56 protein-coding genes, 1 tRNA gene and 1 pseudogene (1 of these 58 running past the window's edge) are annotated in these 55511 nt (G+C 66.8%); 28 read left to right on the top strand and 30 right to left on the bottom strand.

The window, feature by feature from the left end; translation table 11 throughout:
• Positions 1-39: 39 nt before the first annotated feature.
• The 7 genes and pseudogenes from RSO01_RS24370 to pxpB form a co-directional block, all read right to left on the bottom strand.
• The gene (locus RSO01_RS24370; protein WP_147152285.1) at positions 40-1590 is read right to left on the bottom strand and encodes an acyl-CoA carboxylase subunit beta; all 1551 of its coding nucleotides are present in this window, start codon (positions 1588-1590) and stop codon (positions 40-42) included.
• Positions 1591-1702: 112 nt separating this feature from the next.
• Positions 1703-2089: a hypothetical protein gene (locus RSO01_RS24375; protein WP_147152287.1), complete on the bottom strand. Its 387-nt coding sequence runs from the start codon at positions 2087-2089 to the stop codon at positions 1703-1705.
• A gap of 26 nt (positions 2090-2115) precedes the next feature.
• Positions 2116-3573 carry a winged helix-turn-helix domain-containing protein gene (locus tag RSO01_RS24380; protein ID WP_147152289.1) on the bottom strand — a complete coding sequence of 486 codons (1458 nt, stop codon included), beginning with the start codon at positions 3571-3573 and terminating at the stop codon, positions 2116-2118.
• Positions 3574-3960: 387 nt separating this feature from the next.
• Positions 3961-4872: pseudogene (locus RSO01_RS24385) on the bottom strand (MBL fold metallo-hydrolase).
• A gap of 222 nt (positions 4873-5094) precedes the next feature.
• Entirely contained in the window at positions 5095-5673 is a 579-nt protein-coding gene (locus RSO01_RS24390; RefSeq protein WP_147152291.1) for a hypothetical protein, read from the bottom strand.
• A gap of 66 nt (positions 5674-5739) precedes the next feature.
• Positions 5740-6768, bottom strand: a complete 1029-nt coding sequence (locus RSO01_RS24395) for a 5-oxoprolinase subunit C family protein (protein WP_147152293.1) — start codon at positions 6766-6768, stop codon at positions 5740-5742.
• Positions 6765-7502, bottom strand: a complete 738-nt coding sequence (gene pxpB, locus RSO01_RS24400; protein ID WP_170303324.1) for a 5-oxoprolinase subunit PxpB — start codon at positions 7500-7502, stop codon at positions 6765-6767. Before pxpB ends, RSO01_RS24395 begins: the two co-directional genes overlap by 4 nt.
• Positions 7503-7573: 71 nt before the next feature.
• On the opposite strand from pxpB, the gene RSO01_RS24405 reads away from it, so the two are divergent.
• The 5 genes from RSO01_RS24405 (at position 7574) to RSO01_RS24425 (ending at position 13449) form a co-directional block, all read left to right on the top strand.
• On the top strand, positions 7574-8368 hold the full coding sequence (locus RSO01_RS24405; RefSeq protein WP_147152297.1) for a LamB/YcsF family protein: 795 nt from the start codon (positions 7574-7576) through the stop codon (positions 8366-8368).
• 71 nt (positions 8369-8439) lie between these two features.
• Positions 8440-10194, top strand: coding sequence for an ABC transporter permease (locus RSO01_RS24410; RefSeq protein WP_147152299.1), 1755 nt, complete (start codon positions 8440-8442; stop codon positions 10192-10194).
• 11 nt (positions 10195-10205) lie between these two features.
• Complete coding sequence (locus RSO01_RS24415) at positions 10206-11510, top strand: ABC transporter ATP-binding protein (RefSeq protein ID WP_147152301.1); 1305 nt, start codon at positions 10206-10208, stop codon at positions 11508-11510.
• A 114-nt stretch (positions 11511-11624) separates the two neighbouring features.
• Entirely contained in the window at positions 11625-12113 is a 489-nt protein-coding gene (locus RSO01_RS24420) for a GlcG/HbpS family heme-binding protein (RefSeq protein ID WP_147152303.1), read from the top strand.
• A gap of 94 nt (positions 12114-12207) precedes the next feature.
• Entirely contained in the window at positions 12208-13449 is a 1242-nt protein-coding gene (locus RSO01_RS24425) for a hypothetical protein (protein ID WP_147152305.1), read from the top strand.
• Positions 13450-13477: 28 nt separating this feature from the next.
• On the opposite strand, the gene RSO01_RS24430 is transcribed toward RSO01_RS24425, so the two are convergent.
• On the bottom strand, positions 13478-14485 hold the full coding sequence (locus RSO01_RS24430) for an MORN repeat-containing protein (protein WP_147152307.1): 1008 nt from the start codon (positions 14483-14485) through the stop codon (positions 13478-13480).
• Here RSO01_RS24430 and RSO01_RS24435 point away from each other — a divergent pair, their 5' ends adjacent.
• On the top strand, positions 14486-14863 hold the full coding sequence (locus RSO01_RS24435) for an AbrB/MazE/SpoVT family DNA-binding domain-containing protein (protein WP_246158744.1): 378 nt from the start codon (positions 14486-14488) through the stop codon (positions 14861-14863).
• 257 nt (positions 14864-15120) lie between these two features.
• Here the strand turns inward: RSO01_RS24435 and RSO01_RS24440 are convergent, their stop codons facing one another.
• Together RSO01_RS24440 and RSO01_RS24445 are read right to left on the bottom strand one after the other, a co-directional pair.
• On the bottom strand, positions 15121-15978 hold the full coding sequence (locus RSO01_RS24440; RefSeq protein ID WP_246158750.1) for an amino acid ABC transporter substrate-binding protein: 858 nt from the start codon (positions 15976-15978) through the stop codon (positions 15121-15123).
• Positions 15979-16052: 74 nt separating this feature from the next.
• Positions 16053-17339: a dicarboxylate/amino acid:cation symporter gene (locus tag RSO01_RS24445; protein WP_147152311.1), complete on the bottom strand. Its 1287-nt coding sequence runs from the start codon at positions 17337-17339 to the stop codon at positions 16053-16055.
• A gap of 399 nt (positions 17340-17738) precedes the next feature.
• On the opposite strand from RSO01_RS24445, the gene RSO01_RS24450 reads away from it, so the two are divergent.
• Positions 17739-18764, top strand: a complete 1026-nt coding sequence (locus tag RSO01_RS24450) for a DMT family transporter (protein WP_281291501.1) — start codon at positions 17739-17741, stop codon at positions 18762-18764.
• Between the two features lie 453 nt (positions 18765-19217).
• Here RSO01_RS24450 and RSO01_RS47520 read toward each other — a convergent pair whose 3' ends face one another.
• The 3 genes from RSO01_RS47520 to senA form a co-directional block, all read right to left on the bottom strand.
• Positions 19218-19370 (bottom strand): hypothetical protein, encoded by a 153-nt coding sequence (locus RSO01_RS47520; protein ID WP_170303323.1) that lies wholly within the window; start codon positions 19368-19370, stop codon positions 19218-19220.
• Positions 19371-19574: 204 nt separating this feature from the next.
• Positions 19575-19829, bottom strand: a complete 255-nt coding sequence (locus RSO01_RS24460) for a hypothetical protein (protein WP_147152315.1) — start codon at positions 19827-19829, stop codon at positions 19575-19577.
• Positions 19830-19834: 5 nt separating this feature from the next.
• Entirely contained in the window at positions 19835-21160 is a 1326-nt protein-coding gene (gene senA / locus RSO01_RS24465) for a selenoneine synthase SenA (protein WP_147152317.1), read from the bottom strand.
• Between senA and senB the strand changes: the two genes are divergently transcribed.
• The 11 genes from senB to RSO01_RS24515 all read left to right on the top strand — a co-directional run bounded on the left by senB (position 21159) and on the right by RSO01_RS24515 (position 32787).
• Positions 21159-22121, top strand: coding sequence for a selenoneine biosynthesis selenosugar synthase SenB (gene senB / locus RSO01_RS24470; protein WP_147152319.1), 963 nt, complete (start codon positions 21159-21161; stop codon positions 22119-22121). The two genes, senA and senB, sit on opposite strands and share 2 nt — an antisense overlap.
• Before the next feature lie 70 nt (positions 22122-22191).
• Complete coding sequence (locus RSO01_RS24475; RefSeq protein WP_147152321.1) at positions 22192-22407, top strand: hypothetical protein; 216 nt, start codon at positions 22192-22194, stop codon at positions 22405-22407.
• Between the two features lie 356 nt (positions 22408-22763).
• Positions 22764-25853: a formate dehydrogenase-N subunit alpha gene (gene fdnG, locus RSO01_RS24480; RefSeq protein WP_147152323.1), complete on the top strand. Its 3090-nt coding sequence runs from the start codon at positions 22764-22766 to the stop codon at positions 25851-25853.
• A 15-nt stretch (positions 25854-25868) separates the two neighbouring features.
• Positions 25869-26786 carry a formate dehydrogenase subunit beta gene (gene fdxH / locus RSO01_RS24485; protein WP_147152325.1) on the top strand — a complete coding sequence of 306 codons (918 nt, stop codon included), beginning with the start codon at positions 25869-25871 and terminating at the stop codon, positions 26784-26786.
• Entirely contained in the window at positions 26783-27409 is a 627-nt protein-coding gene (locus RSO01_RS24490) for a formate dehydrogenase subunit gamma (protein ID WP_147152327.1), read from the top strand. The genes fdxH and RSO01_RS24490 overlap by 4 nt, the downstream gene beginning before the upstream one ends.
• Positions 27410-27429: 20 nt before the next feature.
• Positions 27430-28302: a formate dehydrogenase accessory protein FdhE gene (gene fdhE / locus RSO01_RS24495; RefSeq protein ID WP_281291505.1), complete on the top strand. Its 873-nt coding sequence runs from the start codon at positions 27430-27432 to the stop codon at positions 28300-28302.
• Positions 28303-28461: 159 nt separating this feature from the next.
• Positions 28462-28593, top strand: coding sequence for a hypothetical protein (locus RSO01_RS49530; RefSeq protein ID WP_281291502.1), 132 nt, complete (start codon positions 28462-28464; stop codon positions 28591-28593).
• Positions 28594-28649: 56 nt separating this feature from the next.
• Positions 28650-30035, top strand: a complete 1386-nt coding sequence (gene selA / locus RSO01_RS24500) for an L-seryl-tRNA(Sec) selenium transferase (RefSeq protein WP_281291503.1) — start codon at positions 28650-28652, stop codon at positions 30033-30035.
• Complete coding sequence (locus RSO01_RS24505; protein WP_246158747.1) at positions 30019-30729, top strand: tetratricopeptide repeat protein; 711 nt, start codon at positions 30019-30021, stop codon at positions 30727-30729. The genes selA and RSO01_RS24505 overlap by 17 nt, the downstream gene beginning before the upstream one ends.
• Positions 30730-30739: 10 nt before the next feature.
• On the top strand, positions 30740-32659 hold the full coding sequence (gene selB / locus RSO01_RS24510) for a selenocysteine-specific translation elongation factor (protein WP_147152333.1): 1920 nt from the start codon (positions 30740-30742) through the stop codon (positions 32657-32659).
• 32 nt (positions 32660-32691) lie between these two features.
• A tRNA-Sec gene (locus tag RSO01_RS24515) sits at positions 32692-32787 on the top strand.
• Between the two features lie 35 nt (positions 32788-32822).
• Here RSO01_RS24515 and RSO01_RS24520 read toward each other — a convergent pair.
• Entirely contained in the window at positions 32823-33158 is a 336-nt protein-coding gene (locus RSO01_RS24520; RefSeq protein WP_147152335.1) for a hypothetical protein, read from the bottom strand.
• A gap of 143 nt (positions 33159-33301) precedes the next feature.
• Here RSO01_RS24520 and RSO01_RS24525 point away from each other — a divergent pair, with 143 nt between their 5' ends.
• The 6 genes from RSO01_RS24525 to mobB all read left to right on the top strand — a co-directional run bounded on the left by RSO01_RS24525 (position 33302) and on the right by mobB (position 36608).
• The gene (locus RSO01_RS24525; RefSeq protein WP_147152338.1) at positions 33302-33637 is read left to right on the top strand and encodes a hypothetical protein; all 336 of its coding nucleotides are present in this window, start codon (positions 33302-33304) and stop codon (positions 33635-33637) included.
• Between the two features lie 283 nt (positions 33638-33920).
• Positions 33921-34427, top strand: a complete 507-nt coding sequence (locus RSO01_RS24530; protein WP_147152341.1) for a DUF992 domain-containing protein — start codon at positions 33921-33923, stop codon at positions 34425-34427.
• Between the two features lie 44 nt (positions 34428-34471).
• Entirely contained in the window at positions 34472-34969 is a 498-nt protein-coding gene (locus RSO01_RS24535) for a hypothetical protein (RefSeq protein ID WP_147152343.1), read from the top strand.
• Entirely contained in the window at positions 34970-35341 is a 372-nt protein-coding gene (locus RSO01_RS24540) for a hypothetical protein (protein WP_147152345.1), read from the top strand.
• Positions 35338-36132 carry a formate dehydrogenase accessory sulfurtransferase FdhD gene (gene fdhD, locus RSO01_RS24545; RefSeq protein WP_147152347.1) on the top strand — a complete coding sequence of 265 codons (795 nt, stop codon included), beginning with the start codon at positions 35338-35340 and terminating at the stop codon, positions 36130-36132. The genes RSO01_RS24540 and fdhD overlap by 4 nt, the downstream gene beginning before the upstream one ends.
• Complete coding sequence (gene mobB / locus RSO01_RS24550; protein ID WP_147152349.1) at positions 36129-36608, top strand: molybdopterin-guanine dinucleotide biosynthesis protein B; 480 nt, start codon at positions 36129-36131, stop codon at positions 36606-36608. Before fdhD ends, mobB begins: the two co-directional genes overlap by 4 nt.
• On the opposite strand, the gene RSO01_RS24555 is transcribed toward mobB, so the two are convergent.
• The 7 genes from RSO01_RS24555 to RSO01_RS24585 all read right to left on the bottom strand — a co-directional run bounded on the left by RSO01_RS24555 (position 36605) and on the right by RSO01_RS24585 (position 46142).
• On the bottom strand, positions 36605-38416 hold the full coding sequence (locus RSO01_RS24555) for a FecR family protein (RefSeq protein ID WP_147152351.1): 1812 nt from the start codon (positions 38414-38416) through the stop codon (positions 36605-36607). The genes mobB and RSO01_RS24555 overlap by 4 nt on opposite strands.
• A gap of 265 nt (positions 38417-38681) precedes the next feature.
• Entirely contained in the window at positions 38682-40094 is a 1413-nt protein-coding gene (locus tag RSO01_RS24560) for a FecR family protein (RefSeq protein ID WP_147152353.1), read from the bottom strand.
• A gap of 28 nt (positions 40095-40122) precedes the next feature.
• On the bottom strand, positions 40123-41406 hold the full coding sequence (locus tag RSO01_RS24565; protein ID WP_170303326.1) for a tetratricopeptide repeat protein: 1284 nt from the start codon (positions 41404-41406) through the stop codon (positions 40123-40125).
• 145 nt (positions 41407-41551) lie between these two features.
• Positions 41552-42547 (bottom strand): glycosyltransferase family 2 protein, encoded by a 996-nt coding sequence (locus RSO01_RS24570; RefSeq protein WP_170303327.1) that lies wholly within the window; start codon positions 42545-42547, stop codon positions 41552-41554.
• The gene (locus RSO01_RS24575) at positions 42544-44283 is read right to left on the bottom strand and encodes an IlvD/Edd family dehydratase (RefSeq protein WP_147152359.1); all 1740 of its coding nucleotides are present in this window, start codon (positions 44281-44283) and stop codon (positions 42544-42546) included. Before RSO01_RS24575 ends, RSO01_RS24570 begins: the two co-directional genes overlap by 4 nt.
• 34 nt (positions 44284-44317) lie before the next feature.
• The gene (locus RSO01_RS24580; RefSeq protein ID WP_170303328.1) at positions 44318-45436 is read right to left on the bottom strand and encodes an FAD-dependent oxidoreductase; all 1119 of its coding nucleotides are present in this window, start codon (positions 45434-45436) and stop codon (positions 44318-44320) included.
• 52 nt (positions 45437-45488) lie between these two features.
• Positions 45489-46142, bottom strand: a complete 654-nt coding sequence (locus RSO01_RS24585) for a S24 family peptidase (RefSeq protein WP_147152362.1) — start codon at positions 46140-46142, stop codon at positions 45489-45491.
• A 262-nt stretch (positions 46143-46404) separates the two neighbouring features.
• Between RSO01_RS24585 and RSO01_RS24590 the strand changes: the two genes are divergently transcribed.
• Positions 46405-46995 (top strand): cysteine hydrolase family protein, encoded by a 591-nt coding sequence (locus RSO01_RS24590; RefSeq protein WP_147152364.1) that lies wholly within the window; start codon positions 46405-46407, stop codon positions 46993-46995.
• Between the two features lie 10 nt (positions 46996-47005).
• Here RSO01_RS24590 and RSO01_RS49535 read toward each other — a convergent pair whose 3' ends face one another.
• A complete protein-coding gene (locus RSO01_RS49535) occupies positions 47006-47131 on the bottom strand; it encodes a hypothetical protein (RefSeq protein ID WP_281291504.1) in 126 nt (41 codons plus the stop codon).
• A gap of 212 nt (positions 47132-47343) precedes the next feature.
• A complete protein-coding gene (locus tag RSO01_RS24595) occupies positions 47344-47505 on the bottom strand; it encodes a Flp family type IVb pilin (RefSeq protein ID WP_147152366.1) in 162 nt (53 codons plus the stop codon).
• 292 nt (positions 47506-47797) lie between these two features.
• On the opposite strand from RSO01_RS24595, the gene RSO01_RS24600 reads away from it, so the two are divergent.
• Together RSO01_RS24600 and RSO01_RS24605 are read left to right on the top strand one after the other, a co-directional pair.
• Positions 47798-48604, top strand: coding sequence for a universal stress protein (locus RSO01_RS24600; RefSeq protein WP_147152368.1), 807 nt, complete (start codon positions 47798-47800; stop codon positions 48602-48604).
• A gap of 115 nt (positions 48605-48719) precedes the next feature.
• Complete coding sequence (locus tag RSO01_RS24605; protein ID WP_147152370.1) at positions 48720-50219, top strand: hypothetical protein; 1500 nt, start codon at positions 48720-48722, stop codon at positions 50217-50219.
• 125 nt (positions 50220-50344) lie between these two features.
• On the opposite strand, the gene RSO01_RS24610 is transcribed toward RSO01_RS24605, so the two are convergent.
• Both RSO01_RS24610 and RSO01_RS24615 read right to left on the bottom strand, forming a co-directional pair.
• Positions 50345-51547, bottom strand: coding sequence for an META domain-containing protein (locus RSO01_RS24610; RefSeq protein WP_170303329.1), 1203 nt, complete (start codon positions 51545-51547; stop codon positions 50345-50347).
• A complete protein-coding gene (locus RSO01_RS24615) occupies positions 51544-52587 on the bottom strand; it encodes an AI-2E family transporter (RefSeq protein WP_147152374.1) in 1044 nt (347 codons plus the stop codon). The genes RSO01_RS24610 and RSO01_RS24615 overlap by 4 nt, the downstream gene beginning before the upstream one ends.
• A gap of 93 nt (positions 52588-52680) precedes the next feature.
• Here RSO01_RS24615 and RSO01_RS24620 point away from each other — a divergent pair, with 93 nt between their 5' ends.
• Entirely contained in the window at positions 52681-53061 is a 381-nt protein-coding gene (locus RSO01_RS24620; protein WP_147152376.1) for a DUF805 domain-containing protein, read from the top strand.
• Here RSO01_RS24620 and RSO01_RS24625 read toward each other — a convergent pair.
• From RSO01_RS24625 to RSO01_RS24645, 5 genes are all read right to left on the bottom strand, one after another.
• Positions 53031-53309 (bottom strand): hypothetical protein, encoded by a 279-nt coding sequence (locus RSO01_RS24625; RefSeq protein WP_174825951.1) that lies wholly within the window; start codon positions 53307-53309, stop codon positions 53031-53033. The genes RSO01_RS24620 and RSO01_RS24625 overlap by 31 nt on opposite strands.
• 76 nt (positions 53310-53385) lie before the next feature.
• Positions 53386-53904, bottom strand: coding sequence for a hypothetical protein (locus RSO01_RS24630; RefSeq protein WP_147152378.1), 519 nt, complete (start codon positions 53902-53904; stop codon positions 53386-53388).
• On the bottom strand, positions 53901-54695 hold the full coding sequence (locus tag RSO01_RS24635; protein ID WP_147152380.1) for an MORN repeat-containing protein: 795 nt from the start codon (positions 54693-54695) through the stop codon (positions 53901-53903). Before RSO01_RS24635 ends, RSO01_RS24630 begins: the two co-directional genes overlap by 4 nt.
• Before the next feature lie 51 nt (positions 54696-54746).
• A complete protein-coding gene (locus tag RSO01_RS24640) occupies positions 54747-55211 on the bottom strand; it encodes a hypothetical protein (protein WP_147152382.1) in 465 nt (154 codons plus the stop codon).
• Positions 55212-55232: 21 nt separating this feature from the next.
• Positions 55233-55511 carry the 3' portion of a hypothetical protein gene (locus RSO01_RS24645; RefSeq protein WP_147152384.1) on the bottom strand. Its footprint extends 144 nt past the window's final position, so only the last 279 of its 423 coding nucleotides appear in the window; its start codon lies beyond the right edge, outside the window — the gene reads right to left on this strand; the stop codon is at positions 55233-55235.

Consider the following 55511-nt stretch of genomic DNA (forward strand, 5'->3'; position numbering starts at 1 on the left):
CCCGCATCATCATGAGCGGGCCAGAGGCCCGCGCTCCCGTTAAGGCCGCATCCAGTGACTGCTCGGTCCGCTGCCGCGCACCGGCGCCGCCAGCTCGACGAACTCACAGAGGATCTTCCGCGTGTCGCGCGGGTCGATGATCTCCTCGATCCAGAAGGTCTCGGCGCTGCGGAAGGGTGAGCGCAACTTGTTCAGGCGGTTCTCGATCTCGCCCATCTTGGCCTTGGGATCGTCCGCGGCAGCGATGTCGGCGCGGTACGCCGCCTCGATGCCGCCTTCCAGCGGCAATGAGCCCCAGCGGCCCGACGGCCAGGCGTAGCGCCAGTTGAGCCGCGCGCCGTTCTGGTGGGCCGCACCCGCCACGCCGAAGGCGTTGCGGATGATGAAGGTGCACCATGGGATCGTGGTCTGGAACATCGCCGACATGGCGCGCACGCCCTGCCGGATGACGCCGCTCTTCTCGGCCTCCAACCCGATCAGGAAGCCCGGGCAGTCGCAGAAATAGACGGCCGGCAGATGGAAGGTCTCCGCCATGTCGACGAAGCGCGCCACCTTCTGGCAGGTATCGGCCGTCCAGCCGCCGCCATAGAACATCGGGTCGGAGGCCATCACCGCCACCGGCCAGCCGTCGATGCGCGCGAAGCCGGTCACCACCGAGCGGCCATAGAGCTTGCCCATCTCGAAGAAGGAGCCCTTGTCGACGATCTTCTCGATGATCGGCCGGATGCGATAGACCTTGCGGATGTCGCGCGGGATGGCCTCGAACAGCGAGTCCTCGCGGCGCGCCGGATCGTCGGTCACCGGCCCGCGCGGCGGCGCCTCGTGGACCGAGGAGGGCAGGTAGGAGAGGAAGCGGCGGGCGGCGGCGAACGCCTCGTCCTCGCTGTCGACCGCCTCGTCGATCGCGCCGGCGCGCAGCTGGATCTCCCAGCCGCCCAGCTCCTGCTTGTCGTACTGCTTGGGGCTCAGCCTGTTCACCACCGGCGGCCCGGCGACGAACATCGCCGAGATCTCCTTCACCATCACCGAGTAGTGCGTGGCGGCAAGCCGCGCCGCGCCGAGGCCCGCGACCGAACCCAGGCCGAGCCCGACCGTCGGCACCTCGCCCATGTTGCGCACCACCCATTCCCAGCCCTTGACCCCGGGCACGTTGGCGCGGCCCGTGGTCTCGATGGTCTTGACCGAGCCGCCGCCGCCCGAGCCCTCGATCATGCGGATCAATGGCACGCGATACTGGTTGGCGTAGCGCTCGATGAAGATGTCCTTTTCCTTGATCGTGGCGTCGGCCGAGCCGCCGCGCACGGTGAAGTCGTCGCCGGTGACCGCGACGTGCCGGCCGTCGATCTTGCCGCGTCCCATCACGGCGTTGGCCGGCATCAGGTCGACCAGGTCGTTGCGGCCGTCATACTCGGCCTTGCCGGCGATGCTGCCGATCTCGCGGAAACTGTCCATGTCGACCAGCCGGTCGATGCGCTCGCGCACGGTGAGGCGTCCGCCATCGTGCTGGCGCTTGACCTTGTCGGCGCCGCCCATGCGCTTGGTCATTTCCTGACGGCGGCGCAGCTCGTCCATTTCCGGTTGCCAGGTCATCGCGAATCCTCGGGTGTTCGGTCGATTTCGTTCGTACCAACGCTGGCCGGCAGCGGCCACAGTGAAAGCGGCGTCGAAGCCGCCATCGGGCCGATGGACGAAACGGGAGGGACTACGCGAGCTGCTTCCTGAGGACCTCGACGATCCTCGTCCAATGGCTGACGCCGAGTTCGTTGGCGACGACTTTGCCGTCCAGCACGACCAGGAAGCGCGGGGTGCCGCTCTTGCGCGGCAGCTGGTCGAGGATCGGCTTCAGGTCACCGGGCCAGAAGCGCTCCTGGTACGCCTCCTTGAGCTTGGGCGGTTCCACTTCGATCCACGTGACCTGCCGGTATTCCGCTGAAGCCAGCCACTGGGCCTTGTACTTGTTCTTCCACGCCTTGCACGGCTGGCAGTCCGATCCGCCGATATAGATCACCTCGAGAGCGGATGCGGCCTGCGCCGGCAGTCGCATCGAGCCGACCAGCAATCCGGCAACGACAAAGGTCCGGCGGTTCATCACTTCCCTATACCCGAACGGGAAGGTCAAATCTCCAGGCCGGCGGCCCTCAGGCCCGCGGTCATCCTGGCTGCATCCTCGCTGTGCTCGAAGCGCGGCAGGTGCAGCGCCCGGTAGACCTCGACGAGCCGCTGGGCGCTGCCGAACGGCTGGGTGGCGGAGGTGAACGCCGCGTGCGCACCAGCCTTGTCGCCCTGCAGCCCCAGCACGTTGGCAAGCAGGACGAGGCTCCAGGCATAACCTGGATTGAGGGAGAGGGCGCGTCGCACGGCAGTCTCGGCCGCGTCGGTGCGGCCGCGCAGCAGTTCGGCGTTGGCGAGTGCGAACCAGCTGTAGTGGCCGGCCACCGGATCGTTGTGGCTGAGCTCTACGGCGTGCTTCGCGTGGCTCACCGCCGGTTCGGCCTGGCCGCGATAGACCAGCGCCAGGGCAAGCGTCGCCGCTGCCGGACCATGGGTCGGGTCGAGCTGGATGGCACGTTCGAGGGAGGGGATGGCGTCGCGCGCCCGACCGGTGAAGGCCAGCGCCGCGCCGAGCGCGCTGATCGTGTAGGTATGGTCGGGATCGAGCTCGACCGCGCGATGGCCGGCCGCCAGCGACTGGGCGTTCAACTCGGCGGGATCGCCATTGCCGCCGTTGGCGACCAGGGTCCGCACGGCGACCGACAGCAGGGCGTGGGCATTCGCATAGTCGGGCTTGCGGGCGATGACTTGCCGGGCGAGGTCGATCGCCTCCTGCAGTCCGCTGCGCCGCATCGAGTAGAAGGCGATCATGCCGCGCACGAACAGCGACCAGGTGTCGAGATGCTCGGGCGCTATGCCCTGGACGCGCGCCACCTCTGCCCGGTTCAGCCGCGGCTGCAGGGTGGAGATGATGGTGTTGGTGACTTCTTCCTGCACGGTGAGCAGTTGCTGCAACGGCCGGTCGAAGTTCTCCGCCCACAGATGCCGGCCCGTGTCGCGCTCGGACAGGCGGATCGTGACGCGCACGGTGTCGCGCAGCTTGCGCAGGCTGCCTTCCACGACGTAGCGGGTCGCAAGGTCGCGCTGCGCGCGGTCGAAGTCGGTCGCCGCGCCGACGCCATAGGCATAGGCGGCGCTGCGTCCCACCACGATGAAGACCTGCGACCGCGCCAGCGCCACGATGACCTCGTCGGTGAGGCCGGCGGCGACATGGTCGAACTGCTGGTCGTCGCTGAGATTGCGGAAGGGCAGGACGGCGATGGTGGGTCGCTCGACGTCGGCCGTCGGGCCGCTCGCAGGCGCTACGACCATCGTCAGCGCCTTCACCGGCGCCACGAAGCTGTAGCCGCTGCCGTGTCGGGTGACGATGAACTGCGGGCGGCGGGCATCGTCGTTGAGCTTCTGGCGCAGCCGGCTCACCAGCGTGTCGATGGCGCGGTCGTAGACGTCCTTGTTGGCTTCGCCGAGCGAGTCGAGCAGGAAGTCGCGGCTCAGCGTGCGGCCGGCGGCGCGCAGGAACACGGTGAGCAGCGCATTTCCTGGCGGGTCAACTCGACGGCACGACCGTCGGGCCCGCTCAGGCCGTCATGGTCGGGCGCAAAGCGCCAGCCGGCAAAGGACCAGCCGCGCCCGGTTTCATGGGACGCCAATCGATTTTCGCTCTGCACCGGCTACTCGCCCAAGCCCGTCACTCTCCCGGTGACTATCACGGCACAACTCGGACAGAACTTCACGACAAGAGTGCGCAAACCTCGACACGAATTTCTGTCTCCAGGAGTCGTGATGGTCGCATTCCGGATGAAAGCAGTGAGCGCACGATCAACATCCGCGATCTCGCGCCTGGCACATCGGTCGTGCTCAATGCGCGGCGAGGGACCTTCAAAGGCCCCTCGCGTCGCGAGCATGCTGTCAGTAATCCCAGAAGGCCGGTACCCAACGAAAGACGTCGCCGGCGGCCGCAACCCGGCCGAACGGGAACGACAGGTGAGCCGCCACCAGCGCCTCGCCGGTCGCCGCCGCGTCCCGCAAAAGGCGGACCCGGACGCGGGCCGCCTCCTCGGGGTCGTGTTCGAAGCCGTTGTGCCAGTCGGGGTGGTCGAACCCGACCGGGAACACGGCGTCGCCGAGGAACGTCAGCCGCTCACCGCCGGACGCCAGGCTCACTACGCTGTGTCCGGGGGTGTGGCCGCCGGTGCGACGGACGACCACCCCCGGCGCCACCTCATGCTCCGTCTCGAACGTCCGCAGCTGACTGCGATACTCGTTGACGAACCGTCCGGCGACAGACCGGAGCACGTTCGGTATCGGCGACGGCATGGAGGTGCGCGAGAAATCGGGCGATGCCCAGAACTCGACCTCGGCAGCCGCCACGTGGACCGGCACGTCCGGACGCAGTCGGTCTTTCAGCCCCTCGCGAGCAGCCCGCCAACGTGGTCCGTGTGCATGTGGGTAACGACCACGTCGGTCACTGATGCGGGATCGATGCCGGCGGCCTCGAGGCGCGGGGCCAGTTGCCCGGCCCGCGGGAAGCCCGGGTATTCCACTCCCACTCCGGCGTCGATGAGGATGGTCCGGCCGCCGCTACGCACCACGACCACGTTCAGTGGCCAGTCGAACGTTTCCCGCGGCGGAATCATGTCGTCAAGCCAAGTCGCCAGGGCGGCTGGGTTGGCGTTGGTGGCCATCGTCTTTGTCGGCAGCGGCAACACGCCATCGCTAATCACCAGCACGTCGATGTCGCCGATTCGCAGCGCATAGCGCGACGGAACCAATTCGCCGGGTCCCGGTCCACCGGGGTTTCAAGGCGATGTCCAAGCTCATGTTTGTCTCCTGCGCTAAATGGGCGAGCCCATGATCGCGCGCACACCGAACGGCCGATACCGTGCGGCGTGCTAGGTTCTGCTAGCCAAGCAGCAGGTAGACCTGCACTTCGAGATAGGTTTGTCGGCTCTCTGCCGCGGGCAAAGCACCGCCGAGGAGCGCAAGGCGGCGGAATGAGCGCGCCGACGCGTAGCGCGAGTCGCCGAATTTGCGGCGGAGGCTCTAGCGCCTCCAGGGCCTATTGATGAAGTCGGCAAATTGACCTTCGGCGAGCTGCTGGCCGGGCGGCGCGCACAGGATACCGCCCATGATCCAGTCATAGCCGCCGCGGCGGTCATCGCCAGTGCGACGGAAGCCGGCGCAGGATCGCGCTTCTTTGGTGTCCACGAACTTCGAGTAGTCCGCGCCGCCATAGCGTGCGACTGGTGTGAACTGGTTGGCCGACGACCCGTTCACGTACATCCATTTGAGAAATTCAGCCGTCGTCTCGCCGGTGGTGAGGTAGGAATAGGAATTCTCGGGCTCCCATAGGAAGATGTGGACGTAGCCCTCCCGCGTCGTTCCGAAAGCGGTCCATCGACGGAACGCCCCGACGTTCCCTTCGGTCGTGACGACATTGGTGACCTTGCATTTCAGACCGGGTCCAGCGGCGATGCGCGACTTGGCGCAATCAATATCGGTCCAGTTGTAGGTCGTTTGTGCCGACGCGGGGCCTGCGCAGACAAGGGCCACACCCAGGAAGGCCAGGATAGACGCGAGCCTCATTGGCGTCCCCATCGTCGCTCCCTCATCATCGCTCATCGCTCGTTGCGATCAGGATCTTGGAACGGAGACGGTGGAAAAAGGTTCCCGCGTCGCGACCGATCGTCAGTAGACGACGCCGTCGATCAGGTTCTCTTCATAGAGCCGCACCAGATCGATGCCGCCCGGCGGGCGGGCTGTCTGGAAGCCGGCGATGGCGCGCGCCAGCCGCGCCTCCTGGTCGCGCCGCAGTTCCTCGGCTTCCTCGACCGTCACCGGCGTGAAGCGGACTGTCTGCCCGGGCAGCAGGCGACCGAGCCGCGGCAGATCGACCGAGGCCACGGTCGCGATCTTGGAATAGCCGCCCACGGTCTGCCGGTCGCCTAAAAGCACGATCGGCAGGCCGGCGCCCGGCACCTGGATGGCGCCGGGGCCGATGCCGTCGGAGATGATGTCGGCGCCCTTGGAGTGCTCGATGGTCGGTCCCTCGAAGCGGATGCCCATGCGATCGGCTTCCTTGGAGACGCGATAGTCGGACTCGATGAAGGTGCGACGGCCCTTGTCGCTGAAATAGTCGTCCTGCGGTCCCCAGACGACACGCACCGGCCCACTGCCGTAGTCGAACGGCTGCGCCAGCTTCTTCTCGTCGCCCGGCGGCGCCTGCTCGCGGGCAAGCGGCAGCGCGTCGCCGGCCGCGAGCTTGCGGCCTTCGTAGCCGCCGATGCCGGCGCGCGCATAGGTCGACAGGCTGCCCATGAAAGCGGGCAGGGCGAAGCCGCCGGCGACCGCGAGGTAGGCGGTGCTCGATCCTTCGACCATGCCGACGCGCAGGACCTGGCCGCGCTTGAGAAGATGCGTGCGATCGGATTCCAGCGGCTTGGGCGGTGCATCGGGCTTTTCGATCAGCATCGGCGACAATGGGCCGACCAGCGCCACGCGCACGCTCTCGGCCTCGACCAGCAGGTCGGGACCCATGACGCCGATCTCCAGGCCCGCAGTGTCGGCGGGATTGCCGCACAAGGCGTTTGCCAGGCGCAGAGCAATGCGGTCCTGGGCGCCGGCGGTCGGCATACCGAGCGCCATGAAGCCGATTCGCCCCAGATCCTGCAGCGTGTCGAACAGGCCCGCGCGCGCGACTTTCAACTGGGCGATCATGCGCTCTTCACCAGCCTGGCCCAATCGAAGGTGCCGGCTTCGACGTCGCGGGCGATGCGGTCGTAGCTCTTGCGGTCGATGCGCTGGAAGGTGAGGGAGTCGCCGGGCGCCAGGAACACCGGTTGCTCGCGGCGCTGGTCGAACATCCAGAGCGGGGTGCGGCCGATCAGGTGCCAGCCGCCGGGGCTTTCGAACGGATAGATGGTCGTCATGTCCATGGCGATGGCGACCGTCGAACGCGGCACCCGCACGCGCGGCTGGGAGCGCCGCGGCAGGTAGAGCGACTTCTCCAGCCCGGCGATGTAGGCCAGCCCCGGCATGAAGCCCAGGACGTAGACCTTGAAGCGGGAGGCGAGATGGCTCGCGATCACCTCTTCCGGCTTCTTTTTGGTGCGTTCGGCGACCTCCTTGAGGTCGGGCGCGAATTCGGGGTCGTCGTAGCAGCAGGGGATGGTGACCTGCCGGCTCTTCATGTCGGTCGGCAGGCCGCGCGCGATCAGGCCCTCGATCTCGGGCTCGAGCTTGGCGCGCGACGTCGCCATCGGGTCATAGCAGACCATCAGCGCCCGCATGGACGGCACGGTCTCGACCACGCCGGCGAGCTCTCCGCCCTTTGTTGCCTGGCCAATGGCCGCGTGCAGGGCCATCACCCGGCCATTGATTTCAGGGGAGATCTCGTTGCCGAATTCGACAGAGAAGGCGGTGTCGCCGCAGGACAGGTACCGTACGCTCACATCTGCTAGGATATAGTGTCATCCCGAGCCTAGCGAGGGACCTTTCTTTCAGGCCTCCAAGGAGTTTTCTCATGGCTGCGACCAACGCCGGTTTCGTCAACATCAACTCCGACCTGGGCGAGAGCTTCGGCCCGTGGGTGATGGGCAACGACGCCGAGGTGCTGAAGATCGTGAAGTCGGCCAACGTCGCCTGCGGATTCCATGCCAGCGACCCCGTGGTGATGGTCGACACCGTGAAGCTCTGCAAGGACAACGGCGTGTCGATCGGCGCCCATCCCGGCTTTGCCGACCTTCAGGGCTTCGGCCGGCGCGTGATCAACCTCACGATCAAGGAGCTCGAGGCCAACATCGCCTACCAGATCGGCGCATTGCAGGCGATCGCGGCGCTGCACGGCGCCAAGGTCACGCACATGAAGCCGCACGGGATGATGGCCAACATGTCGGCCGAGAGCGCGGAGATGTGCGACGCGATCTGCCGCGCCACAAAGGCGGCCGACCGCGACCTGATCTTCCTCGCCCAGGCCAATACCGAGCAGGGCAAGTCGGCGCGCAAGCATGGCCTGCGCGTCGCCGAGGAGGTGTTCGCCGACCGCACCTACGGCGACAACGGCCTACTGACGCCGCGCAAGGAGCCCAATTCGATGATCAAGGATGCCGCCCAGGCGGTCGCGCATGTCCGTCGCATGGTCGACGAGCAGGCAATCTACTCGACCTCGGGCAAGCGCATCCCCTGCCAGGTCGATTCGATCTGCGTGCACGGCGACGGGCCGACCGCAGTCACGGTGTCGACGGCGGTGCGCCAAGGCCTCGAGGCCGCGGGTATTCGCATTGTGCCCCTGACCGAGATGCCGAATCTGAAGCATTGATCTCTCGAACGTGAGGGCCGTCATGCCCTCGTCATCTCGCCTTGCCATGGCTTTTCCGCGAAAGGCTTGCCATGGCACGACTGTCTCAGCCCCGTATTGACCAGCGCCCGCCGCTGCCGCTGCGCAGCGAGGGTTTACGGCCCAATCCCTATGATCTCGCGATCTTCATCATGGTCGCGGCGGCGTTCGTCGTGCTGGCCCATGGCGCGCGCGAGATGGCGGCGCCGGTCGGCCAGCTCGCCATCCACCCGATCACGCTCGATCCCGCCAACCTGCCCGAGTACGCGCTGCGCACGGTACTGCGCATGTTCGCGGCCATCGCCGCCTCGCTGGTCTTCACCTTCGTGGTCGCCACCCTTGCCGCCAAGAGCCGGCGCGCCGAGCTGGTGATCATCCCGGCGCTGGACATCCTGCAGTCGGTGCCCGTCCTGGGCTTCCTCACCTTCACCGTCGTCTATTTCCTCAACCTCTTCCCCGGCAGCCAGCTCGGCGCGGAGTGCGCCGCGATCTTCGCCATCTTCACCGCCCAGGCCTGGAACATGGCCTTCAGCTTCTACCAGTCGCTGCGCACACTGCCGCCCGACCTCGACGAGGCGGCGCGCCACTTCCGCCTGTCGCCCTGGCTGCGCTTCTGGCGGCTCGAGGCGCCGTTCGCCGCGCCCGGTCTGATCTGGAACACCATGATGTCGATGTCGGGCAGCTGGTTCTTCATCGTCGCCTCCGAGGCCATCACCGTCGGCAACACCACGGTCAAGCTACCGGGCATCGGCTCGTGGCTGGCGCTCGCCATCGACCAGAAGGACGTGCCCGCCGTGCTGATGGCCGTCGGCACCATGGCGCTGGTCATCCTGGCCTACGACCAGCTGCTGTTCCGCCCCATCGTGGCGTGGGCCGACAAGTTCCGCTTCGAGCAGACCGCGGCGCAGCGCCGGCCGCGCTCCTGGGTCTACGACATCTGGCGGCACACCCGCCTGATGCGCCGGCTCGCGACACTGCTCGGCGCGCTCGCCGGCCAGCTGTCTGCGCTGATGCCGCGCCGCGTCCTGCCCCGGACCATCGCCGCGCCACCTCCCGCCGTCGGCCGCGTCATCGACTGGCTGTGGCTCGCGCTCGTGCTCGCCGCTTGCGCTTGGGCGCTGTGGCGCATCGTGCAGTTCGTCGACGTCTCGCTGGGCTGGCGCGACGTCGGCCAGGCGGTCGAGCTCGGCCTGCTGACCTTGCTGCGCGTCGTCGTGCTGATCTTCCTCGCCAGCCTCGTCTGGGTCCCCATCGGCGTGTGGATCGGCTTGCGGCCCGGCATCGCCACGCGCGTGCAGCCGATCGCGCAGTTCCTTGCCGCCTTCCCGGCCAACGTGCTCTTCCCCATCGCCGTCGTGGCGATCGTGCACTGGAAGCTCGATCCCAATGTCTGGCTCAGCCCGCTGATGGTGCTGGGCACACAGTGGTACATCCTGTTCAACGTCATCGCCGGCGCCAGCGCCTTCCCGACCGACCTGCGCGAGGCCGCGTCGCTGTTCCGCCTGCGCAATTGGCAATGGTGGCGCCAGGTCATCCTGCCCGGGATCCTGCCCTATTACGTCACCGGCGCGCTGACCGCGACCGGCGGCTCGTGGAACGCCAGCATCGTGGCCGAGGTCGCGAGCTGGGGCGACACGACGCTGCAGGCCGCGGGGCTGGGCGCCTACATTGCCGACGCGACGGCCAAGGGCGACTACGCGCGCGTCGTGCTGGGCATCGCCGTGATGTCGGTGATGGTCACCGCCTGCAATCGGTTGGTCTGGCGGCCGCTCTATCGCCTGGCCGAACGCCGCTTCCGCCTCACCTGAGGAGATCCGACATGAACGCCCCTCCGCAGACGCGTCCGCTGGTCGAGGTCGACCAGGTGCGCCAGCGCTATCCCAAGGGCAGCGGCGAGAACCTGCTGGTGCTGGATGGCGTCAGCCTGCATCTCGCCGACAAGGAAATCGTCTCGCTGCTCGGCCGCTCGGGCTGCGGCAAGTCCTCGTTGCTGCGCATCATCGCCGGCCTGATGCCGGCGAGCGAGGGCCGCGTCATGCTCGACGGCCATCCGGTGGCGGGTCCGGCCGCCGAGGTGGCGATGGTGTTCCAGACCTTCGCGCTCTTCCCCTGGCTCACCGTGCAGGAGAACGTCGAGATCGGGCTCGAGGCGCAGGGCGTGGCGCCGGCCGAGCGCCGCCGCCGCGCGCTCGAGGCGATCGACCTGATCGGCCTCGACGGCTACGAAAGCGCCTACCCCAAGGAGCTGTCGGGCGGCATGCGCCAGCGCGTCGGTCTCGCCCGCGCGCTGGTCGTGCATCCCAAGTTGCTGCTGATGGACGAGCCGTTCTCGGCCCTCGACGTGCTCACCGCCGAGACCCTGCGCACCGACCTGCTCGACCTGTGGCATGAGGGGCGCATGCCGATCTCCTCGATCCTGCTGGTGACGCACAACATCGAGGAGGCGGTGCTGATGTCGGACCGCATCGTCGTGCTGGCCGCCAATCCCGGCCGGATCGCCGCCGAGATCACGGTCAGCCTGCCGCAGCCGCGCAACCGCCTCGATCCGCCGTTCCGTCAGCTGGTTGACGACATCTATGCGCTGATGACCCAGCGCCCCGCCGACCGGCACGCAGCCGGCCTGCACGGCAGCGGCATCTCCCTGCTGCTGCCGCGCGTCTCCACCAATTTGCTGGCGGGCCTGATGGAGGCGATCGCGGCCGATCCCTATCGCGGCCGCGCCGACCTGCCCGAGCTCGCGGCCACCCTGCAGATGGAGATCGACGATCTCTTCCCGGTGGCCGAGACGCTGCACCTGCTGCGCTTCGCCGAGCTCGCCGAGGGCGACATCCGCCTCACCGATCCCGGCCGTCGCTTCGTCGATCTCGGCCCCGACGAGCGCAAGCACCTGTTCGCCCAGCACCTGATGGCCCACGTGCCGCTCGCCAACCATATCCGCCGCGTGCTCGACGAGCGCGGCAACCACCGCGCGCCGGCCAGCCGCTTCCGCGACGAGCTCGAGGACCACATGTCCGAGCAGTTCGCCGACCAGACCCTGCGCGCGGTGACGGCGTGGGGCCGCTACGCCGAGTCCTTCGCCTACGACGAGGCGACGGGCGTCTTCAGCCTCGACAATCCGGGCTGACTTTTCCGTCATGACGGTCACCTGAATGTGACCGCTGGTTGAACTGCCCGACACCGCTACGTCGTTCATAGTCCCCGGGCCGTTCGCAGAGACGGAAACCAGGGAGAAACATCCATGCACAGGCTCATGATCGCGGCCGCCGTTGCGGCCAGCTTTGTCGCGTCACCGCTTTTCGCCCAGGCGCCGCCGCCACCGCCGGTCTACGGCGTACCCATCACCTTCGATGCCGCCAAGAAGGCGCTGGCCGCTGCCGAGGCGGAGGCCAAGAAGAACAACTGGCCGGTCGCCATCGCCATCGTCGACAGCTCGGGCAACCTCGCTGCCTTCTCCAAGATGGACAACACACAGCATGCAAGCGTCGACGTCGCCATCGGCAAGGCGGTGACGGCCAACAATTTCAAGCGGCCGACCAAGGCCCTGCAAGACGCCATCGCCCAGGGCGGCGCCAACCTGCGTCTGCTCGCCGTCAAGGGTGCTACCCCGCTTGAAGGCGGCGTGCCGATCGTGGTCGATGGCAAGATCATCGGCGCCATCGGTGCTTCCGGCGTGATGGCCAACCAGGACGCCGAGGTCGCCATGGCCGGGGCCGCGGCCGCCAAATAAGGCATGGGGCGCGCAAGTAGGGCATAGCGCCGCCTTGTCGGCCGGCCCTCCACCGCTATAGTCCGCCCGACTCGTTCGGGCGGACATTTATCTGATGAAGCAGCGTATTTTCGGCTGGATTTCGGCTCTCTTCGGTATCGTGCTGGCGCTGGCGGCGATCGAGCTCGCAGCCATTGCCTGGCTGTTCATCGAGGACGGCCGCTATACGCCAGCGGCGCAGCTCTTCGAGCGCACCCAGAACACCTATCTGCGCGACGCCACCAAGGGCACGACGTGCCGCTATGTCGACACGCTCTATCCGCATCCCTATGTCGGCTTCGTGCACCACGCCAACCCGCCGTGTGGCCAGCCGTGGGTCAACAATATCGGCCTGTACGGCCCCGACTATCCGACCGTGCGCAATCCCGAGCGCTACACCGTCATCCTGAGCGGCGGCTCGGTCGCCTCGCAGCTCGCCCAGAACGCCGCGCCGCCGGCGCCGCGCTATCTCGAGGAAGAGCTCAACAAGAAATACGTCAGCCCCAACGGCAAGCCGTGGCTGGTGCTGAACGGCGGCGACGGCGCCTGGAAGGAGCCGCAGCCTTTCATCCTGTTCGCCCTGTACGCGAGCTCGGTCGACGCCGTGGTCAATCTCGGCGGCTTCAACGAGCATTATTTCTTCTGGCCCGGCGCCGAGGAGCGGCTGGAGCGGCCGCTCAGCAACTTCATCGAGGTCAATCCCTTCGTTGCCGACGAGAATTTCGGCGACGCCGCCATCGGCTGGGTCATGGGGCGGCTGGCGGGCTCGCTCGCGGCGATGCCGGTGCTGGGTCACAGCCACGCGGCCTACCTGGTGGTGCGCGGCATCGAGCAGGCGGCCAAGGGCCAGGACATCTTCAAGTCGAACAAGAAGACGACGCTGAACAGCATCTTCCACATGCCCGAGGAGATCCGCCGCGACGCCGACCGCGAGTTCGCCGTCCAGCTCGGCCTCTACCAGAAGTACCTGCGCGCCACCGAGGTGCTGGCGCGCGAGTACAATCTCAAATCGGCGTTCTTCATCCAGCCCGCGCCGGCCTACGGCAAGACCCTGACCGACGACGAGAAGCGCCTCGTCGGCGATCTCTCCTACCGCGACATCTATCGCAAGATGGTGGCTGGTCTGCTGACCTTGCGCGAGCGCGGGCTCGCGATCTACGACCTGGGCGACATCTTCGCCAACGAGAAGGGCACGATCTACGCCGACCACATCCACTACTGGCGCGACGACAAGGCCGAGAGCCCCGGCAACCGCCTGATGGCTGCCCGCATCGCCGCCCAGCTCGCCGAGACGTGGGGGCTGCAGAAGAAGCAGTGAGTCGGTGCGGGCGTTTCGTCGCCGTCAATCACTGAGCCAAGCGGGCTTCGCACTCGACTTTATTTGCGCCCAGCGAGGCGATGTAGTTGCCTTGACGCATGCAGCCGTCGCGCCATGTGCCCGCAAAGGTGCGCCCGTCAATGAGTTGCATCGTGCCGCGGCCGTTAGGACGGTCGTTGCGCCATTCGCCTTTGTACCAGTCGCCGTTCGAAAAACGCATGATGCCGGTGCCGTGGAATTCGCCATCGACGAGCTCGCCTTCGTACGAAATGGGAGAATTGTCGATTCCGCGCGTCGTCTTCCCGCCGTTTCCTCCGTTGCGGTTGGTTAACGTGTAAACGCCGCGACCCGTGCGCTTGCCGTCCCTAAATTCGCCCTCGTAGCGATCGCCGTTTGCCCAAGTGTAAACGCCGCGAGCAGTGAGCTTGTCGTCTCTGAATTCGCCCTCGTAACGATCTCCGTCCGCCCAAGTGTAAATGCCGCGTCCAGCGATTCTGTCATCACGCCATTCCCCTTCGTAGCGGTTGCCGTTCGGCCAAGTCGCCGTGGCGCGGCCATGCAAGTTGTCATCACGCCACTCGCCATCGTACTGGCCTCCTCCCGAGGTGGTTAAGACGCCGCGACCGTTTCTTTGACCGTTACGCCACTCTCCCTCATAGCGGTGCCCATTGGAGTAGATATAGACGCCGTGACCATGTTGGCTGTTGTCGAGCCATTGGCCCTCGTAGCGACTGCCGCTCGGCCAAATGTACACGCCGAAGCCGCTGAGCTTACCGGAATGCATGTTGCCTTCGTAGCGACCGGCGGATTTGCCCTCCAGAAACCATTGCTGCACCCCCATTCCCTCGGCAAATCCGTCGACGCAGGCGCCGGACCAGGTGACCGTTACCCCATCCTTGGGGTTTGCGTTCCACAGCTTACATCCCGTGGCCTTGGCTTGGATCCAGCCCGGTGGCTCTCCCGGATACTCTAGCGTCTGTGCGAAAGCCGGCGCTGCAGCGAGAAAGCAAGCAACCAACAGCAGTAGGCGAACCATGTGCGTCTCCTCGACGTCCCGGGCGTCGAAAGGGAGACGCAACTCATCGAGGATCTGTTACACAAAGGTGCTGAAGGACTAGGCGGGACGTTCCGGTCATCAACCAAGCGGGGTACATGGGAAGGCATGCGTACTGTCGTCAAGAAGTGGGGCAATAGCGCCGCCATTCGAATTCCTTCGAATGTTCTCAAGGCCGCGAAGATCGAGATCGACGATGTGGTCGATATTCGAGAGGAGCAGGGGCGCGTCATCGTCCGGCCGTTGCGACCGAATTCCTATGATCTTGCCCATCTGGTAGAAGGGATTACACCCGACAACCTCCACGATGAGGTGGACTTCGGAAGCCGAAGGCGCAATTTCTTCACGTCCGACCGATAGGCCAGCTGCGCGACCTGCGCTTTGATGTCGGCAGATGCCAGTCTGCTGGCACTGCTAAGGTCGTGCCACAGTCGCAGAACCTGCCGAGGCACGCCTCAAGGCGCGGGCGGTGCTCGGCGCCTGACCGAACCGCCGCGGTGGCGCTCCGTCGTGATGGACATAGTAACATCGTCCTGATCGACGAAGCTGGGGAGGTGTCGGCGTCCTCCGTCCGCTTTGCGGACATCTCCCAACGCGGAGCTGGGGAGGAAGACGCGCTAGTTCCTCGTGCCGGCCGAACTATCGAGCACCTTGAAGGCCTCCTCGAGTTGCAGCGAGATCGGCACGCGCAGCCGCTCGCCGGTCGGCAGGCGTGACATGAACCACTTGTTGTAGAGCGGCACCAGGTCGCCGTTGGTGGCGAGCTTGCGGAAGGTGCGCTCGACCACGGCGGAAAGCGGCGGCTCGCCCTTGCGGAACATGATGCCGTACGGGTCGTAGCTCAGGTAGTCGCCGACCACCTTGAACCTGTCCTGCGCCTTGTGGCGGGCGATCAGGCCATAGAGCAGGATGTCGTCAGTGGCGAAAGCCTGTGCCTTGCCCTCGGCCAGTATCTGGTAGGACTGCTCATGGTCGTCGGCCGTCACGATGGTGAGGCCGAGCGCGAACTTCTTGTCGGCCGCCGCGATCGCCTGTTTGTTGGTCGTGCCCTTGGTCACCACCACCGTCTTGCCTTTGAGATCGGTGATGCCCGAGACCGGCGCCGCCTTCGGCACCATCAGCTTGGTGCCGGCGACGAAGATCAGCGGCGAGAACGCGACCTGCCGGGCGCGCTCGGCGTTGGCCGTGGTCGAGCCGCATTCGAGGTCGATCTTGCTCTCCAGCACGGCCGGGATGCGGCTCTCCGACGTCACCTTGACGTACTCGATCTTGAGCGCGTCATCGTCGACCGCGGTGCCGATCTCCTCGACGATCGCCTCGCACAGCTCGAGGCTGTAGCCGATCGGCCGGTTGGACTGGTCGAGGAACGAGAAGGGCGGCGAGGCCTCGCGATAGCCCAGCCGCACGGTGTGCGTGCGCTTGATGTTGGCAAGCGTGGGGCTCAGGCCAACATCCTGCGCGGCTGCCGGGTCCATCGCGAGGGCCGGCAGGAACGCCAGCGCGGCCAGCAGCCGCGCCGCCGTCGCTATCCCTTGGGCCATCCCGTGCATCACGCCCGCACCGGATCGCCCGGCACCTGGTCGGGCGGCACCGTGTCGTCGGGCGTCATCTCGTGCTCGGGACGGAGCTCGCCCTCCCATTTGGCGACGACCGCGGTGGCCAGCGAATTGCCGATCACGTTGGTGGCGCTGCGGCCCATGTCGAGGAAGGTGTCGATGCCCATGATCATCAGCAGCCCGGCCTCGGGGATGTTGAACTGGGCGAGCGTGGCCGCGATCACCACCAGTGAGGCGCGCGGCACGCCGGCCACGCCCTTGGAGGTGATCATCAGCGTCGCCAGCATGGCGAGCTGCGTGCCGAGCGACATCTCGATGTGATAGGTCTGGGCGATGAAGATGCTGGCGAAGGTGCAGTACATCATCGTGCCGTCGAGGTTGAAGGAGTAGCCGAGCGGCAGCACGAAGCTCGAGATGCGGCTGGAGGCGCCGAAGCGGTTCAGGCCCTCCAGCGTCTTGGGGTAGGCCGCTTCCGAGCTCGCGGTCGAGAAGGCGATCATCAGCGGCTCGCGAATCAGGCGCAGCAGGCGCATGTAGCGCGGCCCAATCGCGATGAAGCCGACGGCGATCAGGATGGCCCACAGGATCAGCAGCGACAGGTAGAAGCCGCCCATGAACAGGATCAGCTTCCACAGCACGCCCAGCCCGTTCTTGGCGACGGTGGCCGTGATGGCCGCCCACACCGCGAGTGGCGCGAACAGCATCACGTAGCCGGTGATCTTGAGCATGATGTGGGCGAGGTCCTCGATCAGCGCCAGCATCGGCTTGGCGCGCTCGGGCATGGCGCCCAGCGCCACGGCGAAGAACACGGCGAACACCACGATCTGCAGGATCTCGTTCTGCGCCATGGCGTCGGCGATCGAGGTCGGGATCAGGTGGGTGAGGAACTTCTCGATCGAGAAGGCCGAGACCGGCAGGCCGGTCGATTGGCCCTTGTCCGGCAGCGTGCCCGGGAAGTTGGCGCCCGGCTGCAGCAGGTTGACCATGACGAGGCCAAGCAGCAGCGAGACGAACGAGGCGCTGACGAACCAGCCCATGGTCTTGGCGAAGATGCGGCCGAGCCGCGAGCCGGTGCCCATGTGGGCGATGCCGCCGACCAGCGTGGCGAAGACCAGCGGCGCGATGATCATCTTGATCAGGCGCAGGAACAGGAGCGCGATCAGGTTGACGCTGTAGGCGATGTCGGCCCGGCTGTCGGGCATGTACTCGTAGACCACGGTACCCATGACGATGCCGAGGCCCATGGCGACCAGAATGTATTGTGTGAAACGATTGGACATACGATGTGCTCCCCCACGCTGGACTGAGACTCGCTCGTTCACTCTAGATCACAACTGACAGCGATGTGCAGCGTGCACGATTGATGCCGTCTCTCGCGATGCTCGGCGATGACACATCGTGTGAAGTTCCTCCGATGTCCGATTTGACTTTACTGCTGGCATCCAGGTCCGCTCATGGCTGGCACGAGCGTGGCTTCAAGGTGCGTCGACTCGAGGATAGGTTCTCGTTGCCGTCGCTGTCTTGACCAGGCCACGGTGAAACGGCGCGGAAACGATACGCCGGCCGTCGACGGTTGCGTGCTATTTGTCTGTCGTCAGCAGGTGTGGCGCCGGGCGAGCTGGGTCGCCGAAGCGCTGCGCTAATAATGGTGTTGGATCACTATCGCGGAGGCGAAGGCTTTGCCGGTATTGATAGCGCTCGGATCAGCCATTCTGTTCGGGTTGTCCACGCCGGTGGCGAAGCTGCTGCTGGGCGAGACCGATCCCTGGATGCTCGCGGGCCTCCTGTACGGTGGCGCCGGCGTCGGCTTGTTGATCGTCTATCTTTTCGCCCGACGGAGTGAAGCGAGGCTGGCGAGCGGTGAGCTGCGATTCCTTGCCGGGGCGGTAGCCGCGGGCGGCGTCGTTGGCCCGGTGCTGCTGCTGTTCGGGCTGACGCGCGTTTCTGCATCCACGGCGTCGCTGTTGCTCACGCTGGAAGGCGTGCTGACCGCCCTGCTGGCCTGGTTCGTCTTCAAGGAGAACTTCGACCGGCGCATAGCCGTGGGAATGACGAGCATCGTTGCGGGCGTCGTGGTGCTGAACTGGCAACCCGGCGTGACCGTCTCCGATCTGCTCGGACCGGCGGCGATTGTAGCTGCCTGTCTCGCCTGGGCGATTGACAACAACCTGACGCGCAAGGTGTCGCTTTCTGATCCGGTGCAGATCGCCATGATCAAGGGCCTGGTCGCAGGGCCGGTCAACCTGGCCATCGGACTGCTCGCCGGGGCCGCCTTGCCCGGAGCAAGCACCATCGCCGCGGCGGCGTTGACGGGCTTTCTCGGTTACGGAGTGAGTCTGGTGCTCTTCGTTCTCGCCCTGCGCCATCTCGGCACGGCGCGGACCGGCGCTTATTTCTCCGTGGCGCCCTTCCTCGGCGCATTGGCTGCGGTGCCGTTGCTGGGCGATGTCGTGACAGTGCAGCTGATCGCGGCGGGCGCCCTGATGGCCATCGGTGTCTGGCTGCATGTCACCGAACGGCACGAGCACACACACGAACACGAGGAGCTGGAGCACGAGCATCGCCACATGCACGACGAACACCACGATCACGTCCACGACGGGCGGGTCGACCCGCACCGGCCGCATAGCCACCGTCATCGGCACAGGCGCTTGAGGCATTCGCATCCGCACGCGCCCGACAGCCATCATCGGCATTCGCACTGATCGAAAAGTTGTTCTAACTGGCTCGACCTTGCCTGCCAGCATTGGAGGGCGATGACCGTCCATACTGGCACAGGTCGCGCACTTCGGAATCCGCTCTCCACATCGCCGCTGCAACCTTTACGCGTGAAAGTCGAAACGGATTTGATCCGGCGCCGACTCTCCCGGTAAATGGCGGGGCCAAGAACACAACCATCTTCTCTTCGACTGCGGAGCGCGCGCATGACCGAGGCGAGTGTTGGCGGTGCGGCGACACCGCGGCTTGCGATCACGGACAGGGGCGTAGGCGGGCAGGCGTTGGAGCGTCTGCGCGAGAGTACCTACGACCTCGTCGACGTTGTGCCCTCGGTGGCGTCGGGGAACGCACCTCACCACCGGGCTGCTCGTCGATACCCGCTTCAGCGCAGCACGCTTCGATCGCACGCCACGGCATGTCGCGCGCAGCGGGCTGGATCATTACCAAGTCTCGATGTTTCTCGACGGCGAGACCGAGTTCACCGCCGGCCGCCGCGTCGCGAGGATGCGCCCGGGAGACATTGTCCTGATCGACGTGGCCCAGGCCAACCGCACCGTCATGGCCGCAGGCGCGAGCGGCGTGGTCCATGCCATGTCCCTCTCCCGCGATTCGCGGGCTGGGCGCCTCGTCGGCGAGCGGCTCCGCTCGCTGCGGCGCGATGGGGCTCTGCTTGGCATTGCGGCTGCCGCTGCCGCGGTCAACGGCGTGGCCGGCCTCGTGGCCGAAGCGGTCGGTCCTGCGGCGGCGGCCGAGCTCGCTGTCTCTCGCGCCACGCGCTCCGCCGTGCAACCACACCCTCAATCTTGGCCTGCGCCTACGCTGGTGACGCCCGATCGCGACCGTTTACGCGCTTGCCAGCGGTGCAGGGCGATGAAGGTCCAGACGCCCTCCACGAGTCCGAACGGCCACGCGCCCTGGAGGAAGCCGTAGATCGACGCAAGGGCGCAAGAAGCGGCAAAGCCCAGGATGAACCAGTGGCTGCGATCCTCGAACGCGTAGCAGGCCACCATGGTGGTCACGGAGAACAGGCCGAAGGCGGTTAGGGCATCCATGCTTGTCAGATCGCGCAGGTCCGGAAGCCGGCGAACACGTCGCTGCGGTCGGGGGTGAAGAAGTTGCGGTAGGCCGGCCGGGCGATGCGCGCGCCGGTCGCCCAGCAACCGCCGCGCAGCACCTTGCGCGTGCCGAACCACGGCTGCGAGTAGTCCTTGTAGGGATCGGCATCGAAGCCTGCAAACGGCAGGAAGTCGGACGCCGTCCATTCCCAGACATTGCCGATCATCTGGCGGCAGCCAAAGGCGCTGTCGCCCTCGGCGAGGGCTGCGACATCGACCGTCCCGTCGAAGGCGAAGTCGAGATTGGCGCGCGCTGGTGTCGGCGGCTCGTCGCCCCACGGCCAGCGACGACGCTGGTCAGCGAGACGGGCGCCGTCGGCACTCGGCAGGCCGATTGCGGCGGCTTCCCATTCGACCTCGCTCGGCAATCGGCGCTTGGCCCAGCGGCACCAGGCGTCGGCCTCGAACCAGTTCACGAACACGACAGGTGCATGCGGCGCCAGCTCCTCGAGAGCGCGATAGCGGCGCACCGTCCAGGCGCCATCGCGCTTGCCCTGCCAGTAGACGGGCTGCTCGGCGCCATGCTGTTCGCGCCATGTCCAGCCGGCATCGCTCCAGAATTCGCGCGTCCGATAGCCGCCCGCTTCGATGAAGGCGGCGAACTCGGCGTTGGTCACCGGCGCACGGGCGATGCGGAACGGCGTCAGCATCGCTTCATGCGCCCATTTCTCGTTGTCGAAGATGAAGCCGTCGTCTGCGGTCGAGCCGAGCCGCCAGCGACCGCCTGGCACGGCGACATCACCCGGCAGGGCGCCGGCGCGCGGCCGGCCGGCCATGCCGAGGTCGCTGGGCGGCGCGTAGCTCAGCGTCTGGCGCATGTAGGTCAGTGCCTCGACATGCATGTCCTCGTGGCGGATAGCGAGGTCGTAGTAGTAGCGCTCCTCCTCGTCGATGCCGCCGGCCAGCACGTCTTCCTGGCGCGCCAGCACGTCGGCCATGTAGCGCCAAGTGCCGTCGCGGTCGGGAAGGTCGAGATGCCAGCGCGTGGCGTGCGCCACCGCGCTCGAATCCCACAGCCGGTCGCAGCGCTCAATCAAGGGTGCGCGGCCCGCGGCATGGCGCAAGGTCCAGTATTCGTGGAACCAGGCGACGTGGCCGACCTCCCACAGCACGGGATTGACGATGCCGAGGTACGGTCCCATCAATTCCTGAGATGACAGATCTTCCGTCAAGCGCTCGGTGCGATGACGGGCCTCGCGCAGTTGCGCCAAGAGTTCGCCGGCGGACGATCCGCTGGTCGGGCGACGGTCTTGCGTGGCCTGGTCCATGAAGATCGTCCTTATCACACCGTCCGGTCCGACGGCACATACCGGCAATCGCGTGGCTGCTTCGCGATGGGCGGGGATCCTGCGGCAGCTCGGCCATCGTGTACGCGTCGCCAATGACTATGACGGCGGCGCCGCCGACTTGATGGTGGCGGTGCATGCCTGGCGCAGCGCCGACGCGATCGAGCGCTTCAAGGCGGCCTTTCCGACGCGACCCGTGATCCTGCAGCTGAGCGGCACCGACATCTATGAATACCTCAACAGCGATCCCGGGCCGACATTGCGGTCGATGGAGCAGGCGGACCGGCTCGTCGCCTTGAACGATCTCGCCTGGAAGGCGGTGCCCAAATCGCTTCGCGCGCGCCTCTGTGTGATCCATCAATCGGCGCCACCTTTGGCACTGCCGCACCGGCCGAGCCGCCGGGCTGTCGTGGTCTCAGTGATCGGTCATCTACGTGACGTGAAGGATCCCCTGCGAGCCGCGGAAGCGGCGCGTCTTCTGCCGGCCATGAGCCGCATCCGCATTGAGCAGGTCGGCCGCGCCTATACGATGGAATGGGCCGAGCGGGCCCGCGCCGAGATGGCCATCAATCCACGCTACCAGTGGCGCGGCGACGTTCCGCCCGCCGCCGTGCGCCGGTTGCTGGCGCGCAGCCACGCCATGGTCATCTCCTCGCTGAGCGAAGGCGGCGCCAACGTGGTGTCCGAAGCGATCATGGCCGGCGTGCCCGTGTTGGCATCGCGGGTGGACGGCAACGTCGGGCTGCTCGGTGCCGACTATGCCGGCTACTTCCCGGTGGGCGATACCAACGCACTTGCCCGCCTGCTCCAGCGGCTCGAGCGCGATCCGAGCTTGGTCACGACGATGCGCAAGGCGTTGGCGCGGCTCAAGCCATTGTTCCGTCCGGCGCGCGAGAAGGCAGCCTTGCGCCGCCTCCTGGCGGATCTTCGGCGATCTGTTTGACAGCATTGCAAGCAGTCGTCGGCTTTGGAGCCGCCTGGCCTACCAGCCGTAGTGGACAGGGACCCGCCCCATGCTCGCGCACAACTACTGCCTGCTCGGCGCCACCAACGAACACCTTGGTGTCTTCTTCGACGTCACCTCGCGCACCATCGATAACTGGATCGCCCAGCATCCCGCGTTCGCTGCGGCGGTGGGCGAGGGAAGGGCCATCGCGGATGCCGGGGTGGCGCGTGGCCTCTATCAGTGTGCCGTGGGCCATGAGCACAAGGTCGAGCGTACCGTCTAGCACCTCGGCAAGGAGCGCCCGGTCAGCGACACGCTCTACTATCCGCCCGATATCCGCGCCTGCATCTTCTGGCTGCGCAATCGCCAGCCCCGCCTGTGGAATGGCCGGGCCAGGGGGCCGGAGGACGACTCGGACGACTGGGCCGCCGCCCTCGATGCGGCTGGCGAACAGGCCGGGCGGACAGGTTCCTGATGGTTTCCGGACGGCAACCATCGGTAGCCCAAGAGTCACCGAATTGTGCGCCGATTTCTGTTGATTCAGGGACTTAGTGGGGTTTCACTTCGCGAGACGCGACATAAAAAAGTCATGGCTGGGAGAGGCCGGACGAAAAAGCGTCGTAAGGGATGGAGACCAACATGGCCGTCACACGTCGGCAATTCATGAAGGTGAGTGCTGCCAGCCTCGCCGCTTCCTCGGTTGGCGCCTTGGGATTCGTCGGCGCGGGCGATGTGCTCGCGGCCGGGGTCAGGCCCTTCAAGCTCGAGCGCGCGACCGAGACGCGCAATGCCTGCCCCTATTGCGCCGTCGCGTGCGGCGTCCTGATCTACTCGCTGGGTGACAAGTCCAAGAACGCCAAGTCCTCGATCATCCATGTCGAGGGCGACCCCGACCATCCGGTCAATCGCGGCACGCTCTGCGCCCGCGGTGCGGCCTCGCTGGGCTATATCCACAGCGCCAATCGCCTCAAGTACCCGATGCACCGCAAGCCGGGCTCGGACAAGTTCGAGCGGGTGAGCTGGGATTTCGCGCTCGACCGCATCGTCAAGCTGATGAAGGAAGACCGCGACAAGAACTTCATCGCCAAGAACCGCGATGGCGTCACGGTCAATCGCTGGCTGAGCACGGGCTTCTTCGGCGGCTCCTCGCTCAGCAACGAGGCGGGATACCTCACCTACAAATTCGTGCGTGCGACCGGGATACTAGGGTTCGAAGACCAAGCACGAATTTGACACGGTCCGACCGTGGCCAGTCTTGGCCCGACCTTCGGACGCGGTGCGATGACGAACTCGTGGAACGACATCAAGAACACTGATCTCGTTCTGATCATGGGCGGCAATGCCGCCGAGGCCCACCCCTGCGGCTTCAAGTGGGTGACCGAAGCCAAGGCCAACAACGGCGCCAAGCTGATCGTGGTCGATCCGCGCTTCACCCGCTCGGCCGCGGTGGCCGATGTGTACGCCCCGATCCGGCCCGGTACCGACATCGCGTTCCTGTCGGGCGTGATGCGCTACCTGCTGGGCAACAACAAGATCCACCAGGAGTACGTCAAGGCGTACACCAATGCCTCCTACATCGTGAAGGACGGCTTCGCCTTCAACGACGGCCTGTTCACCGGCTTCGATGCCAACCGCAAGGTCTATACCGACCGCTCGAGCTGGGACTACGAGCTGGACGACCAGGGCATGGCCAAGGTCGACGAGACGCTGCAGGACCCGCGCTGCGCCATCAACCTCCTGAAGACCCATGTCGAGCGCTACACGCCCGAGATGGTCGAGCGCATCTGCGGCACGCCCAAGGCCAAGTTCCTGCAGATCTGCGAGATGATCGCCACGACGTCGGTGCCCGACCGCACCATGACGTCGATGTATGCTCTGGGCTGGACCCAGCACACGACGGGCGCGCAGAACATCCGCTCGATGGCCATGATCCAGCTCCTGCTGGGCAACATGGGCATGCCGGGCGGCGGTGTGAACGCGTTGCGCGGCCATTCCAACGTGCAGGGTATCACCGACCTGGCGCTGCTCTCGACGTCGACGCCGGGCTATCTCGTGCTGCCGACCGACCGCGAGACGACCTACATCGACTACATGAAGTCGCGCGCCTTCAAGCCGTTGCGGCCGGGCCAGACCAGCTTCTGGCAGAATTACGAGAAGTTCTTCGTCAGCCAGCAGAAGAGCTTCTTCGGCGCGGCGGCGACCAAGGACAACGACTGGGCCTACGACTACCTGCCCAAGTTCGACACGACCTACGACGTGTTGAAGATGGTCGACATGATGGCGGCGGGCCAGATGAACGGCCTGTTCTGCCAGGGCCTCAACATCATGTTGGCCTCGCCCGACAAGAACAAGGTCGTGACCGGCCTCACCAAGCTCAAGTGGATGGTCGTGATCGATCCGCTCGAGACCGAGACCGCGCGCTTCTGGGAGAACCACGGCGAGTTCAACAACGTCGACACCAAGTCGATCCAGACCGAGGTCATCCAGCTGCCGGCGTCGGCCTATGCCGAGGAGGAGGGCAGCGCCACCAACTCCAGCCGCGTGATCATGTGGCACTGGAAGGCGGCCGATGGCCCGGGCGAGTCCAAGAGCGACATGGAGATCGTCTCGGAGCTGCATCTCAGGCTGCGCGCGCTCTACGCCAAGGACGGCGGCGCCTTCCCCGATCCGATCGTGAAGACGACGTGGAACTATACGCGGCCACATAATCCCGATCCGCAGGAAGTGCTGAAGGAGATCAACGGCTACGCCCTGGAAGACCTGCCCGATCCGGCCGATCCCAACCGGATCATGCTGCGCGCCGGTCAGCTGCTGCCGAACTTCGGCGTCATGCGGGCCGACGGCAAGACGGCGGGCGGCATGTGGATCTACACCGGCGTCTTCACCGAGGCCGGCAACATGTCGATGCGCCGCGATGCAGCCGACCCGACCGGGCTCGGCATCCATCCCAACTGGGGCTTCTCGTGGCCGGCCAACCGCCGCATCCTCTACAACCGCGCCTCGGCCGATCCTGACGGCAAGCCGTGGAGCGAGAAGAAGAAATACATCTGGTGGAGCGGCAGCCGCTGGACCGGCGGCGACGTGCCCGACTACGCACCGACCATCGCGCCCGACAAGGCGGTCGGCCCGTTCATCATGAACCAGGAGGGCACCGCCCGGCTGTTCGCCCGCGCGGCCATGCCCGACGGGCCGTTCCCCGAGCACTACGAGCCGATGGACGCCTACATCGCCAACCCGCTGCACCCCAAGGTCAGCACCAACCCGGTCGTGCGGGTGTTCGCAGCCGATGCCAAGTCGTTCGGCACGCCCGACAAGTTCCCGATCGTGGCGACCAGCTACCGGCTGGCCGAGCACTTCCACTACTGGACCAAGAACGTCCACGACAACGCCGTGCTGCAGCCCGAGCTGTTCGTCGAGATGGGCGAGCGGCTGGCCAAGGCCAAGGGCATCCAGAACGGCGACTGGGTGGAGGTTTCCAGCCAGCGCGGCGCGATCAAGGCCAAAGCCTGCGTCACCAAACGCATCCGGCCGATCATGGTCGACGGCAAGCCGTGCGACGTCGTCGGCCTGCCGATCCACTACGGCTTCGTCGGATTCGCCCGCAAGGCGCATCCGATGAACGTGCTCACGCCCTCGGTCGGCGACGCCTCGGTCAATACGCCCGAGTACAAGGCGTTCCTGGTCGACGTGAAGAAAACCACGCCACCGGCTCAGCCGGCGGTCGCATAGGCGGAGGAGGGCACCATGGCAACGCTGCAATCGCTCGACATCCGCCGCCGCTCCGCCTCGACCGAGGCGCCGCCGCAGATCCGCCAGCAGGCACTGCAAGTCGCCAAGCTGATCGATGTCTCCAAGTGCATCGGCTGCAAGGCCTGCCAGGCGGCGTGCCTGGAGTGGAACGATCTCAAGCAGGAGATCGGCTACACCGACGGCACCTACAACAACCCGACCGACCTGACGCCGGCCTCGTGGACCGTGATGCGTTTCACGGAATACGAGCACGGTGACGATCTGGAGTGGTTGATCCGCAAGGACGGCTGCATGCATTGCGACGACCCGGGCTGCCTGAAGGCCTGCCCGGCGCCCGGGGCGATCGTGCAGTACACCAACGGCATCGTCGACTTCGTGTCGGAGAACTGCATCGGCTGCGGCTACTGCGTGAAGGGCTGTCCCTTCAACGTGCCGCGCATCTCCAAGGTCGACCGCAAGGCCTACAAGTGCACGCTCTGCGTCGACCGCGTCTCGGTCGGCCAGGCCCCGGCCTGCGCCAAGGCCTGCCCGACCCAGGCGATCTACTTTGGCTCCAAGGACGACATGATCGTCCATGCCGAGAAGCGGGTCACCGACCTCAAGTCGCGCGGCTTCAAGAATGCCGGGCTGTACAATCCGCCGGGTGTCGGCGGCACGCACGTCATGTACGTGCTGCACCATGCCGACAGACCGTCGCTCTATGCCGGGCTGCCGGATGATCCCAGGATCAGTCCGATGGTCGGGTTCTGGAAGGGCGTCATGAAGCCGATCTCGCTGGCGGCGATCGCTTTCGCCGGCGTGTTCGGCTTCCTGCACTACATCACCAAGGGGCCCAACGAGGTCAGCGAAGCCGACCAACGCAAGGGCGACGAGCTGGCCGGAGGCCAGACGAACTCGAGAGGGCACTCATGAGCGAGAACAACGTCGTCTCGCGCTACACCACGGCCGCCCGCATCAACCACTGGATCACCGCCGTCTCGTTGATCCTGCTGGCGCTGAGCGGGATGGCCCTGTTCCATCCCTCGCTCTACTTCCTCACCAACCTGTTCGGCGGCGGCCAGATGACGCGCGCCATCCATCCCTGGATCGGCGTGGTGCTGTTTATAAGCTTCCTCGGCCTGTTCTTCCGGTTTTTCGCCCTCAACCTGTGGAACCGCGACGACACAGTGTGGATGAAGAACCTCGGCAAGGTGATCAACAACGAGGAGGAGGGGCTGCCCGAGCTCGGCAAGTACAATGCCGGCCAGAAGCTCGTCTTCTGGGGCCAGTCGATCCTGATCCTGCTGCTGTTTTGCAGCGGGCTGGTGCTGTGGGACGTCTACTTCGAGGCCTATACCTCGATCGACCAGAAGCGGCTCTCCGCCGTCGTCCATGCCCTGTGCGCGATCGGCGCCATCCTGATCTGGATCGTGCACGTCTACGCCGCGATCTGGGTCAAGGGCACCTTGCGCGCGATGACCCGCGGCTCGGTCACGCGCGGCTGGAGCTGGAAGCATCATCGCAAGTGGTTCCGCCAGGAAGTCGGTAAACCCTGAGCATTCCGTCCGACAACACCATCGGGTCGTTCGCCGAGAGCGACCCGGTCAAGCTTCCCGATCTTTTGACGGTCTTCGCCAAGCGCGCGGAGCGGCTGGTCGCGCTTGCGCCTGGCCATGAGCTCGAAGGCTTCCTGAAGATGATCGCGGCCCTCGTCGCCGCCCAGCACGCGGCAATCGCGGGTTTGCCCCCCGGTATGCTGCCCGGCCGGGCGGCAGGCGCGCCGCTCGATCCCGTGACCCTGAAACGCGACGAGACCTGGCGCGTGGCGCTGGCGCGCATCCTGGAACGCATCGATGTCGCTGCTTTGCCCGAGCCCGCCCAACAGGCCCGCGCCGCGCTCGCCGCAATGTCGGCCGGCGATCTCGAGGTGCTGGCCGACCGCTTCTTGAGCGGCGACGTGAAGCCCGGCCAGGCCGCCGAGATGGTGTTCGTGGCGGCGGCCCTGCAGGTCGCCTGGACACGCATGGCGGCCCTCCTCGATGCCGCCCAGCTCGATCCGGACGATGCCGGCGAATGCCCGGCCTGCGGCTCGCCGCCGGTCGCCGGCATGATCGCGCCCGGCGGCACCAAGTTCGGCCATCGCCATCTGCACTGCTCGCTCTGCGCCACGTCCTGGCGCTACGTGCGGACGCGCTGCGTGCATTGCGGCAGCACTGACAAGATCTCGTTCCGCCAGTTCGCCGGCACCTCCTATCTCAGGGCCGAGTGCTGCCAGGCCTGCCAGGGCTATTCGAAGGTGTTTTATGTCGAGAGCGCGCGCACCTTGGAGCCGCTGGCCGACGATCTCGCCTCGCTGGGACTCGACGTGCTGGTCGGCGAAGAGGGCTTTTCCCGCGTCGCCAATCCCTTCGTCCTGGGCGTGATGGCCGAGCCCGACGGAAACAATTGATACCAATGTCCCGGGTCGCAGAAACGCACGATACGTGCAAGCCGGATATAAGACCCGCGCGGCGCACGGGAGGGCTCCCGGGCGTCGTCGGGAAGGGGGCTGGTCACCAGGGCGAAGGGGTTCGCCCGACCGGCATCAGGGAAGAAATTGGGGACTCACATGCAGACCATTATTTCGCTGCTCAAGGATCAGGCCGGCATTTCGTCGACCAAGATGGCGCTGATGATCGGCCTTTCGTCGTCGGCCATCCTGGTGCTGGTCCGCATTGGCGTTGCCGCCGCCGGCCAATAGGGCCAAGCTGCGCTGCCGGGCAGACGGCCCGGCTGAGACGTCTTGGGGAATGACCCGTGTCGCGTGCCGACCCTGCAACAAGCCCATCGCGGCGTCCGCCTTCCATCGACCGTATGGCCAATTGGCCCGCGCTGGCGCCGCTGATCCAGCGCGCCGGCCGGCCGCTGGTGATCGAGGCCCTGCGCGCCTGGGCCGAGGCCAAGCGCGGCGCTGAGGAGGTGGCCGACGAGGCCGCCTGCGCGCGCTGGTGCGAGCTGAGGCTGGCTGGCCTGGTGCAGCCCTCGCAGCGCCGCGTTTTCAATCTCACGGGCACGGTGCTGCACACCAACCTTGGCCGTGCGCTCATGGCCGAGGAGGCGATCGAAGCGGCGGTCACGGCCATGCGCTCGCCGACCACGCTGGAATACGACCTGAGCGGCGGCGGCCGCGGCGAGCGCGACGACCACATCGCGCCCTGGCTGCATCGGCTGACCGGCGCGGAGGCCGCCACCGCGGTCAACAACAACGCCGCCGCCGTGCTGCTGGTGCTGGCGACGCTGGCCGCCGGCCGCGAGGTCATCGTCTCGCGCGGCGAGCTCATCGAGATCGGCGGCGCCTTCCGCATCCCCGACATCATGGCGCGGGCCGACTGCCGACTGGTCGAGGTCGGCACCACCAACCGGACCCATCTCAAGGACTATGCCGCCGCGATCGGCCCCGACACCGCGGCGATCATGAAGGTCCATCCCTCGAACTACGCGGTGTCCGGCTTCACCAAGACGGTGTCGGCCGCCGAGCTCGTGCCGCTCGCCCGCGAAAAGGGCCTGCCTGTGATCGAGGATCTCGGCAGCGGCACGCTGGTCGATCTCGAGACCTGGGGCCTGCCGCACGAGCCCACGGCGCGCGAGGCGATCGAGGCCGGCATCGACGTCGTCACCTTCTCCGGCGACAAGCTTTTGGGTGGTCCGCAGGCCGGCCTGATCGTCGGCCGCCGCGCCCTGATCGAGCGCATTGCGCGCAATCCGATGAAACGCGCGCTGCGCCTCGACAAGGTGCGGCTGGCGGCGCTGGAGGCGACGCTGCGACTCTACGCCGATCCGACACGTCTGGCCGAGCGTCTGCCGACGGTGCGCGCGCTCGCCCGTCCGGCGGGCGAGATCAAGGCGCTCGCCGAGCGCCTGCTGCCCGTCGTCGCCAAGGCGATCGGTTCCGGTGCAACGGTCGGCATCGAGCCGGTGCGCGGCCAGATCGGCTCGGGTGCCTTGCCCGTCGACCTGCTGCCGTCCTTCGCCATCGCCGCGCGCGGCAAGGGGCTCGATCGCCTGGCCGCGGCGTTCCGCGGCCTGCCGATTCCCGTGATCGGTCGCATCAGCGACGGCGCCCTCACCTTCGACCTGCGCACGCTCGACGACGAGGTGGCGTTCGCGGGCCAACTGGACAAGCTCCGTGTCGTGGCTGGGTAAGATGTTCGGCGCCGAGCGCCGATTGGACCAAGCGCTGGCTGCCTGGAATGGTGGCAACTACGGCGTCGCGCTCGACCTGTGGGCGCCGCTTGCCCATCGCGGCCACGCGCGGGCGCAGAGCAACATGGGTGCGGCTTTCCTCGAAGGCCGCGGTGTCGAACGCGATCCGGCCAAGGCGGTCGACTGGCTGCGCCGCGCCGCCGAGCAGGGCGATGTCGGCGGCCAGCGCAACCTCGCGCTTTGCTACTACGAAGGCTGGGGCGTCGAGCAGGATCAGGAGCAGGCCGCACTCTGGTACGAGAAGGCAGCCGAGCAAGGCGATGCCGACGCCCAGGACATGCTGTCGTGGATGAAGCTTTTGGGCGGTGGCTGCGCGCAGGACTACGTCGCTGCACGCACCTGGGCCGAGAAGGCGGCGGCACAGGGCCGCGCCGGCGCGATGGCGCGTCTGGGCGACATGCATCACAACGCGCTCGGTGTGCCGCGCGATCCGGCGCTGGCGGCCGAATGGTGGGAGCGCGCGGCCAAGCTCGGGCACGCCGAGGCGCAGGCGATGCTGGGGGCGGCCTATCTCGCCGGCAAGGGCGTAGCACGTGATCGCGCGCAGGCGCTGCGCTGGCTGGAGCAGGCCGAAGCGGGCGGCGCGGGCGAACTCGCGGCAGGCTTCCTGAAGCTCGCGAGGGCCCCATCATGAGCATTGCATCATGATCGTCGGCACCGCGGGCCATATCGATCACGGCAAGACGGCGCTGGTGAAGGCGCTGACGGGCGTCGATGCCGACCGCCTCAAGGAGGAGAAGGCGCGCGGCATCACCATCGATCTCGGCTACGCCTACTCGGACCTGGGCGACGGCCGCCAGCTCGGCTTCGTCGACGTGCCGGGCCACGAGCGTTTCGTGCACAACATGCTGGCCGGCGCCACCGGCATCGATGCCGCCCTGCTGATCGTCTCGGCGGCCGAAGGCATCAAGCCGCAGACCGTCGAGCACCTGCAGATCATCGACCTTCTGGGCCTCGATCGCGGCGTCGTGGCGCTGACCAAGGCCGACCTTGCCGATGACGACCAGCTGCTCGAGCGCATGGCCGAGGTCGAGACGCTGCTCGCCGCGACCTCGCTCAAGGGTGCGGAGATCGTGCCGGTGTCGGCGCTGACTGGCCGCGGCGTCGACGAGCTGAAGACCAGGCTTCTAGCGCTGGGCGAGAGCAGCAAGGGCGCCACCGGCTTCGCCCGGCTCGCCGTCGACCGCAGCTTCGTGCTGTCGGGTGCGGGCGTGGTGGTGACCGGCACCATCCATGCCGGCGAGATCAAGGTCGACGACCGGCTGCTGCTGACGCCGTCGGGCCTCGAGGCGCGGGTGCGCTCGTTGCATGCCCAGAACCGGCCGGCCGAGATCGGCCGTGCGGGCGAGCGCTGCGCCCTCAATCTCACCGGTGCTCGTTTGTCGAAGGACGCCATCCGGCGCGGCGACTGGGTGGTCAGTTCCGAGCTGCATGCGCCGACCGACCGGCTCGACGTCGAGCTCAGCCTGCTCACGTCGGAGGGCCAGCCGATGAAGCACTGGTCGCCGGTGCACGTGCATCTCGGTGCAGCGCACGTCATGGGCCGCGTCGCCCTGCTGGAAGGCGACAAGCTCGCGCCCGGCGACACGGCGCTGGCCCAGCTCGTGCTCGACGAGAAGGTTGGCGCGCTCGCGGGCGATCGCGTCATCCTGCGCGATCCCTCGGCCATCCGCACGATGGCGGGCGCCAACGTGATCGATCCCTTCGGCCCGCCGCGCAACCGCCGCTCGGAGCGACGCCTCGCCGAGCTCGCAGCCCTGGCCGAACCCGATTCGCAGGTCCTGCCCAAGCTGCTGCGGCTCGAAACCGGCTTCGTCGAGACCGGCCGCTTCGGGCTGGCGCGCAACCTCCGGCCGGTCGACGTCGACAAGCTGCTGCAGGCAGCGGGCGGCGCCAAGCTCGAGGGTTTCGGCTTCCTGGCCGAGACGCTGGCGGCGGCACGCAAGGATATCGTCGACACGCTCAAGGCCCATCACGAGGCCAAGCCCGATGCGCCCGGCCTGCAGCCCGAGCGCCTGCGGCTCGCGCTCGCGAAGCGCTGGCCGCCCGCCGTGTTCAAGGCGCTGCTCGACCAGGAGGTCAAGGCGAGGGCGGTGATGGTCGACGGCGCCTTCCTGCGCCTGCCCGGCCATTCGCTGACCCTGGGCGCGCGCGATGAGGCACTGTGGCGCGAGATCTCGGCCGAGCTTGTGCGCGAGCGCTTCAAGCCGCCGCGCGTGCGCGATTTCGCCAACGCCTATTCGGTGCCGGAGCCCGAGATGCGCAAGCTCCTGCAACGGCTGGCCAAGGTCGGCCGCGTCGTCGAGGTGGCGCCCGACCAGTATTTCCTGCGGCCCGTGGTGGCCGAGATGATTGCCGTCGCCCATGCCTTTGGCCGCGAGTTCACCGCCGCCGAATTCCGCGACAAGCTCGACAACGGCCGCAAGGTGGCGATCCTGATCCTCGAATTCTTCGACCGCCACGGCATCACCATCCGCCGCGGCGACCTGCGCCGCACGGTGCCGCAGAAGCTCGAACAGTACGGGCCGGCCGGTGCGGCATCGACGGCCGCTGCCGACAGATGACAGCACTCTTTTTATCAGGAATGATCGATAACGGAGGAGAAGCGCTCCCGGTGGGGCGGCTGGCCTTCAAAGCCAGAGAGGGCCGTTAGCCGGTTCTTAGTGGGTTCGACTCCCACTCTCTTCCGCCAATCGACGACCTCCGCCGCGCTGAGACAGCTGCTTATCAGAAGATCTTCTGGCCGCGCGCCTGCATGACGTACTTCATCGCCCTGAACTCGCTGTCCTGGCGAATCGAAGCGGCGACCCTGGCATCGCCGCTGTAGTCCGAAGCGGCGATCAGCTGATCCGTTTCGGCGCTGCAGGAGAGCGCAACCGCATGGGCGAGCGTCGCTGGATCCTCGCTGCTGACACCGTCTGCCGCGGCGTTCCGGGCGAGGCAGGCGTCGCGGGCTTCATAGCTCTTGTCGATGCCGACCTTGCGTCCCAGGTTGCCTGCCCGCACGAAGCTTCCCTCGCACGCCGTGAGCAATAACAACACCAGGACGAGAACAATTCGCATGCAGCCCCCCGCTGACCCCGACCCTAAATTCAATACATGCACAGCGCCGTCAAGATCACAGTACGTCACGGGCTGACGGACGGATGACGGCGTTGTATCAATGGCTTCGCCGGCGCCTGCCGGAGTGGATAGAGGCCTCGTTCATGCGAATTGCACTTGTTCTGGTCGTGTTGCTGCTCAGTGGCTGTGCGGGTGCCTACCACACCTCCAGCGACGGCAGGCTGCAGACCCGGATCGACGATTCGTACAAGGCGCGCGATGCCTGCCTGGCCAAGAATGCCAACGCCGACGGCACCATGAGCCTCGACGCCGGCTCGGTCGCGCAAGCCGCGGCGCTTGCCTGCACCGCCGAGACCGACAAGCTGATCGAGGTCTCCAATCGCGACGGCGATCCGATGGTCGCCAACCGCATTCGCCAGGACTCCGAGTTCCGCGCCATGGGCTACGTGCTGAAGGCCCGCGGCCAGGGTTCGAACTAGCCGCAATCCTTTCCAGAAACGCAAACGGCGCGGGACCGAAATCCCGCGCCGCCCACGACCGCCTCAGGTTGCTTCAGGGAGGAGGGCGGTCGAACCGGGAGAAGAGGGTTCCCCGGTCCTTCCAAACGACTCTCGCTGCGCCGGCTTACGGGCACCTTACCGACCGCTGCAAATTAGCCCACAGGCCGGCCGACACGGCCTGAATGCAGCCTTGTTCCTCCGGCAACGTTGTTGCGAGGTGCTCGCATCAGCCGAGCGCTCAGCCACAAGAGGAGAGTTGTCCATGCTGCGATCGATATTGACGGCGGCAGGCGTAGCGTCGTTGTTCGTCGGCACTGCGGTCCATGCCCAGACTCCCGCGACGCCCGGCACGCCGCAGGCTTCCGGACGGACGGGCGCCAATGTCGGCTCGTTGACCTGCAATGTCGCGGGCGGCGTCGGCTTCGTCTTCGGCTCGTCCAAGGAGCTGAGCTGCCTGTTCACCCGGACCGATGGCATCGCCGAGCGCTATACCGGCACCATCAACAAGTACGGCGTCGATCTCGGCTTCACCAAGGAAGCGCAGATGGTCTGGCTGGTCTTCGCGCCGGGCAACATCGGTCCGGGCGCGCTTGCCGGCAATTACGCCGGAGGAACGGCGTCGGCCACCGTCGGCGTGGGTGCCGGCGCCAATGTTCTGCTGGGCGGCGGTAGTGGCCAGGTCACCCTGCAGCCGGTCAGCGTCGAGGGCAGCGTCGGGCTGAACGTCGCCGCCGGCATCGGTTCGGTCGAGCTCAAGAAGGCTCCGTAGCGGGCGCTTGCGATGGGCCGCCGGCGGGTACACTTTGGACGGCGATGCCGTCCGCCGCCGACACCCTGATCGCCCGCCTGCAGGCCGATTGCACGGCCGCCGAGGCCAACGAACGCGCCGTTCGCGCCGAGGTCGAGGCCCAGCTCAAGGAAGCCGAGCGCGCTCGCGCCTTCGCCTGGCGGAGGCTGAGCGCACTCGGTGACATGGCACGCCTCGCCGCCCTCGAGCCCGATCGCGAGATCGCGGTCGAACGCCAGCTCGTCGCCCTATTCCGCGACATCGGCTGGATCGACGGCGGCCTGGACGAGCTGGGCGAGGGCGCCCGCCCGCTGCTCGAGTGGCTGCGGCCGATCGCCGAGGCGCTGCATGCGGCGGCCTATCCAGCCGAGGCCGATGGCGACGACGAGCCGAAGGAGCCGGCCATCAGCGATCCGCTCGCGGCCTTCCGCGCCTTCGAGGCCTGGTACGAAGCCGACCGCGGCCAGCCCTTCCTGCAGGTGTTCGAGCGCTACATGCCGCCGACGCCGGTCGTCGAGTTCTAGATGAAGACCGACTTCGAGCAGTGGCTCTCCGCCCAGTTCGGCGAAACCGGGCCGTTCACGCTGTTCATCGTGCTGGTGCGCATCGCCGGCGACGACGTCGTTCCCCTGAAATCGAGCTACGCCCATCTGATCGGCGACGACATGACGTGGCGCGAGATGCGGGGCCTGCTCGATCGCGCCGGCGCGGCGTGGGACGGCGTGGCGTTCTTCGTCGGGTTGGACCACGCCGGCGGACCGCTTCCCGATGCCGCGGCGAGCCGCAAGCTGCGCGAGGTCGAAGCCGATGTGAAGTCCGACCCGCTGGCGCTCAACCGTGGCCGCTTCTTCGACCGCGAGGGCCGGCATATGCGCATCGACGAGGTCGCACGATGACGGACGGCTCGGTCCATCGCGCGGCGCGGCGCCTGACGGCGGCCGGCGATGAGGCGCTGGACGAGGTCGTCGCCGAAGAGGTCGCGGTCGCCCTCGTCTACAACGGCATCAGCCACGCCGTGATGATGGCCACGCCCTGCGATCTCGAGGATTTCGCCCGCGGCTTCTCGCTGACCGAGCGCATCGTCGACAAGCCGTCGGAGATCTACGACATCGAGGTCGAGCCGGTCGACCGCGGCATCGAGGTGCGCCTCGACATCGCCGCCCAGCGCATGGTGCGGCTGCAGCAACAGCGGCGCAGCATGGCCGGACGCACCGGCTGCGGCCTGTGCGGGGTCGACAGCATCGACGCGGCGATGCGGCCCGTGACCGTCGTCGGCGCCGCGCCGCCGGTATCGCGCGGGGCCATCGAGCGGGCGATGGCGGCCCTGCCGCTGGAACAGCGCATCAATCGCGTGAACGGCGCGACCCACGCCGCCGGCTGGGCGCGGCCGGACGGCACGCTGGTCGCCGTGCGCGAGGATGTCGGCCGGCACAATGCGCTCGACAAGCTGGGCGGCGCCCTGGCGAAGGCCGGCGCATCGCAGCCCGGCTTCGTCGTCGTGACCAGCCGCTGCTCCTACGAGATGGTGCATAAGGCGGCGGCCCTGGGAGCGGTGGTGATCGCCGCGGTCTCGGCGCCGACGTCGCTTGCCATCGAGACCGCCGAGCAGGCGGGCATCGCCCTGGCGGCTTTCGTGCGCCAGGACAGGCTTACCGTCTACGCCAATGCCGAGCGGATCGCGCCATGAGGGAGCCGCGCGTGTTCGGCATCACCGGCTGGAAGAACGCCGGCAAGACGACCCTGGTGGAGCGGCTGGTCGCCGAGCTCGTGCGCCGCGGGCTCACCGTCAACACGATCAAGCATGGCCATCACGATCTCGACGTCGACCAGCCGGGGCGTGATTCCTACCGGCATCGCGCCGCCGGCGCCACCGAGGTGGCAGTCGTCGGCGGACACCGCTACGCCATCATGCGCGAACAGGAGGAGCCGACCCTGGCGGAAGTGCTGGCGCGTCTGGCGCCGGCCGACCTGGTGCTGATCGAGGGCTATAAGCGCGAGCCGCACCGCAAGATCGAGGTGCGGGCCGGGGGCGAGCCGATGGCGCCACGCGATCCGACCATCATTGCCGTCGCCTGCGACGAGCCGCCGACGGCAGGCCAGAGCCTGCCGTGGTTCCGTCGAGACGACATTGCCGGCATCGCCGATTTCATCGCCAGTTCCTAGCGTTGCCCAGCGTAGACGCCAGAGGCGTTGTAATGGCGTCCGTTCAGAGAGAAGTTGCCGAGCGTGTAGGCAGCTGAATCGCTTGGCGATTGGGCGAACGCGCCGTCAACACGGCCGGACACGCCGCTTCCTCTGACAGTGCCGTTATAGTTCTGCGGGGTTGCAGCGCCGGCATTCATCGTGCCGCTGAAGTTCTTGCCGTCGAAACCGCCTGCGAAATTTCCACCGCGGTTGGCGAAGTTCCAATTCAACTGGAAGTTCCCTGTTCCGACGCGCGTGTTGCCATGATCGCGGACGAAGCCGGCCATGCCGCCGTTGTAGGTCGCGGTGCCCGTGGTCGGCATCTGCACGGCCGACGTCAGCTTGCCGGCAACGTAGTGGCCGATGGTCTCATAGCTTCTGTTGGAGTTTCGCGGGTCAGTGAAGGAGCTGGCCCACACGCCCCAGGTCAAGTATTCGCACGTGCAGCCGGGGATCTGACCCCCGCTTACCAGTACCGTATTGTTCGGCAGTGGCTGACTTTGGCTGGCGGTAGTGAACGTCGACGGACGGGAAGGATCATTGGTCGTGAGCATGGCGTAGCTCTTGTCGTCGGCGAAGCTGCTTCTCCCCGCGCCACCGAGCTCCAATTGCGCTGTTCCACCGCGCAGCCCCGGAACGACGATCGTGCCCTGGGCTTGATCATTGGCGGCGTTGGTCGTGATCGAAACGGTTGAGCCTTGGCTCAAGGTCCGGACACGTCCTGAGCCGTGGTGGTAACTGCTTTCTCCACCGCCTCCCCGGGTAATGATGACCAGTCCGCTCGCAAAACCCGTCAAGGTCTGGCTTGTCTTCGTTGGTCCGCTGGGCGGCGGTGGGGGGGGCGGTGGATTGGTGTTCTGGTTGGTGGTCGGACCGGGACTCGGAGTCGGCGTAAAGGGGGTGGTCACCGGCTGTGTGGGCGGACTGGTCGGTGTGATCAGGCCCGGCCTCGGTTCGCTAGCGGTGTTACTCAGGACGCTCGTCGTAACGTTGTTGTTGGAATTCAGCGGCAAGCCCTGGTTGAAGTTCGGCGGGTTGAACGACTGACCGGAATTGACGTTCGAAAAGCCGGACTTCTGGGCTGTCTGATCTGCATTGCCTCCCGATCCGCCCGAAGAAGACGATGGAGACGACTTGCCTTCGAGCTGGCCAAGCGCGGCGCTGAGGCCTCCCTGCTTGATCATCGTCGGGGCACCGGGCGGACTTCCGGCATTCGCGACGATCTGGGAACCCGGGCGAGTGGCGACCTGGGTTTGGCCGGCCGCGGTGACGCTCATGTTGTTGCCGAACACGAAGTCGGCCGACGTCTTGGCCTGCGTCACCGAAAAGATCGTGATGCCACCGCGGATGCCGATCGTGGCGGAGGGCGTCGTGATGGTGATCGGGTTGGTCTTGCTGATCTTGCCGCCGACCAGGCGAAACACGCCCTTGCCGGCGCTGACGGCGAGCTCACCTGTCTTGGTGGTGGGATCGAATACGAATTTGTCGATGGTGAGACGGGCATCCGGGCCGACCGTCAGCGAGCTGCCGTCGAGAAAGACCAGATGGGCACGATCGTTGGTGCCCGTCGTGACGACCTCGTTGGCCTGGATGTCGATGCCGATGCGCAGGACGCGCTCGTTCTCGTTGGGCGGCTTGCCCAGGGGATCACCGTCGGCCGCCGACGTGACGCCGACCTTGGCCGAAGCTTCACCAATGGTGAATGGTGAGGTGAAGACCGCGAGCACCGTCGTGCCAAGCAATACCGCACGCACGAGCGACGCCCGTACCAGCACAGATCTCGCCATGAATCCACTCCGTGGCCGCTCCGCGGCCAACCCCGACACCAACCCACCCTGCCCAAACGCGACTTTTCACGGACGCGTTTGGTGAAACCCCGACCGAGGCAGTCCCACCCGACCCCGGCAGTCCAATCGTACTCTCATTGGAAAGTACGGCCAATGATGCGTCGGGAATAATGTCAATTTGCCGGCGGGCGGCCATGGGCCGTCGATCGGCACCAATAGTTGCAATTCTGCCACTGCCGCCTCATGCGAGGTGGCAGTGCCGGGGCTACTTTGTTCCCGTGAACAGACCAAAACCTTGGTAGTTGTTCGGGCCGGAGAAGCCGACGACACCGAACTGCTGGCTGGCGGCGTTGCCCGGTGTCGACAGGAAGGTCCCGATCACGTTGGCGTTACGTCCGGCGGGACCGTTCGTCGACTGCAGGTTGCCCTGGAACACGGTGGTGTTGTTGATGAGCGAGGTATTCGGCACGTTTCCGCCACCATACGTCGTGTTGTCGATCCTGATGGTGGCGGTGCCATTGCGGCTGCCGAAGTTCCAGGCGTTCTGATAGGTCCCGTCGATGCGATTGCCGTTGATGAGCGCCACCACGGGCCCGTTGTACGTGGCGGTGGCGCGCTGCAGGTTGAGATTGCTGAGCTCGTTGACCGTCGTCGCCACGCTGTTGCGCAGGAAGGCAAGCTTGGCGAAGTCGGCTGCGCTAAAGGGCAGTGAGCCGTTCAGGAACTGATCGAATGCCGAGGGCTGAGGTTGGGACTGCGGCTGCTGTTGCTGTTGAGAGCGCCTTTCTGAGTCAGTTGCGGAGATGGTCTGAACGGACTGGTTGGCATTGCTCAACGCCGTCGAGATCGTGTCGTTGGGATTGCGGTTACGCGGCCCAGGTCCGGAGCCAAAATTGTCAGGCACTCCCGGAGCCACGATGCGCGCCGATTGGCCGGAGTTGGCGCCGGACAGGCCGGAGGTCAGTGCGACCTGGTCGGGGCTGCGCGTCCCGCCGCCGCCGCTGCTCCCACCGCTGCTCTGGCCGCCGCCGCGACCTTCGAGCGAGGCGAGCTGCGCATTGAGGGCGCCCTGGGTGAGGATGGTCGGCAGGCTCGGCGGGCCACCGAGGTTGGTGACGATGATCGAGCTCGGCCGCGTCGCGACCTGCGTCTGGCCGGCAGCCCGTACGACCATCTCCTTGCCGAACACGAAGATCGAATCGGTCTGATTGGCCTTCACATCGAGGATGGTGATGCCGCCGCGGATGCCGACCGTGTTGGCGGGCGTGGTGATGGTGATCGGCCCGTTCTTGCTGATCTTGCCGCCGACCAGGCGCAGCACGCCTTTGCTCGCGTTGATGGCGAGCTCGCCGGTCTTGGTGTTCGGATCGAACACGAACTTGTCGATGGTGAGCTGGGCGTTGGGCCCGACCGTCAGCGACGAACCGTCGAGGAAGAGGAGATGGGCGCGGTCGTTGGCGCTGGTGGTGATGAGCTCGTTGGCCTGCACGTCGACGCCGATGCGCAGCACGCGCTCGGCCTCCTGTGGCGGCTTGCCGAGGGGATCGCCGTCGGTGGCCGATGTGACGCCGACCTTGGCGGTGGCGTCGCGAATTGCAAAAGGTGCGGCCAGCAGGCCAAGAGCCGAGGCTCCGAGAAGTGCGCCGCGCACAACCCGACCACGTACCAACCGTGTCATGAACTCTCCGCGACCATCGACCGCAAACTCAGAAACGCCAGCTCACGCCCATGAGGAAGCTGTTGTTGGTGAAGTCGTAGTTCGGAATGTTCGAGCTACGGACGAAACGACCTCCGGAAACGATCAGGTTCGTACGCTCATCGAAAGGCACGGACAATGTGATGTTCAGTATTACGTCGTTTTGCTGGCGGGTCAGGGTGGGATCGACAACCGGGTCCGGCTGATCGTAGTTCCACCATTGCAGGTTCGCCGACAGCGCGATGCTCCACGGCAGCTGGCTCTTGAACAGCGGGTCGGCAAAGCGGAACTGCATGCCGCCGCCGACGCCCAGCAGAATGTAGGCGTATTGCGGTGAATTGTCGGTCATGTAGCGCTGGATGTTGCCGTTGCCGAACAGCATCACCGCGTCCGTCAGCGCATATTGGAAGGTCGTGTTGGCTGAGTACTCATTGCCGGTATAGAGGCTGTTGAACGGCAGGTACCAGCTATCCTGGTACATCAGGCGACGATAGGTGGCGTTGGACGTGTTGCGCAGCTTGTCGCTCAGCAGGGCGCCGAACTCGACGCCCGATCCGTAGCTGCCGTAGTACGGCACGTCGTTCACCCAGATGTAGCCGAGCGACATCAGCGGCTTGATGCTCACGTCCTCGAAGATGCCCTGGAAGGCCTGGAAGCGCGGCCCCGACGTCAGGTCCAGGATCGACACGTTGGCCTGGGAAAGCTGGAACTGGCGGTTGGCATAGCCGGTGAGCTGCGTCTCCAGCGCGCCTTTGTCCTGGGTGCCGAGGTCGTAGATGTGGCGGACATAACCCGAGCCGACGACGCCCCAGTCGGCGGTGCCGAGCGCCGATTGGTTGAGGTTGGCGGTCTGGCCGAACAGACGGACGCTCGAGGTCGGCGGACCGAGATTGGCATTCGACTGGTAGCGCACGCCGGCGAAGGTCTCGCCGACGAAACGCGAGGGGCTGCTGCGCTTTACGACCTCGGCCAGATACTGCTCGGCGCGGGCGCGCACTTCCGGAGGGATTCCCGGCGAGGCCACCACGGCCTCCAGATAGGTGCGCGCGACCTCGTATGAGCCCAGGCGGTAATAGAGCACGGCGAGCTCGAGACGGACGCGCGGCAGGTCGGGATTGACCAGCAGCATGCGCTCCAGCGCCGAGATCGCGCCCTCGTAGTCGCCGGTCTTGGTGGCGATGGTCGCGAACTTGAACAGGACGTCGAGATCGGCGGGCTTGCGCAGCATTTCCTGGAACGCGTCGTCATACTCGCGCTCCTGCTCCGCGGACGCGTTCACCGGGCCCTGGGCCATTGCCGGTGCAATGATCGTCCCGAAGAGACTTGCCCCAATGACGACAGCGCAGACAAGCTGCTTCAGACGACGCAACTGCCCAATCTCCCCCGTGGCACGGTTTTGACGCAAACCAGTCAGCGTTTTCTATTGTAGCTCAGTTCGCTCAAACGAGCCAGCTTCGCGCCACCAGCAGCCAGGAGATCGGCCAGGCGGCCCGTGCCGCCTGCATGCGCAGCAGCATGCGTTTGTATTGCCGTTCGCCCAACGACGTTACGAACCGCTCGCGATCCCGCTCCATCGCCGCGAGCATGCGGTCCAGCATCACCGTGTAGGTGTTTCCCCAGTTGCGGCTGGACAAATGCAGGCGGCCGCCCAGCACCGGGTTGTCGGCCGCGCCGTTGCGCCCGTGCAGGCGGTAGGCGTAGAGCGCCTCGCCGATCAGCAGCGAGCCCGCCACCATCTGGGCCATGACGACGACGTAGAAGTCCATGTGCAGGCGAAACGTCTCGTCGTCGTCGGGGAAGACGAGGTCGATCAGCGAACGGCGGAACATCATCGACGAGGTGCTGACCCACACCCAGTGCACGACGCGCTTGGTATAGAGCCGGTAGGGCGTCTGTTTCTGCCAGTGCGCCGTGTTGTTCGTGACGTCGACCTTGGGCACGCGCGCGGGATCGATGGGCGCGAAGGCGCGGTCACGGTCGGCGCTGGCCCGTTCCTTGCCGAACCAGTAGACGCAGCCCGCGATCAGCTTGCCCTGGCCGTCGATCAGCCGCGCGTTGCAGGCGGTGAAGCCCACGGCATAGGACTCGTTCAGGTGGGCGGCGAGGTGGCGCTCGAGGAAATCGGGATTCCACAGATCGTCGGAATCGAGGAAGCAGACGAAGGTCGCCCGTGTCGCCGCCAGCCCCGCCCGCGTCGCGCCGGTCTGGCCGACGTTCTTGGCCAGCCGGATCAGCTTGAAGCGCGCGTCGGCAAGCTCGTCGAGCGTGCGCTGCACGACCTCGGCCGAATCGTCGGTCGAGGCATCGTCGACGATTACGCATTCGAAATCGCTGAGTGTCTGGCGCGCCACCGAGCGGATGGCGTCGCCGATATAGTCACGACAGTTGTAGCAGGTGACGACGACAGAGATACCCGGGAGTGCCGCGTCGGTCACGATTTGGCGGGACCCAGGAAGCCGAAATCGACGCCTTCGTCAGCCTGCAGCACTTCCTTGTGGAACAGGCCAGTATAGCCGCGGCCGCTGCCGTTGTGCGGTGCGGGCGCCTGCCATTTCTTGCGCCGCGCTGCCAGCTCCTTGGCGTCGACATGCAGCTTGAGCACGCGCTTGGGGACATCGAGGGTGATGCGATCGCCCGTCTTGACCAGGGCGAGCGGCCCGCCGACCGCCGCTTCCGGCGCCACGTGCAGCACGATGGTGCCGAAGGCCGTGCCGCTCATGCGCGCGTCGGAGATGCGGATCATGTCCTTCACGCCGGCGCGCGCGAGCTTCATGGGGATGGGGAAGGAGCCTGCCTCTGGCATGCCCGGCGCGCCCTTCGGCCCGGCATTGCGCAACACCAGGATGTCCTCCTCCTTGACATCGAGGTTGGGGTCATCGCCGCGCGCGGCGAGGTCCTCCAGCGAATCGAACACCACGGCACGGCCGGTATGAGTCATCAGCGCCGGCGAGGCGGCGGCATGCTTGATGACCGCGCCGCGCGGCGCGAGGTTGCCGCGCAGGACTGCCATGCCGCCGGTCGGCTTGATCGGATTCTTCGGTGTGCGGATCACCGTCTGGTTGGGCACCATCTCGGCCGAGTCGATCACCTGCTTCAGCGTGCGGGCGGAGACGGTCAGGCACCTCTCGTCGAGATGCGTGCGGATCTCCTTCATCAGGCGCGAGTTGCCGCCGGCCCAATGGAAATGCTCCATGTAATGGTCGCCCGACGGCTTGAGGTCGACCAGCACCGGCACCTTGCGGCCGATCTCGTCGAACTCCTCGAGCTCGATGTTGACGCCGAGCCGGCGGGCGACGGCAGTGAGATGGACCAGCGCGTTGGTCGAGCCGCCGATCGCCTGCAGCACCGTGAGCGCGTTGCGGAAGGCCGAGGCCGTCATGATCTCGCTGGGGCGCGGGCCCTGCTTCTTCGCCATCTCGGCCGCGAGCCTGCCGCTTGCTTCGGCGACGCGCAGGCGATCGGAATGCGTCGCCGGGATCGAGCCGCTGCCGGGCAGGCCCATGCCCAGCGTCTCGACGATGCAGCCCATGGTGCTGGCCGTGCCCATCACCATGCAGGTGCCCTTGGTCGGCGCCAGCCGCTCGCTCACCTGCTCGATGTCGGTCTCGGAGAAGGTGCCGGCGCGATACTGCCCCCACAGGCGGCGGCAGTCGGTGCAGGCGCCCAGGACCTCGCCCTTGAAATGGCCGACCAGCATCGGTCCGACCGGCAGCACCACGGCCGGCCGGTCAGCGCTGGCCGCGGCCATGAGCTGGGCCGGCAGGGTCTTGTCGCAGCCGCCGATCAGCACCACCGAATCCATCGGCTGGGCGCGGATCATCTCCTCGGTGTCCATCGACATGAGGTTGCGCAGGAACATGCTGGTCGGATGGGAGAAGCTCTCGTGGATCGAGATGGTCGGGAAGACCATGGGCAGCGCACCCGCCAGCATGACGCCGCGCTTCACCGCCTCGATCAAGTCGGGCACGTTGCCATGGCAGGGGTTGTAGTCGCTGAAGGTGTTGGTGATGCCGACGATCGGCCGGTCGAGCGCATCGTCGGAATAGCCGCCGGCCTTGATGAAGGCCTTGCGCAGGAACAGCGAGAAACCCGCATCGCCGTAGGTGGCGAGGCCTTGACGCAGTCCGGTTGCCTTCGGGGTGCCGTTGGTGCGTCGCTTGCGGGAAGCCATGGCGTTCCTTCTCCCTGAACTTGCGGTCATTTTGTCAGGAGGGTTTATCGCCTTCCAGGCCGGCCGCCCAGCGCGCATGCGCCGCAGGATCTCGGGCGCCTGCGATGGCGCGCGCGAGCTCGAGACCCATCACCGCGCCGAACTTGAAGCCGTGGCCCGAGCAGGGCGACATCAGCCAGCCCTTGGCGCCCTGCTTCTCGACGACGAACCGCTCGTCCTCGGTCACCGTATAGAAGCAGACTTTCAGCCGGTCGACGCGCCAGCGGGCGAAGTCCCTGATCAGGACGCCGCAACGTCGCAGCAGGGGCTGCATCTCGTGCTCATGAGCCTCGCGTTCGGCCGAGGGATCGCCGCTCCGGCTGAAGACATGGTCGCCGATCTTGAGCCCTCGCCCCTCGGCCGGCGGCACGAGATAGAGACCGACGTCGCCGGTCTTGTCGATGACCATCGGGTGCTTTGCCCAGATCGCGCGCTGGTCGGCGGGCAGGCCGAAATAGATCACGACCTGGCGCGACGGGATCAGGCGGCGGGTCGTGGGCAGCAGCCGGCCGACCCACGCGCCCGCCGCAACCACAACCACGTCGGCGTCGTGCCGGACGCCGGCTTCGGTGACGATGCGGCCATGCTCCAGATCGACCGTGCGGACAGGCGTCTTGGCATGCAGGACGACGTTCGGCCGCCCATCGAGATGCCGCGCCAGCGCCGTCACGATGTCCTGGGCAAACAGCACGCCGCCGGTATCCATCCAGAAGGCACGTTCCACGTCGCGTGCGTCGAGCTGGGGAAAGCGTCGCGGCAGCTCGTCGAGCGGCAGCTCCTTCATCGTCTTGCCGATGCCGGCCAACGTGGCGGCCGAGCGCTCCGCCCAGGTCTCGCCGTTGCCGGTGAGCGCCAGCGTTCCGGTGGCGGCGTAGAGACGCTGGCCGAGATCGCGCCACAGCAGGTCCCAGGCTGCATAGGCGCTGTCGATCATGCGCGCATAGCCCGCGTGATCGCCGTAGGGATGGCGGATCAGGCGATGCTCGTCCATCGACGATGCCAGTGGATTGGGCAGCGGGCCCTGCTCGAACAACTCGACGGCATGGCCGTCGCGCGCCAAGGCCCATGCGGTCGCCAGCCCCATGATGCCGCCGCCGATGACAATGGCCTTCATGGCGACGGCCATCCCGATCGGATGAAATAGGAATATTTCCTATAATCTTGCATCAGCGGGCGTACTTGCCGACGATCAGCTGGGCCTTCTGCCATTGCCCGCGATCGAGGTCGAAATCCTTTGCCGGATGGAACTGGCGGACGCGCCATTTCTCCGGCGTGATGCGCAGCAGGCGCTTGACCAGGGCGTGCTGGGAGCCGTCGCCGGGGTCGCGCACGAACACGCAGTCGTCGCCCGGCCGCACCGGGCGGCTGGGATGGATGAGCAGCAGGTCGCCCTGCTCATAGGCCGGGCTCATGCTCTCGCCGATGACGTAGCAGCCGTAGCTGTCGCGGACGGACAGAAGGGGCTCCGGCCGGCGCACATAGTCGATCGGCTCATTGGTGATGATAAGCGCACCGCCGCCGCCTTCCGCCGAGGCGTAGACCGGCAGGTCGGCGCGGTCGTCACGCAGCGCCGAACCCCGCGCATCGCCTCCCGGTCCGCCTCCGGTCGGCGCCGCCGTGGAGCGCAGATCGTCCGGCGACACGCCGAGCAGCGGAGCGAGCCCATGGCGCACCGCTTCGGGCAACTCGCGCGGCGAGCCGCGCATGAGATACTGTTGCAAGTAGGCATGATTGCGCCCGATCGCCAGCGACAGGTTCTTGAGGTCGAGGTCGGGCCGCCGCGCCAAGGTATCGACCAGAAGCTTGCGGGGAGCATCCATGCCGGCGCCATCCTGCCAGCCGTGATCGGAACGGTCTACGATGAATTGTACGATTGTCGCCCCGAATTTTTCCTATGCCAGTTACAGCAGCGCTGCGCAACAAGGCCTGCGCCGGGAGCATTGATATGGTGGAGTGCAGTCGATGACATGATCGTGACGCGGGGCTTTGTGTCATGCGCCCGAGGGTCTTGCAAAATGCGTCGCCTTAGGCGTTGATGGGGTCAAGGCTTACACAACCGTTGCGTAGTTGAAGGGAACGAACATGGCGATGACGATGCTGCAGATGGCGGGAGCGACGCCGACACCAGCGACCATGGCCGATGGTGTTCTGCTGATCATCGATGCTCAAAGGGAGTACACCGACGGCCTGCTGCCCCTGCCGGGCGTGCAGTCGGCGGTCGAGGCGTTGGCCGGCCTACTCGAGAAGGCGCGCGCGGCGGGAGCACCGATCGTCCATGTGCGGCACAAGTCCGGCGGCAAGGCGTTCAATCCCTCGTCGAGCGGCTTCGAGATCGTCGCGCCCCTGACGCCGCGGGCGGGCGAGACGATCGTCGACAAGGGCCTGCCCAATGCCTTCGCCGGGACCGAGCTTGGCAAGCACCTGACGGCGAGCGGCCGCAAGAACCTGATCGTCGGCGGCTTCATGACCCATATGTGCGTATCGGCGACGGTGCGGTGCGCAACCGACAACGGCTTCATGAGCACGATCGCGGCCGATACGGTGGCGACGCGCGACTTGCCGGATGCGACCGGCGGCAGCACCGTCACCGCTGACGACATCAACCGCATCACGCTGGCGGCCCTGTCCGACCGCTTCGCGTGGATCGTGCCGAAGGCGGCGCAGATCCGCTGAGATCTTTCGCTCAGTCCGACGAAAGGATACGGACGGCGCGCTGGTGCGGCGCGCCGCCACCGTCGCTGTCGGCGTGACCCATCAGCGTGATCGCCGCTATCGCCACCAGGAGCGCCAGCGAGCTGTAGCCGACCATGGTTGAGCCTCGCCGGCAGGCGAGGAGGCGAACAACGCGGAGCTTGGCGGGCGTCATCAGGTCAGCCTATCGGCTTGGTCGGCCCGCACAATCAGGCAGCGTGTAACGTTGGTAAAGAATGTAGCGGCGGCCCAGGCCGCCCAGCGCACCCGTCAAAAGAAATGGGCGGCCCGTCGCCGGACCGCCCATGTTCTCGACCAAAGTCGGCGCGATTACATCGCGGCGGCGACGTTGCTCATCAGGTTCGTGACCGAGGTACCGACCGAACGGAACGCGACGATCGCGGCGACCGAAATCAGCGCGGCGATCAGTGTGTACTCGATGGCGGTGGCACCCTGCTCGCTCTTCATCAAACGACGGAAAATGGACAGCATTGGGTATCCCCAAAGAAAAGAACGTTCTTCTGACCTTGACCGGCGTTCTTGTCGTTCGCCCCACGGTTCTGGGGACCATAGAGCGACCTGACCCGAACGCTGGGATGTGAATGCGTCCCTGACCTCATTAAATGGTTGAGGTCTGAGGCCTAACATATTGATAACGAAGAGGCCCTCAACGCGATAATTGTATCAACTTCATCATTGGCACTGAACCTTCGGCCAGCTGTACTTTTGCAGGCCCAATGCGATCCAAACGCGTGTTATCGTTCCTCAACATGGGAGGCATGTCATGAAGTCAATTCTGACAATGGCCTGGACGGCAGAAGACCCGTCGGCATTTGATCTCGCCGCGAAGCTCGCGCGGACCTTCGACGCCAAGCTAGTTGGCCTTGAGCCGCCGTCCTATGGCGTCATGAGCATGGCCTGGGCCGACGCCGGCATGGGCGCGCCGATCGGCGGCGGCCTGGCCGAGGACGCCGAGGAACGCCAGCGGGTCGCGGCCGTGAAGCAGGCCTTCGAGCAGCGCGCAACCGGGCTCAATTCGGAATGGCGCTCGGCCGACGACAGCGGCCCGACCGCCATCGGCACGATCGGCCGCGCCTATGACCTGATCGTCATGCCGCAGCCCGGGGCGCTGCCCAAGATGCCGGAGAGCGTGTTCGAGACCGCGCTGTTCGATTCCGGCCGGCCGGTGCTGGTGGTGCCGCCGGGCTTCGGCGGCATGGTCGGCAAGCGCATCCTGTTCGCCTGGAACGGCTCGACTGAGAGCGCACGGGCGATTTCGCTCGCCATGCCGGTGCTGAGCGGCGCCGAATCGATCGACGTCTTGAGCGTCGACGGCGCCATGGTGCCGGGGCCGAGCGCGGCCGAGATCGCCGAATCGCTCCGGAGCCACGGCCTCAACGTCACCAGCCAGCACGTCAAGCCGGGCAATCGCTCGGCCGGCCAGACCATCGTCGACACGGCGGTGAGCGGCGGCGCCGACCTGATCGTCAAGGGCGCCTACACGCAAAGCCGGCTTCGCCAGATGATCTTCGGCGGCATGACCCGCCATCTCATCCTCAATTCGACCCTGCCGGTCCTTTTCTCGTACTGAGTCTTCCGGACGGCCGGCTCATGAGCCGGCCGAAGGCCGGCGGTCCAAAAGAGCGTGAGAAAACGCGGCACTGCAGCGCCGCGCCTCCAGCGAAGACCATGCTAGAACCCGCGGCATGGCCGCAGCCCCTCGTTCGACCGACGATGCGCGACGCGTGCGCCGCGTGCTGGGCGTGCTCGTCGTTGCTGCCCTCGTTGCGGCGGCCGCCGTCTTCGCGGTGGTGCGCGAGGAGATGCCGGCGAGCGGACCGACGGTCGACGAAAAGATCGCCGTTCTGCGCACCGAGCGCGCCAGCCTGCAGGCCCGCGCCGACAGCGAAGCACGGATCGGCCTGCTGTCCGACTTTCGCACCGCCAGCCTGTTGTTCGATGCGTTGGCAGTGCGTTCGGATTCCGACGGCGATCGCGCCTTCGATCTCGTGCCGGCCTTCCGGCGCCAGGCGTTCGGCGAGCTCGATGCGCTGAACACCGCTCTCAAGGACGCGCTCGACAGGCCGGGCGAGGGCGCGCGGCTCGCCGCCCACAAGGCGGCCGCGCCTGCGCTGGCGCGGCTCGACCGCATGGCCGCCGATGCCGGGCCGCTCGTGCTCTCCTATACGCCGCGCTTCGTGCCGCCGCGCCGCGCCACCGGCGAGCTCACGCTCGCTCCCGGCACGCCGGGCACCGCGCCACAGGGCACGTTGCGGCTCGACAGCCCGGGCGGATCGGCAGCCCATCCGACCGCGCAGGCCGTGCCGCGTTACGCGCCGGATTTCACCTCGTCGGGTGACGACGATCCGCCGCTGCAGATCGAGATCGTGGGCTCCCATCTCGCCTCGGCCGGCGGTCCGCCGCCCGTGCTGTCGATCGGCGCGTGGCGCGGACAGGCGACGGTGATGCCCGAGCGGCTGCGCTTTTCGGTGCCGCGCGCGGCCTTCCCAACCGACGCGCGGCGCACCAGCTTCGCGGCGGCCACGCTCTCCGTCAGGCGCGGCTCGCGCACTGTGTTGTTCCAGCTGCTGTTCACCGTGCTACCCGACCGTCCGGGTTCGTTCGCCTTCGACCAGCGGGTGGTCACGACGACGCTGGAATCCAACACCCTTGTGTCGCCCGAGATCCTGTCGCGCGCGCCCGCGGGCGAGACGCGCACGGTGCGCCGCTGCTTCGACCCGCCGGCCGGCTGGCGCTTCGACAAGGAGCGCCAGCGCGTGGTCATCGTCGAGCGGCTGGGTTGGCAGGAAGACGTCAGCGATCCGACCATGAACGCGGGTTCGGTCGAGTTCGTCCCGGCGGATGGGCCCGGGCAGGTCTGCATCGCCGTGATCGCCCGCCCGGTCATGCGCGGCGCGCGGACGGCGACGATCGGCCGCTTCGAGGCGACGCTGGTGCGCGACCGGCCGAGCGAGACGGCGGTGAAGAGCGGCGTTCGCGCCCTCGACTGGCGCGAAGCCGTGCGTGTGCCGATAGAACCCGACATGGTCGAATGGAAGCTCTACATGCGCCTGTTCGACGATATCGACCGCGAGTTCGCCGGCGATGCCGATTCCGGCCTGCCGCGCGTCAGCATGCCCTTCCTCAGCATCGGCGTTGACGGTCACGCGCTCGTCCTGCGCGCCGACCCGACAGCGGAACCTTAGGTACCGGAGCGCGGGCCTCCGGCCCGCTCATCTCTTCGGAGCGCGGACCTCCAGGTCCGCATCATGATCATGAGCGGACCTGGAGGTCCGCGCTCCACATGAGCGGGCGCGACGCCCGCGCTCCCTTACCGCCCGCGCGCTTCGAGGCGGAGGCGGCGTTTGCCGGCGGCGTCCGTCAGGTCGAGGGTGGTGCCGGCGAGCTGCGCCTCGCGCACCGCCGACAGCGCATCGAGGAAGCGTTTCTCGGCAGCAGCCAGCGCCGGTGCGCAGCTGGCCAGGGTCGTCGCCGCCGGCTCGAAGCGCAGCCCGTCGGGATCGAGCTGGTAGCTGCCGGTCAGCGCATTGCAGCCGGTCGAGCCGCTGAACTTGCCGTCATCGTCGAGCCGCAATCGCGGCCGTTGCCGCCAGTCGTCGTAGACCGGCTTCTCGCCGTCGATCTCGAGCACCCGCCATTCGGTGTCGCGCAAGGCCGAGCTGCGCGGCGCCAGCGGCGGGCAGGCGCCGTCGCGCTTGAGGCTGAGGAAGCGGTCGGCCTGAACCTCGCCGGAGGCGAAGCGGCCGACGATCTCGACATAGAGCTGCGCTTCCTTGGAAGGCGTGGCTTCGGTCCAGGCGCGTTCGAGGTCGGGCTCGGCGCCGCCCGGCGCCAGCTCGAAGGTGCGGCCGGTGAGGCACTCGGTGAACAGGCCGCCAGTCTGCGTGTCGCGATAGAGGCCGCTCAGGCGAAAGCGGTCGTCGATCGGATCGGCGGTGGCGGCGCGCTCGAGCTCGCTGCCGTTCTCGGCGACCAGCTTGTCGCCGTTGGCCTCGCGGAAGACACGCCGGGGAACCACGCCGCCGCGCAGCACCATGCGCACGCCGCCATCGACCTCCTGTGCCCATTGGCCGAGATCGACGGTCTCGCTGGCGCCGCTGCGCTCGCGCAGGCGGAAGATGCCGTCGGGGAACAGGGTGACGGTGAGGCCGCCGCCCTGATAGGTGCGCGGCGGCTCGCCCGGCCGGCCGATGGCATGGCAACGCATGGAGCGGCCGCCGGCCATCAGGGTGGCTTCGCGACCGCGGCCACGCAGTTCGTAGTAGGAATCGCCAAAGGCAAAACCCGAGCCCGAGGGCTGTCGCGACAGCTCGACCTCTGGCTGGCCCGGCACGCTGATCGTGGCGAGGTCACCGTCCTTGGAGAAGGCGGCGGAGAAATCGCTGCCGCCGGGGCAGGCATACATCACCTGCAGGCCGGGCGGTTGGGCCTGGGCCGCGGGCTCCGGCGGCGGCGGCGCTTGCGCCTGTGCCGCGGTAGCGGCGAGCATCGCGAAAAAGGCCAGCCTTCTCATCGCCGCGGCTCCGGAATCCTGCCGTCGGAAGACAGCAGCACGGCAATCGGCCGCGTCGTTTCGAACTGGGCCAGCACGATCAGGCTGACGACGGTGATGGGCACGCACAGGAACATGCCGACGACGCCCCATATCGTGCCCCACACCACCAGCGAGACGATCACCACCAGCGGCGAGAGGTTGAGCGAGCGGCCCATGATGGCGGGCTCGACCACGTTGGCCGTCACGACCTGGATGGTGCCGAAGACCAGCAGCACGATCAGGAAGGGCGTCAGGTTGTCGAACTGCACCAGCGTCAGCACGGCTGGCGCGACGATGGCGAGAATCGAGCCCACGGTTGGGACGTAGTAGAAAAAGAACACCATGACCGCCCAGAAGGCGGCGAAGTCGACACCGACCGACGCCATCACGCTGTAAGCCAGAGCCGAAGTGATGGCTGCGAGCGTGGTTTTGATCCGGATATAGACCCGGATGTCATGGTCGATCTGGTCGAGCACCGCCTCGACACGTTCCTGGTTTCCACTAGAGCCCAGAACGATGGCGAGCTTGCGGCGAAAGCGGACCTGTTCGACGAACAGGAAGCCTGCGTAGATCACGACGATGCCGGCCACGCTCACCACCGAGGCGGCGGCCGTGGCAATGCTGCTCAGCGTGTCGGCGAGGCTGATGCGATCGAACAGCTCACCGATCGTCGGCGCCTGCTCGACACCGACCAGATGCGCGCCTTCGTTGATCAGAAGCTGCAGGCGACGTTCGTAGTTCGGCGCGGCGGCGATCACGGCGGTGACGTTGCGCCCGATGGTGCGGCCGACCACCCACAGCAACCCGCCCATGATGCAGACCGCCGCCACCAGGGCGAACGGCCGCGGTAGGCGCAGGTGGCCGACGCGCGGATTTTCGAAGGCGTCGGCCAGCGCGTCGATCATGTACCAGAGCACGATGCCCAGCACGAACGGCAGAAGCAGGCCGCGACCCGCTACGAGAAGGTACATCGTGGCCGCAACAACGATGGCCCAGAGGGCGGCGCGCTGGAGGGTCATGGGCGTCTATAGTACCCTGAGGTGCGGTCGCGCCGCTCCAAGAAATGAAACGCGGCGTCCGGCAGGCCCACTCCGGCCTAGGGGAGATGACAAATGACGGATCTGTTGTTCGGCTTTCAGGGACGGGCCAACCGCGCCAAGTTCTGGCTGGTCGCGCTCGGCATTCTTGTCGTGGAAGTGATCCTCTTCGCCGTGATTCTCGGCGGTGCGGCGATGTCGGGAGATCCCGAACAGATCGCTGCGGCGATGGGGCCGGTTGCCAGCATCATCGTCCTGATCTTCGCCGTGGTGGCGACCTGGATATCGATCGCCGTCGCGGTGAAGCGCTATCACGACCGCAACAAGAGCGGCTGGTGGGTGCTGATCGTCTTCGTGCCTGTCATCGGCGGGCTGTGGTACCTGATCGAGTGCGGCTTCCTGCGCGGCACGTCCGGCCCGAACAACTACGGTCCCGATCCGCTGGCCATGGCCTGATCGCGGGTCGAGCGCGGCCGGATATTGGCGCGGCGCAGCGCCGCCCGGCCGCGTTCGGTCAGCTCGACACGATGCTCGCCGCGGTCGCCGCCGCATTGGCGGATCAGACCGTCGGCGCGCGCGTCCTCCCACACCGGAAAGCGTGGGCAGGAGCTACGCCAGGCGTCCATGACGTCCTCGCGGCTGCGTGGCCGGTCGGCGACCCACTGCAGGAACTGGATCATGATCAGGCTTGGCTGGCTCGGCATGTCACGGATGCTCCAGGTCGACGCCCGCCAGGATAGCCTGCGAACAGCGAACTTGCAGCGGCGAACTGCATGACCGCTATCCTTCGGCCGGCGGCGATGGGCTGTCGTGCAGATCCGTCTGCGGCTCATGCCGGGCGCGCTGCAGCACGGCAGCCGAGCGGCCGACCAGGAAGGAGGCGCTGATGGTCAGGCCGAGCTCCATCGTTGGTTGGCTGGCAGGGGCGATCGCGGCGAGGGCGATCTCGATCATCGCCAGGGCAACCAGTGCGACGGCGGCGACGAGGCAATCGCGGGCTTTCCGCAGTCGTATCAAGCGCCAGCTGTGGTCGACATAGATCCGCAGCCAGTAGCCGCGCGCCGCGCCGGCAAGAGCGGCAATGATGGCGAACATCCAGAGGCCGGGATTCTTGAGCTCGCCCCACGTCGGATAGGCGATCAGTGAAAGGGCGGACAGCGCTGCAAGCAGCGCCGTCACGGCGGGCCGCCATTGCGGAACGATGCGACCGCTGCTTTCGGGTAGCGCTGCCCAGGCCGCGGCGAGTGCGCACAGCAGCATCAGGGCATGCGTGAGATAGACATTGGAGACCAACGTCATTGGAAGCCGCATTGCTGGGCGGTGACGCCGACGGTGGCCCAGCGCTGGCCGTCGCGGAAGCAGCCGTTCTGCCAGATGCCGGCGTAGCTCTGGCCGTCGGCGGCGTAGCGCGTGCCGTAACCGTTGGGCAGGTCGTCCCGCCACTCGCCGTCATAGCGGCCGCCGTTGGCATAGGTGCGCGTGCCGCGGCCCTGCGCCCTGCCGTCGACGAAGTCGCCTTCGTAGCGATCGCCGTTGACGTAGTAGAGCGTGCCACGTCCGGTACGCTGGTTGTCGCGGAAATCGCCGACGTAGCGGTTGCCGTTGGGCCAGATATAGGTGCCGCGTCCGTTGGGCTTGTTGTCGCGGAAGTCGCCCGTGTAGCGCGCGCCGTTGGCAAAGGTGAAGGTGCCGCGGCCGTAGCGCTCGCCGTTCTGCCATTCGCCCTCGTAGCGCATGCCGTTGGCATAGGTCATCTTGCCCGGCCCGTTCGCCATGCCGTCTCTCATCTCGCCCTCGTAGCGCGCGATCGGCTTGCCGCCTTGATACCACTGCAGGACGCCCTGGCCGTGGGCCAGGCCGTGATAGCACTCGCCCGACCAAGTGATGCCGATGTTGGGTTCATTGTCGGCTCGCACGACCTTGCAGCCGGTATTGGGATCGGCGAGCTCGTCGCTCGCCATGGTGCCCGGTGCCGAGCCGGGTGGCGGCGCCGGTGGCGTCGGCGGCAGCGAGGGAACGGGCCGGGTGCCTTGTGCCGACGCCGATCCAACCAGCGCAAGCGACAGCAGCGCAACCCTGACCAACAGCATGAATCCCTCCCGTACGGGACCAGTGTAGCAGAGGCGGCGAAGGCCGGAACGTCAGCCGCGGGTGCGCAGATAAACCGTCACTGCGCGGGTCGACAGGAAGCCCGCGCCGAACGCCACGGCCGCGGTGGCGTAGGGCACGTATGGCTCGGCATGCGTCGAGACCAGCGGCGCCGCGGCCGCCATGACGACCGCGAAGGCCAGCAGAATCGCCAGCCAAAATCCGTCGCGGCCGCTTGGCAGCCGTACGGTCGACCACAGCGGATCCATGTCGACGGCCATGAACCAGCCGCGGGCCGCGCCCAGCAGCGCCCCCACCGCGATGGCGAGGCGCAGCATGTCGGGCTGCTGCTGGTCGGGATCGGTCAGGCCGATCATCACCAGCACGCAGCCGAACGCCAGCGGCGGCGCCACCATCAGATGGCCACGCGACTGCGAGATGCCGCGCGCCTCTCGCCAAAGCGCGTACAGGCATCCCGCCATCGCCAGCACGGCCAGCAGATGAAGGAGGTTCAGCACCGGGTCACGGCGCGTTGCGCTCTAGAAGCGATGAAGGTCGACATGCGGTGCTCCCCGCCAACGCATGGCAATGGCCATCGCCCGCCCGGTTAACATGCCGGCGCAAGCGGCGGCAATGTCGGGAGCGATCAGGCGGAAGGGCAGGCCATTGGGTCCTGCGAAGGCTCCGCCGATCTCGAGCAAGACAGCGGCGACCAGCGCAAGGGCGACCAGGAACGAGCCGCGCGCCCGCGGCAGGCGCACCTTGTCGAACATGTGATCGACCTGGAGCTGCAGCGTGAAGCCGCGCAGTGCGCCGAT

Origin of the sequence: Reyranella soli, from assembly GCF_007992495.1 — a bacterium.
Classification (GTDB): Bacteria; Pseudomonadota; Alphaproteobacteria; order Reyranellales; family Reyranellaceae; genus Reyranella; species Reyranella soli.

Excerpts from the sequence above, each read along its gene's own strand:
- RSO01_RS24370 (WP_147152285.1), bottom strand. The coding sequence starts at position 1,590 with ATGACCTGGCAACCGGAAATGGACGAGCTGCGCCGCCGTCAGGAAATG.
- RSO01_RS24375 (WP_147152287.1), bottom strand. The coding sequence starts at position 2,089 with ATGAACCGCCGGACCTTTGTCGTTGCCGGATTGCTGGTCGGCTCGATG.
- RSO01_RS24390 (WP_147152291.1), bottom strand. The coding sequence starts at position 5,673 with ATGAGCGATGATGAGGGAGCGACGATGGGGACGCCAATGAGGCTCGCG.
- RSO01_RS24395 (WP_147152293.1), bottom strand. The coding sequence starts at position 6,768 with ATGATCGCCCAGTTGAAAGTCGCGCGCGCGGGCCTGTTCGACACGCTG.
- RSO01_RS24405 (WP_147152297.1), top strand. The coding sequence starts at position 7,574 with ATGGCTGCGACCAACGCCGGTTTCGTCAACATCAACTCCGACCTGGGC.
- RSO01_RS24410 (WP_147152299.1), top strand. The coding sequence starts at position 8,440 with ATGGCACGACTGTCTCAGCCCCGTATTGACCAGCGCCCGCCGCTGCCG.
- RSO01_RS24415 (WP_147152301.1), top strand. The coding sequence starts at position 10,206 with ATGAACGCCCCTCCGCAGACGCGTCCGCTGGTCGAGGTCGACCAGGTG.
- RSO01_RS24420 (WP_147152303.1), top strand. The coding sequence starts at position 11,625 with ATGCACAGGCTCATGATCGCGGCCGCCGTTGCGGCCAGCTTTGTCGCG.
- RSO01_RS24425 (WP_147152305.1), top strand. The coding sequence starts at position 12,208 with ATGAAGCAGCGTATTTTCGGCTGGATTTCGGCTCTCTTCGGTATCGTG.
- RSO01_RS24430 (WP_147152307.1), bottom strand. The coding sequence starts at position 14,485 with ATGGTTCGCCTACTGCTGTTGGTTGCTTGCTTTCTCGCTGCAGCGCCG.
- RSO01_RS24440 (WP_246158750.1), bottom strand. The coding sequence starts at position 15,978 with ATGGACCCGGCAGCCGCGCAGGATGTTGGCCTGAGCCCCACGCTTGCC.
- RSO01_RS24445 (WP_147152311.1), bottom strand. The coding sequence starts at position 17,339 with ATGTCCAATCGTTTCACACAATACATTCTGGTCGCCATGGGCCTCGGC.
- RSO01_RS47520 (WP_170303323.1), bottom strand. The coding sequence starts at position 19,370 with ATGGCATGGACCACGCCGCTCGCGCCTGCGGCCATGACGGTGCGGTTG.
- RSO01_RS24460 (WP_147152315.1), bottom strand. The coding sequence starts at position 19,829 with ATGGATGCCCTAACCGCCTTCGGCCTGTTCTCCGTGACCACCATGGTG.
- senB (WP_147152319.1), top strand. The coding sequence starts at position 21,159 with ATGAAGATCGTCCTTATCACACCGTCCGGTCCGACGGCACATACCGGC.
- senA (WP_147152317.1), bottom strand. The coding sequence starts at position 21,160 with ATGGACCAGGCCACGCAAGACCGTCGCCCGACCAGCGGATCGTCCGCC.
- RSO01_RS24475 (WP_147152321.1), top strand. The coding sequence starts at position 22,192 with ATGCTCGCGCACAACTACTGCCTGCTCGGCGCCACCAACGAACACCTT.
- fdxH (WP_147152325.1), top strand. The coding sequence starts at position 25,869 with ATGGCAACGCTGCAATCGCTCGACATCCGCCGCCGCTCCGCCTCGACC.
- RSO01_RS24490 (WP_147152327.1), top strand. The coding sequence starts at position 26,783 with ATGAGCGAGAACAACGTCGTCTCGCGCTACACCACGGCCGCCCGCATC.
- RSO01_RS49530 (WP_281291502.1), top strand. The coding sequence starts at position 28,462 with ATGCAGACCATTATTTCGCTGCTCAAGGATCAGGCCGGCATTTCGTCG.
- selB (WP_147152333.1), top strand. The coding sequence starts at position 30,740 with ATGATCGTCGGCACCGCGGGCCATATCGATCACGGCAAGACGGCGCTG.
- RSO01_RS24520 (WP_147152335.1), bottom strand. The coding sequence starts at position 33,158 with ATGCGAATTGTTCTCGTCCTGGTGTTGTTATTGCTCACGGCGTGCGAG.
- RSO01_RS24525 (WP_147152338.1), top strand. The coding sequence starts at position 33,302 with ATGCGAATTGCACTTGTTCTGGTCGTGTTGCTGCTCAGTGGCTGTGCG.
- RSO01_RS24530 (WP_147152341.1), top strand. The coding sequence starts at position 33,921 with ATGCTGCGATCGATATTGACGGCGGCAGGCGTAGCGTCGTTGTTCGTC.
- RSO01_RS24535 (WP_147152343.1), top strand. The coding sequence starts at position 34,472 with ATGCCGTCCGCCGCCGACACCCTGATCGCCCGCCTGCAGGCCGATTGC.
- RSO01_RS24540 (WP_147152345.1), top strand. The coding sequence starts at position 34,970 with ATGAAGACCGACTTCGAGCAGTGGCTCTCCGCCCAGTTCGGCGAAACC.
- fdhD (WP_147152347.1), top strand. The coding sequence starts at position 35,338 with ATGACGGACGGCTCGGTCCATCGCGCGGCGCGGCGCCTGACGGCGGCC.
- mobB (WP_147152349.1), top strand. The coding sequence starts at position 36,129 with ATGAGGGAGCCGCGCGTGTTCGGCATCACCGGCTGGAAGAACGCCGGC.
- RSO01_RS24555 (WP_147152351.1), bottom strand. The coding sequence starts at position 38,416 with ATGGCGAGATCTGTGCTGGTACGGGCGTCGCTCGTGCGTGCGGTATTG.
- RSO01_RS24560 (WP_147152353.1), bottom strand. The coding sequence starts at position 40,094 with ATGACACGGTTGGTACGTGGTCGGGTTGTGCGCGGCGCACTTCTCGGA.
- RSO01_RS24565 (WP_170303326.1), bottom strand. The coding sequence starts at position 41,406 with ATGGCCCAGGGCCCGGTGAACGCGTCCGCGGAGCAGGAGCGCGAGTAT.
- RSO01_RS24575 (WP_147152359.1), bottom strand. The coding sequence starts at position 44,283 with ATGGCTTCCCGCAAGCGACGCACCAACGGCACCCCGAAGGCAACCGGA.
- RSO01_RS24580 (WP_170303328.1), bottom strand. The coding sequence starts at position 45,436 with ATGAAGGCCATTGTCATCGGCGGCGGCATCATGGGGCTGGCGACCGCA.
- RSO01_RS24585 (WP_147152362.1), bottom strand. The coding sequence starts at position 46,142 with ATGGATGCTCCCCGCAAGCTTCTGGTCGATACCTTGGCGCGGCGGCCC.
- RSO01_RS24590 (WP_147152364.1), top strand. The coding sequence starts at position 46,405 with ATGGCGATGACGATGCTGCAGATGGCGGGAGCGACGCCGACACCAGCG.
- RSO01_RS49535 (WP_281291504.1), bottom strand. The coding sequence starts at position 47,131 with ATGGTCGGCTACAGCTCGCTGGCGCTCCTGGTGGCGATAGCGGCGATC.
- RSO01_RS24595 (WP_147152366.1), bottom strand. The coding sequence starts at position 47,505 with ATGCTGTCCATTTTCCGTCGTTTGATGAAGAGCGAGCAGGGTGCCACC.
- RSO01_RS24600 (WP_147152368.1), top strand. The coding sequence starts at position 47,798 with ATGAAGTCAATTCTGACAATGGCCTGGACGGCAGAAGACCCGTCGGCA.
- RSO01_RS24605 (WP_147152370.1), top strand. The coding sequence starts at position 48,720 with ATGGCCGCAGCCCCTCGTTCGACCGACGATGCGCGACGCGTGCGCCGC.
- RSO01_RS24610 (WP_170303329.1), bottom strand. The coding sequence starts at position 51,547 with ATGAGAAGGCTGGCCTTTTTCGCGATGCTCGCCGCTACCGCGGCACAG.
- RSO01_RS24615 (WP_147152374.1), bottom strand. The coding sequence starts at position 52,587 with ATGACCCTCCAGCGCGCCGCCCTCTGGGCCATCGTTGTTGCGGCCACG.
- RSO01_RS24620 (WP_147152376.1), top strand. The coding sequence starts at position 52,681 with ATGACGGATCTGTTGTTCGGCTTTCAGGGACGGGCCAACCGCGCCAAG.
- RSO01_RS24625 (WP_174825951.1), bottom strand. The coding sequence starts at position 53,309 with ATGCCGAGCCAGCCAAGCCTGATCATGATCCAGTTCCTGCAGTGGGTC.
- RSO01_RS24630 (WP_147152378.1), bottom strand. The coding sequence starts at position 53,904 with ATGACGTTGGTCTCCAATGTCTATCTCACGCATGCCCTGATGCTGCTG.
- RSO01_RS24635 (WP_147152380.1), bottom strand. The coding sequence starts at position 54,695 with ATGCTGTTGGTCAGGGTTGCGCTGCTGTCGCTTGCGCTGGTTGGATCG.